The organism is Gemmatimonadales bacterium, assembly GCA_041390145.1.
Classification (GTDB): domain Bacteria; phylum Gemmatimonadota; class Gemmatimonadetes; order Gemmatimonadales; family GWC2-71-9; genus SPDF01.
The window spans coordinates 57,143-113,443 of sequence record JAWKQM010000002.1 but is presented as its reverse complement, the minus strand read 5'-3'; the positions used below and the strand labels follow the sequence as shown (position 1 = coordinate 113,443).

The following is a 56,301-nucleotide window of genomic DNA, read 5'->3' as shown; positions in this document are numbered from 1 at the left end:
GGAGCAGTTCGTGCATCCGGTTGATGGCGCGGAGGAACGTGGACTTGCCACAGCCCGAGGGCCCGATGATGGCGGTGACCGCGTGGCGCTGCACCTTGAGCGAGATCCCCTTGAGCACCTCTGTGGCGCCGTAGGAAAAGCGGAAGTCCCGCGCTTCCACGACCGGCTCGCCGGTCGCGTGAGTTCGTGCCGCGTCCCGCCGCGGGGCGAGCGTCGGCCTGAGGCTGGATGCGTGCGGCATGGCCTTCCGTTCGACGAGGGTGGAGGTCATCCGAACCGTCCGGTGATGTAGGCTTCCGTTTCTTCGCGCGCGGGCGAGGTGAAGAGCTGCCGCGTCGCGCCGGTCTCGACCATGCCGCCCATGTAGAAGAAGGTGGTCGTGTCCGAGACCCGGGCGGCTTGCTGCATGTTGTGGGTCACGATGACGATCGTGAACTCCTTCTTCAGCGTGAAGAGCAACTCCTCAATGCGCTGGGTGCCCTGCGGGTCGAGCGAGGCCGTCGGCTCGTCGAGGAGCACCACTTCCGGCTTCGGGGCAATGGTGCGCGCCACGCAGAGCCGCTGCTGCTGGCCGCCGGACAGGGCGAGCGCGCTGGCCTTGAGCCGGTCCTTGACCTCGTCCCAGAGCGCGGCGCCGCGCAGCGCCTGTTCAACCGTGGCCGCCACTTCCGTCCGCGAGCGCCGCTCCCCCACGCGCAGCCCAGCCGCCACGTTATCGAAGATGGACATCGTCGGGAAGGGAGTCGGTTTCTGGAAGACCATCCCGACCCGGCGCCGCAGCTGCATCGGGTTGACCTTGGCCGAGTAGACGTCCTTGCCGTCGAGCAGGACGCGTCCGGTGATCCAGCCTCCGGGCGTCAGCTCGTGCATCCGGTTCAACGAGCGGAGGAAGGTGGACTTCCCGCAACCGCTGGGGCCGATCAGGGCGTGGACCCGGTTGGGAGCAAAGCCGAGGGTGACGTCCTTGACGGCCGTGATCTTCCCGTACATGGCGCTCAGGCGCTCGGTGGCGATACGGGCCGGATGGTCAGCCATGCTGGGTGAACTTTCGCCGCGTCGCCAACCGTGCGGCGATGCTGAGCACCAGCACCACCAGGATGAGGACCAGCGCCGTGGCCCACGCCAGCTGGTGCCACTCTTCGTAGGGGCCGGTGGCGTAGGTGAACACCACCAGCGGCAGGGCCGCCATCGGCTGGTTGAGATTGAACGACAGGTACTGGCTGCCCAGCGCCGTGAAGAGCAGCGGGGCGGTCTCCCCCGCCACTCGCGCCACGGCCAGCAGGCTCCCCGTCACGATGCCGGGGAGGGTGGTGCGCACCACCACGGTCAGGCTCGTCCGCCAGCGCGAGTAGCCCAGCGCGAGCGCCGCCTCCCGGAGGGAGTGCGGCACCAGCTTGATCATCTCTTCCGTGGTGCGGGTGACCATCGGGATCATGAGAATCGCGAGCGCCACGCTGCCCGCCAGCGCGGAGAAGTGCTTTTGCGAGGCCACGATCCAGGTCCAGGCGAAGACACCGACCACGATCGACGGCGTGCCGTTCAGCACGTCCGATACGAACCGGGTGAGCGTGGCGAGCTTCGAACCGGGGTACTCCGCGCAGTAGATCCCCCCGCCGATGCCGAGCGGCAGCCCGATGAGGCAGGCGGTCCCCACGATCATCAGCGTCCCGACGATGGCGTGCATCACGCCGCCACCGGTCTCGCCGGCCGGCACGGGCAGCTTGGTGAAGAAGGCGAGGTTCAGGCTGCTGGCTCCCTTGACGGCGAGCGTGCCGAGAATCAGCAGCAGCGGCAACACGGCAATCACGACGGCCAGTCCCATGAGACCAACCATGAAATGGCTGCGACGGCGGCGGGCGGCGGCGCGGTTCATGCCGACTTCCCTCCGCCGCCCTGGGCGACGCGCCAGATGAGCAGCCGGGCGGCCGCGTTGATCAGTACCGTCACCACGAAGAGCGTCAGGGCCACGTACGACAGCGCCGAGAGGTGGATGTTCTCCACCGCCTCGGCGAACTCATTGGCGATGGCCGCAGCCATCGTGTACCCGGGGGCAAAGAGCGACGCGGCGATCTCGTGGCGATTGCCGATGACCATCGTGACCGCCATGGTCTCGCCGAGCGCACGACCAAGCCCGAGGATGACGGCGCCGATGATGCCCGACCGGGCGTAGGGGAGCACAGCGCCTGTCAGCGCCTCCCACCGGGTGGCGCCAAGGGCCATGGCGGCTTCGCGCTGGGTATTCGGGACAGCGAGGAGGACTTCCCGCGACACCGACATGATGTACGGCATGACCATGATGGCCAGGATGATGGCGGCGGAGAGCATCCCGGGTCCGTAGATCGGTCCCTGGAAGAAGGGGAGGAAGCCGAGGGTGTCCTTGAGGAATGGGTAGATGGTGGTCCGCAGGAAGGGGATCATCACGAAGATGCCCCAGAGTCCATAGACCACGCTCGGGATGGCGGCCAGGAGTTCAATGAGGAAGGCCACAGGACCACGGATCTTCATCGGCGCAAACTCGGTCAGGAAGATCGCCACGCCCAGCGAGAGTGGGACGGCGATCAGCAGGGCGAGCGCGGAGCTGACGACGGTGCCGAAGATCAGGGGGAGGGCGCCAAACCGGCCTTCGACGGGATCCCAATCACTGGAAGTCAGGAATCCGAGGCCGAACTCATGGATGGCTTCGCGTGATCCGACCCAGAGCTCCCAGACCAGGAACCCAAGGAGCACGGGGACTGCGAGGGCGGCCACCGTCAGCAGCGCCTTGAAGAAGCGGTCGCCGAAGCGGGCGCCGCCGAGGGCCTGGTCCGGGGCTGGATTCGAAACTTCCATAGCGCGGGAACCTACCGGGGGACGGTAGGCGGACGGTCACGGCTGTGTAACGGAAATGTCACGACAGGAACTGCCGAAATGAGAACGGCCGGCCCCGTCAGGGACCGGCCGTTGCACCCCAACTCCGCGTCTAACTAGTTGGCAGGAATTGGCTTGCCGTTTGCCTTCAGCCCGGCAATCCGGGGCTTGATCAATGCGACCACCTCGGCGGGGAGCGGCGCATACTTGAGCTCACCAGCCATCGCCTGCGCGTCGGGCGTGATCATCCAGTTGAGGAAGTCACGGAGGAGCTTCGCCTTGCCCGCATCCTTCGAGTCCGGCCGGACGAGCAGCCAGGTGAACGAGGAGATCGGGTAGGTCTGGGCGCCGGGCGCGTTGGTGATCGACACCCGGAAATCGGTGTCCTTGGCGAACTTGGCGCTGGCGGCGGCGGCGGTGGCGGAGGCGAGACTCGGCACCACGAAGTTGCCGGCGCTGTTCTTGACCTTCGCGTAGGGCAGGTTGTTCGACAGGGCATAGATCAGCTCAACGTAGCCGATGGTCCCTTCGATCTGCTTGACCTGCTGGGTCACCCCTTCGTTGCCCTTGCCGCCGAGACCGACCGGCCACTTGACGGAGGTCGCGTAGTTGACCTTGTCCTTCCACTCCCGGGACACCTTGGTCAGGAAGTCGGTGAAGATGTAGCTGGTCCCCGACCCGTCGGAGCGGTGGACGACGATGATGTCGGTGTTGGGCAGCGCCACGCCGGCGTTCATGCTGGCAATGCGCTTGTCGTTCCACTTGGTGATGCGCCCGAGGTAGATGTCGGCGATGGTGGCCCCGTCGAGCTGAATCTGCGCGGTGCCCAGCGACGGGAGGTTGTAGGTCAGGACGACCGCGCCGATGACCGTCGGGATGTGCAGCACGTTGTTCTGGACGGCTTCCATCTGGGCGGGGCTCATCGGGCCGTCGGTGGCGCCGAAGTCCACGGTTCCCTGGGTGAACTGGCGAATGCCGCCGCCGGACCCGATCGACTGGTAGTTGATCTGGACGCCAGTCGCCTTGTTGTAGGCGTCGAACCACTTCGTGTAGATCGGATTCGGGAAGGTGGCGCCCGCTCCGGTCAGGCTCTGCGCGCCGGCGGGGGCCGCCACGAGGGCGGCCGCGCCGAGCGCGAGGGCGAAGGATCGAAAAGTCATGCTGTCACTCCCTTAGAAATTCATGGTCAGCGCGGTACGAATGCCGCTGATCGTCTTGAGCGTGGAGTCCTGGAAGCTCTGGGATTCGTACATCAGGCGGAACTGCGCCTTGCTGGTCAGGTAGAGGTTGACGCCCGCCGTGATGAGCGTGCTCTGGTCGTCGACAACCTTGTTGTTCGGCTCCGCCTGGTCGTACCGGAACGCCGGCTCGATGGCATAGAGGAAGCTGTCGGCCGACTTCATGCGGATGTTGTATGCCGCGACCGCCTGGAAGCCGGAGATGCCGTTGTCGCTGTTGAGGATGCTCTGGCCGGTCATGTAGTCACCCATCACGTACAGCCCTTCCTCGCCGGGCGCGCCCCACTGCGCGTCGACGCCCCAGCCGGTGTTCATGGCGGAGCTGTCGGTCGGGAAGGTGTCCACCGTCTGGATGAAGTCGTGGCTGGCGAAGGAGCCGCCGATCGACAACTTCGGGGTGACGGCGTAGGTGGCGCGGGCGTAGTACGACTTGGAGTTGTTGATGTCCAGGTTGTTCGGAGAAAGCGCGCCATTCATGACGCTGGCCATGATGGCCAGCTTCTTGTCCAGCCCGGTGTACATCAGGCCGGCGCCGAGGTCGTGCGCGGCGAAGCCGTTCCCGATGGCGAGGTCGTTCGAGGAGACCGGGACCAGCCCGCGGTAGGCGCCACGTTCGATGGAAGGGAGGTTGTTCGACGAGGTGAGCTCGTACCGGCCGAAGAACCGCTTGAACTGGCCGGCGCGAAGCACGACGGCGCTCTTGGCCTCCGGCTTGGTGAACGCCACATCGAGGTAGGCGTCCTTCAGGATCAGGCCGGACTGGCCCGTCGTGTAGCTCGGCTGGATGACGAACGAAATGTTCTGGCTGAGGTTGCCCTTGGCCGTGATGCGAGCGCGCCTGATGAGAAAGTTGCTCTCGGCGGCCCGGGTCGGGATGGCGGCGTAGATCGCGTTGTCGCCGTTGTTGAAGTCATAGTACTCGACCTGCAGGCGGCCGACCATCTTCACATTCGGGTAGCTGGTCTGCGCCGAGGCCACACCGGCGGTCATCAGGGCCAGCAGGGCGAGGCTCACGGCCGAACGACACATCGAGGAACGCATGTACACCCTTTCGTGCGGGGCCGCATCGGCTCCCATGGGTTGTCGACGGGGAGCGCAGTGCCCGCCCGTGCGATGCCCGGGGGGGGCTGGACATCGCGGCGTAACGAACGCAACGGCGCGTCACGCCCGTGCGTGCGTCGGGTCACGGCTTTGTAACGGCCCCGCTTCTGCCCTCGGTTAGGCCCCCTGGAAACCAGGCAGCCACCCGTGTCCCCGATCCCAGTTCGCTTTCGATCCCCACGCGGCCGCCGTGGGCCTCGACCGTGTGTCGGACGATCGCAAGCCCAAGCCCGGTACCGCCTTCGGCCCGGGAACGGGACGGGTCAACCCGATAGAACCGTTCGAAGACCCGGGAGAGGTGCTCCCGCGGGATGCCGCTGCCGGTGTCCTCGACCTGCAGCAAGATCCCATCTTCCTCGACCCGGCTCCGGAGGGTGATCTGACCTCCGGCGGGCGTGTAACGGAGCGCGTTGTCGATCAGGTTGCGAAGCACGAGCCGCACCCCTTCCGGGTCGGCCAGCAGCGTGCCAGCGCCTGGAGCGATGTCGGTCAGGATTGTGACACCCAGGTCGTCACCCCGCGCCGCAAAGTCTGAGACCACCTCGGCGGCGACGTCGGCAAGATCGATCGCGGCGAGGTCAGGCTGCCAGCGCCCCGATTCGATCCGCGCCAGGTCGAGCAGGTCGTCGACCAGGCGCTGCATCCGGTGGGCGTTGGCCAAAATCGTTTCGAGGAACTGGCGTTCCGTCTGCGCATCGGGCCGCTCCGCCAGCAGTGTCTCGGCATAGCCGGAGATGCTGGTCAGCGGGGTCTTCAGTTCATGGGAGACATTCGCGACGAAGTCCCGGCGAACCGCTTCCAGCCGCCTGATTTCGGTCTGATCATGGAGCACGAGAATGGCGCCGCCTGTGGGGAGCGGCCGCGCGCTGATCACGATCTTGCGCCCGTCGATCCCGACTTCCTCACCTTCGACCGAGGTCCCCTCGCTGACACGTCGCACGATCTCCCGTGCCGAGCGCCCGCGGAACAGCTGCTGGATGTCCGGGAGCGCGGTCTTCGGGCCGTATCCCAGCAGCTCGCGCGCGGCGGGGTTGGCCGTGACGATCTGCCCCCGGGCATCGGCGGCCACGACACCCTCCACCATGGCTGTCACGATTGCCGCCGACTCCGCCTGCTCGTGGCGCAGGTTCTCGAACCGGTCCGCCAGATCGTGGTGCATCTGCCGGAGCGCCTGGACGAGCGTGTCGATGTCCCGGATCCCGGAGTGAGGGAAGCGCGGAGCCTGCCCGGCCGCGATGGTGCGCGCCGCTTCCGTGATGGCGGTGAGCGGCCGAGTGACAGACCCGGCGGTGATCCACGCCACGAGCGTCCCGATCAGGAGCGCAACCAGCGCGGCGAGGGCCACGGCCAGCTGTGCCCGATGCACGATGCCGTCCACGTGGTCGAGATCGGCCGCCACCCGGACGACCCCGGGGCCTCCGGGCACCGCGACATATATCAGCTCTCGCCCGACGGTTGCGCTCTTCCGCTTGCTGACCCCAAGTGAATCGGCAAGCGCGGCGACCACCTCGGGGCGGTGGCCGTGGTTCTCGATCGCGGGGAGGGGAAGGGTGGCGTAGTCGCTTTCGCCGGTAACCCGACCATCGGGCGCAATGAGCGTGATGCGGTAACCGGTCTCCCGCCCGACCCTGTAGATCCAGGCCTGCGCCTCGGCCGCCCCGACGGGCAGCCCCTCCCGGACGATCAGCGCCTCCCGCTGGAGGTTTGTGGCCACTTCGCCCTCGAGGTCCCGGCGCAGGGCGAAGTCGGCGGTCCAGAGCAGGACGACGACGCTTACCACCAGGACCAGCAGGGTGCCCGCGACGACTCTCCCGGTAAAGGTCACGACTTCCGCCCACTGCGGTCGGTTGCCCGGAACCGATAGCCGAAGCCTCGAACGGTCTCGATGAGCCGGCCGGCATCCCCCAGTTTTGTGCGCAGCCGCTGGATGTGCATGTCGACGGTCCGCGTCTGGATGTCGGGCTGCGCCTCCCAGACCGTCTCGAGCAGGTGGGGTCGCGTCTGTACCCGGCCCCGGCGCTCCACCAGCGTCAGCAGCAGCTTGTACTCCGTGGCGGTCAGGTCCAGTTCCTCGCCACCGAGGGTGGCCCGCAGCGCCGATCGGTCGATGACGATGTCGCCGGCCGTGAGGGTGTCGCCCTGCGCCACGGACGGCGCGGCGAGGCGGCGAAGGACCGCGCCGACCCGCAGGGTCAGCTCGGCCGGGGAGAAGGGCTTCGTGAGGTAATCGTCTGCCCCGAGCGTGAGCCCGCGGATCCGGTCCGCCTCCTGCTTGCGCGCCGTCAGCAGGATCACGCCGATATCGCGGGTCTCCGGGCGGGCGCGGAGCTCCGCCAGCACGTCATACCCTGACATTCCCGGCAGCATGAGGTCGAGAATGACGACGTCCGGGCGCTCTTCGGCGGCGGCCTTGAGCGCGTCCGGCCCGCGGGCGGCGGTCGACACCCGGTACCCCGCCTTCGCCAGGTGGTACGCGACCAGGGCCGTGATGTCCGGCTCGTCATCGACCACGAGAATGCGATGTGTCATGACGAGGACTCCACCGGCGTGGCGAGCCGGACACGGGGGTTGGCACGGCTTCGATCGGAGGCCTGGTGCCGTTCGGTCCGCATCTGCTCCTCCTGGCCGAGCGCCTCGAGCGTAGCCGTCAGCAGCCGGCCCCGGACGCCAGTCTCCCGTCGGAGGCGGTACAGGACGAACTGCGCAATCGGCGTATCGCGGACCAGGTTGGCTTCCTTCAGCACCTTCAGGTGCCGCGACACGGTCGGCTGGGGCACCGCCAGGATAGTCTGCAGGTCGGACACGAAGAGCGGGGCTGCCGCGAGGCAGTTGAGTATCCTGAGCCGGGTCGGCTCGGCGAGCGCCACGAGGAGTTCCGTGGTGGGCGACGGGGGGTTCATATGCGCGTAAACGAATATCCGAATCGTCTGCGGAGCGCAAGGGTCCCGGGCGGGCGCATTGCCAAACCTGCGGGGAAGGACGGATATTTGAGGAATGCTCCTTTCTCTCTTGCTGCTGACCGCTGCCGCGCCCGCCGTCCAGGACTCCGCTCACCTGGTCATCGTTGCCACGACGGACGTCCATGGCCGGGCGACCGGCTGGGACTACGTGAACGACCGGCCGTGGGGTGGCGGACTGGTGCGGGCCGCCCGCCCGATCGATTCGCTCCGTGCGGCGTATCCGGATCAGGTGATCCTGGTCGACGCGGGAGACCTCCTGCAGGGAAACCCCTTCGCGGCCTACTTCGCCACGGTGGCTCCCCGGGACCCGAACCCGATCGTCGATGTGATGAACCAGCTCGGGTACGACGTCACGACCCCGGGCAATCACGACTTCAACTTCGGCGTCGAGCCGCTGCGCGAAATGCTCCGGCGCGCCTCTTTCCGGGTGGTCAGCGCCAACATCGTGACCGAGCCGTCGGGCGACCCGATGTTCAGCCGGCAGACAGTGCTGCTCCGACAGGGTGTCCGCGTCGGGGTCACCGGGTTCACCACTCCCGGCGTGATGATCTGGGACCGGAACAACGTGCGCGGGCAGGTCCGGGTTGAACGCATCGGTTCAACCGCCCCCGGAGAGCTGGGGAGGCTCCGGCAGGAGGCCGACTTCGTCATTACCCTGGTCCACAGCGGGATGGACGGCGCGAGTTCCTATGACTCCCTCGGCGTCGGACCCGAGAACGTGGCGGCATCGCTCGCCGGCGGGGCGGTGCGCCCCGACCTGGTGGTCGTGGGGCACTCCCATCGCCAGATGCGCGACTCCGTTCTGAACGGCGTCCACTTCATCCAGCCGAAGCCGTACGCGCAGACGCTGGCCGTCGCTCATGTGGATCTCGTCCGTGAGGACGGCAAGTGGCGCGTGTCGCGCATCCGCGGCGAGCAGATCGATCTGGCAGGCATCGAGCCGCCTCCCGGCCGCTTCCGGCGGGTGGCGGAGGCGCAGGATGAAGTGCGGATCTGGGCCTCCACGCCGCTGGCCGTCGGGACCGCGGCGATGCCCGGCCGGGATGGACGAGTCGAGGCGGTCCCGCTGACCACCTGGATCAATGAGGTGCAGCGCCGCCAGGCCGGGACCGACCTGGCATCCACCGCCGTGTTCGATCCCCGCGCCGGCCTGCCCGCCGGGGAGATCCGTCTCGCCGACGTGGCCGGCGTCTACCCCTACGAGAACACGCTGCGGGGCATCCGGATTACCGGGGCACAGCTGGCGGCATACCTGGAACAGAGCGCGCAATACTACACGGTGGACTCCACCGGCAAGGTCGGCACCGACCCCACGATTCCGGGCTATAACTTCGATGTCGTCACGGGTGCGGACTATGAGCTGGATCTCTCGCAGCCGGCGGGAAGCCGGGTGCGGGGTCTGCGGGTCAAGGGTCGAGACGTGGTTCCCTCGGCGACCTACACCTTGGCGTTGAACAGCTACCGCCAGGAAGGCGGGGGCGGGTTTGAGGCCCTTCGCGGGGCGCCGCTTGTCTACGACCAGACCGAGAGTGTCCGCGAGCTGCTGGTGGCCGACCTCCGGCGGCGGGGCCAGATCGATCCAGTGGAGTTTGGGGCGCACAACTGGCGAATCACTCCGCCGGCGGCGCTGACCTCAGCCCGGTTGCTGACCAGGCCTCCGGCGCGCGACACGCTGCAGCTGCGCATCCTGACCATCAACGACTTCCACGGCGCGCTCGAACCGAGGGTCTACAGCTGGTCCGACGGCCGGCTGGTTGGCGGCGCCGCCGCGGTCGACGCCACGATGGACTCGCTCGCGGCGCGATGCAACTGCACGACGCTGCGGCTGGACGGCGGGGACGAGATGCAGGGCACGCTGCCCTCCAACATGACCTATGGCAGGACGACCATCGAGGCGTTCGACCTGATGGGCATCCAGGCGGCGGCCGTCGGGAATCATGACTTCGACTGGTCGGCGGACACCCTCCGCGCCCGCATGCGGGAGTCGGACTATCCCTGGGTTGCGGCCAACATCTTCGACTCCCTGACCGGAAAGCGCCCCGACTGGATTACGCCGTGGCGGATGGTCCGGGCCGGGAACTACCAGGTGGCGGTGGTGGGCTTCATCACCAGCGAGACGAAGGAGATTGTCGCCCCGCAGAACATTGCCGGCCTGACGTTCGGCTCGGGGTACGCCTCCATCAAGGATGTTGTCGAGGAAGCGCGCAGCGCCAATCCGGACTTCCTGGTGCTGCTCGCGCACTCCGGTGGGCGGTGTGACTCCCTGGCGTGCGCCGGCGAGATCTTCGACATGGCACAATCGCTCCCGCCCGGTACCATCGACCTCATCGTCTCGGGGCACAGCCACACGCTCATCGACGCGGAGCGCAACGGTGTGCCGATTGTGCAGGCCCGGAACAATGGGACCGCCATCGGGGTCGTGGACATCATTCGTACCGTCGATGGTGCGCGCAAGATCGACGTGAATGTCCAGACGGTCTGGGTGGATCAGGTCACCCCGGACTCGGCGATCGGGGCGCTGGTCGCCCGCTCGGTCCAGCTGACCGACAGCCTCTCGAAGCGGATCATCACCGACATCGCCCTGCCACTCCCGCGCACCGGCAAGCAGTATCCGCTTGGCAATCTGATGGCGGATGCCTTCCGCAATGTCCTGCGTGCGGACGTCGCCCTCGTCAACAATGGTGGCATCCGCGCCGACGTCGCCGCCGGCCCCCTCACGTTCGGGCAGCTGTTCACGGTGATGCCGTTCCAGAATCAGGCGGTGACCGTCACGATCACCGGCCGCCAACTCCGCGAAATGGCGGAGGCCTCGATTACGGCATCGGGCCCCGACGCCCACGTGTCCGGGATTCGCGTCACCTATGACTCGACGCGTCCAGCGGGCCAGCGGGTGCGGGATCTGCGCCTGGCCAACGGCAAGAAGCCAAAGGACAAGGACCACTACACCCTCGCGGTCAATTCCTTCCTGGCGGCCGGCCAGGGCGGGTACACCATGCTGCGCGGAGCGCCACAGGTGAACGCGGGCATGAGCGACATCGAGGTGATGGAGCTCTACCTCCGCCGCCTGCCGCGGCCCGTCCGGCCCCCTGAGGATGCCCGGTTCATTCCCTCCCGATGAACGACACCATTCCGGTATTCGTCAACGGGCGTCGCGTCATGCTCCCCAGAGGGGGCACCGCCGCCATGGCCGCTGCACAGGATGACCCCGCACGTGCCTCGCCACCCGATAAGGCGGGCGTGGCCATCACCGACGCCCGTGGGTTGCCGGTGTCGCCGGAGACCGTGCTCGTCAGCGGCGCGATCCTCCGGGTCGCGGTGAGCGCCCGGCGCGCCGGTGGAGCCGATGCTGACACCTGAGATCATTCGCCGGCTGCCCAAGGCCGAGCTGCATGTCCACCTCGACGGCTCGCTGCGTCCCACGACGATGGTCGAGCTCGCCGCGACGGCGGGGGTCGAGCTTCCGACGCGGGATCCCGACCAGTTGCGCCGCTACATGCTCGTGGACGACGCGGGCGACCTCGAGGACTACCTGCGGCGGTTCGATGTCACCATTGCCCTGCTGCAGACGCCCGAGGCGCTCGAGCGCGTCGCGTACGAGATGGTCGAGGATGCGGCGGCCGACAACCTCCGGCTTCTCGAGGTCCGCTACTGCCCCGAACTCAGCACGCGGAATGGACTCTCGCTCGACGAGGTGATCGCGGCAGAGTGGCGCGGGCTCTCGCGGGGAGCGCGAGATTTCGGGGTGCGGGTCGGCATCATCAACTGTTCGCTCCGTCATTACGATCCGGAGACGTCGCTGCGTATCGCCGACCGATCGGTGGCCAACCGCGCGCACGGAGTGATCGGGTTTGATCTGGCTGGTGGGGAGGCGGGCCGTCTCCCCGGGGTGCATCGCGCCGCCTTCGACGCCGCGCTGGTGGGGGGGCTTGGGATCACGGTGCACGCCGGCGAGGCGGCCGGGGCCGAGTCGGTGGCCGAGGCGATCTGGGTCTGCCACGCCAATCGGCTGGGACACGGAACCAGGCTCGCCGAGGATCCGGCGTTGCAGGACTATGTGCGCGACCGCCGCATCCTGATCGAGACCAACCTCAGCAGCAACTTGCAGACCCGCGCCGTGCCGAGGATCGCGGACCACCCGGTTCGGCGGTATTTCGATGCCGGCCTCAACGTGACGCTCTGTACCGACAGCTGGCTGATGAGTGGGACGTCGTTGTCACGCGAATACTGGCTGGCCCACACCGAGCTTGGCTTCTCCCGCGCGGAGATTGATCGGATGATCCTGAACGCCTGCACCTCCTCCTTTCTGCCCTGGCCGGACCGGCAAGCACTGCTCGCCGAAGTCGGCGCCGAGCTCGAGGCAATCCGGTGAGCGCGCTGCTGCTGGTGCAGAGCGCGGCGGAGCGGTTGGGTGCCGCACAAGCCGGGCTGGACACGCCGCTGGCCAGCCGGTTGATGGGCCTGGTGGGGATCGCCACGATGATCGGGCTGGCGGTGCTGCTGTCCTACGACCGGAAGAAGATCGACTGGCGGCTGGTGGCCAGCGGGCTGGCCCTGCAGGCATCGTTCGGGTTCCTGGTCCTCAAGACGAGCACCGGGAAGATGGTGTTCAACTTCGCCGGCCGGGCCATTACCGGGCTGCTTGGGTTCCAGGAACAGGGCGCCCGGTTCGTCTTTGGGAACCTCGTGCAGTCGACGGTACCGGTCGGCCTGCCCGGACCCGGCGGCAGCCTGGATGCCACGGCAGGCTTCGTGGCCAATACCGGGGCCTTCTTCGCGTTCAATGTCCTGCCGACGATCATCTTCTTTTCGTCGCTGATGTCCGTGCTCTATTACCTCGGCATCATGCAGGTGGTGGTCAAGGGCATTGCATGGGTCATGCAGAAAACGCTGGGCACGTCGGGTGCGGAAACGCTCTCCGCGGCCGGCAATATTTTCCTCGGACAGACCGAGGCCCCGCTGCTCATCAAGCCGTTCGTGAAGACGTTCACCACCTCCGAGCTCAACACCGTCATGGTGGGTGGCTTTGCGACGGTCGCTGGCGGCGTGCTGGCCGCGTACGTCGGGATGCTGCAGGGGACCTTCCCGAACATCGCGGCGCACCTGCTCGCCGCGAGTGTCATGAACGCCCCGGCCGGCCTCATCCTTTCCAAGATCATCCGCCCGGAGATTGGCGAGCCACTCACCAAGGGCACGCTCAAGATGGAGATCGAGCGGACCGAGTCGAACGTGATCGATGCGGCGGCCGGTGGCGCCGCCCAGGGCGTGCAGCTGGCCATCAACGTCGCCGCGATGCTCATGGCGTTCGTCGCGCTGGTGGCGATGCTCAATTTCGGGCTGCAGTGGTTCGGGTCGTCCGTCCTGCACCTCACCGGAACGCCGCTCAGCCTCCAGTACCTGCTGGGGCAGCTGCTGCGGCCCCTCACCTGGGTCATGGGCGTCCCTTGGGCCGACAGCACCTATGTCGGCGGACTGATCGGGATCAAGACGTCGCTGAACGAGTTCGTCGCCTACGCCCAGTTTGCCAGCGACCTCGGCAGCGGCATTGTGCTTGCGCCGAGGAGCGCCGTCATCACCACCTACGCGCTGCTCGGCTTCGCCAACTTCTCGTCGATCGCCATACAGATCGGCGGCATCGGCGGCCTGGCCCCGGAGCGCCGGGGGGAACTTGCCAAGCTGGGGCTCCGTGCCATGATCGCGGGCAACCTGGCCGCGTTCATGTCGGCGGCGCTGGCCGGGATGCTGGTCTGATGGCCGCCGCGCTGGCCGCCACGGTCGCGGCGGTCCGAGATCGGCTCGGAAACCGCGCGCCGGAGGTTGCGGTCGTGCTCGGGTCCGGGCTCGGTGGCTTGGCGGATCGGCTGACCGATGCGGTGCGTATTCCCTACGTCGAAATTCCAGGCTTCCACGTGCCGACGGTGCAGGGCCACTCGGGTGAACTGGTGGTGGGCACGCTCGCCGGTCGTTCGGTCATTGCGCAGAGTGGCCGGTTTCATCTGTATGAGGGCCACGCCGCCGATGTGGCGGCGCTGCCGGCGCGCCTCGTGGCCGAGCTTGGTGTCACGACGTTCATGGTGACGAACGCGGCAGGGGGGGTGAGGGCCACCTTTCAGCCGGGGACGCTCATGCTGATCACTGATCATCTGAACCTGACCGGCCAGAATCCGTTGACCGGACCGGTGCTGGCAGGAGAGCAGCGGTTTCCCGACATGTCCGCCGCCTACGACCCGGCCCTCCGCGCAATTGCGCTCGACGTGGCGCGCGAACAGGGAACGCCGCTCGAGCAGGGGGTCTACGCCGCGCTGTCAGGGCCGAGCTACGAGACGCCGGCCGAGATCCGGATGCTGCGGACCCTCGGCGCCGACGCCGTCGGGATGAGCACGGTGCCGGAGGTGATTGTGGCGAACGCCCGGGGCATGCGCTGCCTCGGAATCTCCACTGTCACCAACGCGGCCGCCGGCGTGTCGGACGCCAAGCTCAGCCATGCGGAGGTCATGGAGACTGCGGCACAGGTTGGGCAGCGGCTGGGCGACTTGATCGAGGGGATTGTGGCGCGGCTCTAGACGCGGTGGTTCAGCGGTCCGTGGCCGCCGCCGAGGCCCGGAGCGGCCAGCAGCGCACGCTGGACATAGTCGATGCCGTCGGACACCGCCGCCTCCAGCGGCCGTCCGAGCGCCAGTCCGGCCGTGATGGCGGCGGAGAGGGTGCAGCCGGTGCCATGGGTGGAGGTGGTTTCGATGCGCGGATGCTCGAAGCGTCGGGTGCCGGCCGGGGTCACCAGCAGGTCCAGCAGCGTCGTCGACGTCAGGTGGCCGCCTTTGACGAGTACCGCCTCGGCGCCAAAGCTGAGAATCCGACGCCCGGCCCGCTCCATTGAGGGCACGTCCTCCACGCGCATCTCAGCGAGGATGGCCGCTTCCTCCAGGTTCGGTGTGACCACGGTCGCGAGGGGCACCAGCGATTCGCGAACGACCGCCTCGGCTTCGACATCGAGCAGTCGGTCCCCCGACGTGGCCACCATGACCGGATCGACGACGAGCCGGGACCAGCCGTAGCCGCGAATCGCGTCCGCCACCTGCCGGACCAGTGCGGGGCTCGCGAGCATGCCGGTCTTGAGGGCGGCGGGAGGAAGGTCTTCCGCGAGGGCGGCCAGTTGCTGACCGACCATGTCCGCCGGGATGGCGTGCACAGAACGCACGCCGCGAGTATTCTGCGCGGTCAGCGCGACAATGACCGAGGTGCCGTACACGCCAAACTGGTGGAAGGTCTTGAGGTCGGCCTGGATGCCGGCCCCGCCTCCCGAGTCGGATCCGGCGATGGTCAACGCGATCTGCATCAATTACCCGTCAGGAGTGTGGCCGTGGCCGGTGTCGAGACCTTGATTCGTGATCTTCGCCTCCGCCGCGGCCGCGAGCGCCGTGGACTGGCACTGGCGGAGGGGGTCCGGCTGGTCGAGGAGGCGCTCGGCGCGCGGGTCGTGCTCCGGCACGCCGCGGTGTCACCTGCGCTGGAAACTACTCCACGGGGGGCGGCCCTCAAAACCGCGCTGGCGGCCGCCGGGGTGCCGCTGGTGGAGATGGACGACCGCGCCCTCGCCGAGCTCGCTGACACGGAACACCCGCAGGGCGTCATTGCCGTCTTCGAGCCGCCGACGTGGAGTCTCGACCGCCTGACGCCGGGTGCGGGCGACGTGGTGGTGGTCCTCGACGGCGTGCAGGATCCCGGGAATGTCGGCGCCATCGCGCGGACGGCCCTCGGGCTGGGCGCCAGCGGGATGATTGCCTTGAAAGGCACCGCGGAGCTGACCAACCCGAAGGTGGTGCGCGGGGCGATGGGGGCGCTCTTCCGGTTGCCGGCCGTCTCCGCCACCGACGGCGAGTGCTTCGCCTGGGCCAAGCGTGTCGGCGCGGCGCTCTGGGTAACGGACAGCAGCGGTGAACGCCCGGGCGGTCAGCGGTTGACGGCGCCCGTGGCCCTGGTCCTCGGCAACGAGGGCGCCGGCATCCGTCCGGAGGTCGAGCGGGAAGCAAGTCGTCGGCTGGCCATCCCCCTCGCGGGGGGCGTGGAGTCCCTGAACGTGGCGGTGGCGGCGGGAATCCTCCTCTACGAGGTGCGGCGTGACGCTTGAAATGCTGGTGACGATCATCGCCGGGATCTTCGGCCTCATGGTCGGGAGCTTCCTGAACGTCTGCATCACCCGCTGGCCCGCGGAGCTTTCGGTCATCCGGCCGCGCTCCCGGTGCCCGCGCTGCGAGAAGCCCATCGCCTGGTACGACAACATTCCGGTCGTTTCCTGGCTGCTGCTCCGCGGCAAGTGCCGGGGCTGCGGACTGCCGATTTCGCCGATGTATCCCGGCGTGGAACTGCTGACCGCCGGCATCTGGGCGGCAATGGCGTGGGCCTACCCCCTCGAGATCGAAGGGCTCCGGGGCGCGCTCTTCTTCACGATCCTCCTTGGCATCGCGCTGACAGATGCGCGCGAGTACATCATCCCCGACGAGTTCACCTGGGGTGGGTTGGTCATCGGGCTCCTCTTTGGCTTGGTGGGCGGTATCTCGACGCTCCTCCCCGCCTTGATCGGTGCCGCCACCGGCTTCGGCCTCCTCTGGCTGATCGGCTTCGCGGGCCAGCTGATCCTGAAGGAAGAGGCCATGGGAGGTGGCGACGTGAAGATGATGGCCATGGTCGGCGCCTTCGTCGGCTGGCAGGGCGTCCTGCTGACCATCTTCCTCGGCGCACTGCTTGGCACCCTCATCTTCCTCCCCTTGAGCCTGCTCGGCCGGAAGAAACTCGTTCCGTTCGGCGTGTTCCTCTCTCTCGGCGCCGTCGCCACCTGGATCGCCGGCCCCGCCATCATCGCATGGTATACCGCCTACATCGGGTTGTAGTCTCGGTGCTCCTCGGCACGGCGGCCCTCACCGCCTGCCGGGGAGAGGCGCCGGGCGGTTCGGGCGACGCGGTCGGCCGGCTGGTCGACAGCCTCAGCCCGGTCGTTGAACAGACTGTCGGCCTCCCCTTCAAGGCGCCCCCACGCTACGCGGTCCGTTCGCGCGCGCAGGTGGCCACCTACCTTTCCACCAAGCTCAACGAGGAGCTCCCTCCCGAGCGCCTGACCGCCATGCACGACGTCTACCGCCTCCTCGGGCAGGTGCCGGACAGCCTCGACATTCGACGCCTGCTGACCGCGCTGTATGAGGAACAGGTGGCGGGATTCTTCGACCCCGACTCGGGCACGCTGTTCGTGTACGAAGGGAGCGACGTGAAGTCGGCCCAGTTCAAGTTTGTCCTGGCCCATGAACTGGTCCACGCCCTCCAGTACGACTACCTCGCCCTCGATTCAATCATGAACCAGCGTCGCGATTCCGACCGACTGGCCGCCGCGCAGGCGATGCTCGAGGGGCAGGCGACGCTCGCGTCGATGAAGATGATGGCGCCGGGGCAGGACTTCCTGAACGATGACGCGATCTGGGAGACCTTCCGCGAGCAGCTCATCAGTGCCCGCGGCTCGATGCAGGTGTTTGCGGAAACGCCACGGGTGCTGCAGGAGGGATTGATCTTTCCGTACCTCGAAGGGGCGGAGTTCGTCCGCTGGTACGAGCGCAATGACGCGGGCGCCGGCCAGCCGTATGGAGACGCGATCCCCGTCTCCACCGAACAGGTCCTCCACCCGCAACGGTATGCGGCGCGTGACATGCCGGTCGAGGTGCCACTGGACACGGTCGGGGCGGCGCCGGGAGAATCGGATGTGATGGGGGAGATGGGTATTGCGACGCTGTCCGCCGATCTGGCCGGCGCCGAGGTGGTCAGCACCACCGTTCCGATTGGCTGGGCCGGGGATCGCTATCGCTTGTACCAGAGCCCGGAGGGGCCCGCCCTCGTCTGGCTCATCGCCTGGGACGACCAGCGCGCCGCCGATCGATTCCTCGCTGGCAGCGGGTCTCGGCTCCGGGCACGGGTTCGTGCCGGGTATCGCACCACAGTGGATGCGATGGATGTCGCTGGCCATCCCGGGACGCGGGTGGTCATTGCCCCGGTCGCGTGGGCCGGCTGGAACTCCCTCCCCTAGTTCAGCCGCAGCCGCGCCCCCGCGCGCTGCCGTTCGCGCTCGACATCGGCGAGCGCACGCGAGGACATCGCCGCGATTTCCATGACACGGGCCAGGAAGGCGAGGCCCAGGGTCAACTCCTCGTCCGTCAGCCTGCGAGCCGCCGCGGTGGCGTGTCGTGGCCCCTTCCCCACTGCCTCGGCCAGCCCGTCGGCCACCTGTGCCGCCTTCTCGATGTCTGCTTCCAGCTCCCGTGGCTCCGGCATCAGTCCCATGCGCCCCTCCGGCGTGATGAGTCGGGAGGCACCGCGCCCCCGCTGCCTCACGGTAGGGGGAGCGGGCCATGCCGCGTCATCCTCCGGACGCGCCCGGTACCGGAAGCGGACTACCGCAGCGCCTGGTTGATTCCAAAGGCGATCAAGCCCACCAACGCGCCGAGGACATAGCCGAGCCGGACGATGAGGGTGAGTTCGCGCTGTGTCACGTTGCGGATGATTTCCTCCATCCGCTGTGTCGAGAACCCGAGCACCTTCTGTTCCACCATTTCCTGCACTTTGAACTGGGCGACGACGCGGGGCACCTGCCGCTCGGTCCAGCCCCATGCCGCGTTCAGGATGCTGGTCCGCGCCCGTGCGGTCGCCTCCGGACCGAGCCAGACCGAGGGCCGCCCGAGGGGACGACGCAAGAGCGCACGGAGCGCACCGCGCGCCGTGTTGGCAACCCACCGTCTGCCGTCCGGCCCCCCGGCCGCCTCGGCGACGAATCGCGCCACCCGCGCTGGCGGCACCGCGCCGAGCAGATCGTTCCAGGTGCGGCGCTGGGTGGTGTCGAGGAGGCGCCCCACCGCACGGCGCGCCACCGTTCGCGTGGTGTCGTCGCGCGCGACCTTTACCAGCCAGTCGCCAAGCGTGCCGGCCAGCGCGGCCTGCTTCTCGGCGCCCATCCCTGCCAGGCGATCGCGAAGCGGGATGCGCCAGAAGCTCTCGAGACCGTCATTCACGGCCCGCGTCAGTTGCCCGCGCATTTCGGGGGTGGAGAGGGATTCGGCAAAGCGCTCGAACCCCTCGCGCTCGAGGCCGTCGAGGAGTCGGGTGAACGTCTGGTCGGTTACGACGAGTTTGGCCAGCAGGCGCTCGTGCAGGAGCAGGTCGCGCACGGCACGGTCGAACGCGGTGCGGAGCGCCAGGTGGATCTTCCCCTTCGAGTCAGGGTTGGCGAGCACCGCGCCGATGCGCTCGATCGCCACCGGGAGGTAATCGCTGATCGACGCCTCGAGCGTCCCGACCAGTCCAGGCGGCAACCGGTCGATCAGCGGTTGATCGTCTTTCCCCAGCCGCTCCAGCTGCACGTCGACAAAATGCCGGAGGGCGCCTTCGAGATCCTCGCCTTCCGTGAACTGGCGCAGCCAGCCGTCCACTCGTTCCTCGAACGCCTCCCGGCGGTCGGTGGTGAGCAATTCCCCGATCGGACGATCTCCGTATTCGACCCTCCAGTGGGTCATCCAGCGCTCGGCCTGCGCCTCGAACGCGGGGCTGGCCATGTAAACCGCCAGATCGTCCGCCACCCGGTCCCCGATCTGGTCGATCCATCGATCGAGATCACTCGCCATCGAGGCGGGGATCAGGTCGATCAGCGGCCCCCGTTCCTGTTCCAGGAGCTCGTCGAGAAACCCGCTCAGCGCGCCGTCAAAGGCCGCCCGGACTTCGGGGGCGGAGAGTCGCTGCGAGAGATCGGCGGGCGTGAGGAGCTTTTCGCCGACCGTCTTGCCGATGCTCTTGGCCAGCCGCGCCTTGTTCTTGGGGATTGCGCCGTGAAACCGCAACGGCCAGCGGCCGCGCTGCTCGTAGGGGTGAAAGAGCATCCAGATGGCGACCGCATTGGTGAGCCCGCCGGAGATGGCGCCTACGGCGACGGTCAGCAGGCCTGCGAGGAGGTCTTGGGAGTCCATCCCGGAGTATAGGGGGGCCCCCGGTCAGTCCGGCAGGGTGCCATCCGGGTGAATTCAGGCTTCGGATTTGCAGGAGATTCGGCCTCCCGGCCCCCGGCTTCCCGTCATAAATGGATGCCAGAGGCGGGTTTACCGTGCTGAATCCCGAATCGAAGGCCCCTGAATGCTCTCGAACACACGACCAGATGACGACCGCTGAGGTCGTAGAGGCCACCCCGGATCGCTGGACCCGGCGAAGCGGATTTCCGCCCGTCGGGCCGGTGGCGTTCCTGACGGCCGTCTACGGCCTCGCGTATCTGTTCTGGGAGCGGTCCGGTCTCGGCAGCACCGCACTCCGCGACCTGGTTGGCAACGCCGGCTTCATGCCGCTCAACCTGACCCTGGCCGCCCTCTGCTTCCTGGCCGCAACGCGCAAGGTCCTGGACCCCGGCGTGCGCCGCGCGCTGCGACTCATGGGCGTTGGCTCGCTGGCGGTACTCGTCGGCAACAGCATTTCGGTGTACTACGTTTTGGTGCGAGGTGAGAGCCCCGCCGTGAGCTGGGCCGACCTCTTCTATCTCTCCGACAGCCTGCTGCTCCTCACCGCCTTGCTTGCCTTCCCGCTGACGCGCCGCATTCATCTCGAGTGGTGGAAGTTTGTGCTCGATGCCACGATGGTGCTGGTGGGCGGCGGCGTGATGATCTGGTATTTCACGGTCCGTCCGGGCGCGCCGGGGCTCGTGGCCGGCATCGGTGCAACCGTCATCACCTACGCCTTCCCCCTCGCCAGCCTCCTGGTGCTGCTCGGCATCACCTCGGTGCTGCTACGCGGCCCGATCGACCGCAATCGCTGGGCGTTCGGCCTGCTGGTCGGCGGTGTGCTCCTGAGCGTCATTGCCGACCTCACCTTCGGTTTGATCCAGGTGCAGACCGGCGAACGCGGCGCGACGGTCGTCGACGCGGTGTACCTGATGGTGTACCTCCTCATGATCGCGAGCATGGAGCTCTACTTTCGGCGCCCGGTTCCGCGGACCTCAGGCACCGAGGAGTACCAGCCCCGGTCGCAGCCACTGAGCCCGCTGCCGTACCTCGCCGTCGGGATCACCTTCGGGCTCCTCTTGTTCGAGGCGTTCAAGCCCGATCGGGAACCGGTCACCCAGCTGGCGGTCGGCGCCCTGGTCATCACCGGCTTGGTCGTCGTGCGACAACTGCTGGCGGTCCGGCAGAACGTCCGCTTGCTGGCCGAGACGGCCGCGCGACACAACGAAGCGCGATTCCGCTCCCTGGTGCAGCATTCCTCCGACGTCATTCTCGTGGTGGATTCGGCGGGGACCATCCAGTACGTCAGCCCCTCGGCGGTCCGCGTGTTGCGCTACGACCCCGCGCGATTGCTCGGGCTGCCGGTCCAGTCGCTGCTCGTCGTCGACGACCGGGAGCGCGCGGACCAATTCCTTCGGGAAGCCAGCCGGACCTCCAGCCTGCCGGCGCCGATAGAGTGGGGATTCCGCCAGCCGGATGGCTCGGCGCTGCACACCGAGACGATCGCGACCAACCTGATCGACGACCCGACGGTGCTCGGCATCGTGCTGAACATCCGGGACGTGAGCGAACGCCAGCGCCTGCGCGATGAGCTCATGCACCAGGCGTTCCACGATTCCCTCACCGGGTTGGCCAACCGGGCGCTGTTCCGCGACCGGGTCAGCCATGCGCTGGCCATTGCGCGCCGGCAGGGTCGCGAGGTCACCGTCCTGTACCTTGACCTGGATGATTTCAAGAAGGTCAACGACAGTCTCGGCCACGCCGAGGGCGACCAGCTCCTGCGGCTCGCCGCCGATCGGTTCCTGACCTGTGCCCGCAGCACCGATACCGTGGCACGCCTCGGCGGCGACGAATTCGGCATCCTCATCGAGGACGTACAGGGCAACGACGGCACGGCGGTCCTGGTGGACCGACTGGTCAGCACGATGCAGGCGCCCTTCCATCTGGGGCACAACGAGGTGCATGTGTCGCTCAGCTTCGGCATCGCCACGGCGGTGGGCGATGAGAGCGCCGACGACCTGATGCGCAACTCCGACCTCGCGATGTACACCGCCAAGCGGCAGGGGAAGGGCCGATTCGCTACCTACGAGTCAAAGATGGTGGCCGATTCCCGCCACCGGCTCGAAATGGAGGCGGCGTTGCGGGGGGCGATCGAGCGCGAGGAGCTTGTCCTCCACTATCAGCCCATCATGCACCTGCGGACCGGGGAGATCTTCGGGTTCGAGGCGCTGGTGCGATGGAATCACCCCAAGTACGGCCACCTGCTGCCGAGCCATTTCGTCCCCCTGGCGGAGGAAACCGGCCTGATCGTCCGCCTCGGCGCTTGGGTGCTTCGCTTAGCGTGCCACCAGATCCATCGGTGGCGGGAAGCCTACCCCGGGGCAGACTGGGTGATGAGCGTCAACCTCTCGGGACGGCAGCTCCAGGAACCCGACCTGGTCTACGAGACGCGCCGGGCGCTGGGTGTGACGGGTGTCGAGCCCTCGGCGCTTGTGCTTGAGATCACCGAGAGTGTCCTGATGCAGCAGGCCGATTCAGCCCAGCAGCAGCTCCGGGGGCTCAAGGGCCTTGGGGTCGGGCTGGCCATCGACGACTTCGGCACCGGGTACTCCTCGCTCGGTTACCTGCAGCGGTTTCCGATCGATATCCTGAAGATTGCCAAGCCGTTCATCGACGACGTCGGGGCGGGGCTGGAGAAATCAGCGCTTGCCCGCGCCATCATCGGGCTGGGCGACACACTGAAGCTGCGGACGATCGCCGAAGGCGTGGAGGTCGCCGAGCAGCGCGAAGTCCTCGTGGCGCTGGGTTGCGAACTGGGACAGGGGCACTTTTTCGCGAAGGCGATGCCGGTCGAGCAGATCGAAGAGATGCTACTCGAGGTTTGGCAGGGAGGCCGGGCGGCAGGGAGGCAGAAGAAGCGGACTGCACAGACTCGCTGAGATGCATCGATCCCCGCTGCGCAAACAGGGTGATGAGGCCCGCAATTGGCCTTCCGATATTCCCGCATGCCCTCCTCAGGTGTTGCAACGGCAAACGGTAAGCGGTTTGAGGCGCTGAAAGCGTGGCAGGCAGCCCATGCCCTGGCACTGGCGATTTACCGCGCAACCAGTCGCTGGCCACCGGAGGAGCGGTATGGACTGAGTTCGCAGGTGCGGAGAGCGGCGGTCTCGGTCAGCGCTAACATTGCCGAGGGCTCCGCGAAGCGTGGCAACCGGGAGTTCAGGCGGTTCCTGGACATCGCGATCGGTTCGCTGGCTGAGGTTCAGGTGTATCTTCTTATGGCCAAAGAGCTTGGGTATTCCACCCAGGCAGAGTGGGGTGAGCTCGAAGCCCTCCGCGATCACGCCGGAATGCTCACCTGGGGCCTGTATCGTTCGATCGGGGCTCGCGAAACGCCGAAATAGCTAGCTTGCCCTGCCTCCCTGCCTCCCTGCCTCCCTGCCTCCCTGCCTCCCTGCCTCCCCATTGCCTCAACCCCTTAATCCGCTTACGTTTCAGGGCTTATGTTCGACGAGCTTTCCTCCAAACTGTCCGACACGCTCCGCCGATTGGCGGGCCGTGGCGTACTGACAGAGGATGCTGTCAAGGAAGGGCTCCGCGAGGTCCGGCGGGTGCTGCTTGAGGCCGACGTCAGTTTCGACCTCACGCGCGAATTTCTCGAGCGGGTGCAGGCGCGCGCGATTGGCGCGGAGGCGCTCAAGTCGGTGCGCCCCGGTCAGCAGGTCGTCAAGATCGTCTATGACGAGCTGGTGGCGTTGCTCGGCGAGAAGCAGGCGCCGATCGCCTTTGCCTCCGTGCCGCCGACGGTCATCCTGATCGTTGGGTTGCAGGGATCCGGCAAGACGACGACTGCCGGCAAGCTGGCGAAGCGCCTGAAACTGGAACAGAAGGCGCCGTTCCTGGTGGCAGCCGATGTCTACCGTCCGGCCGCGGTCGATCAGCTGGTGACGGTGGCGGGGCAGGCGGGTGTGGGGGTGCATGCGGAGCCCGGTGTCACCGACGTGGTGGGCATCGTGCGGCGCGGGATCGAGGCGGCGGGCAAGGCCCGGGCGCGGACGGTCCTGGTCGACACCGCGGGCCGGTTGCAGATCGACAGCGAAATGATGGAGGAGCTGTCGCGGCTCAAGGCCGCGATCAAGCCCCATGAAATTCTGCTCGTGGCCGACGGCATGACCGGACAGGACGCGGTCCGGATCGCCGGCGGATTCCACGAGGCGCTGGGGATCACCGGGGTGATCCTCACCAAGATGGACGGCGACGCCCGGGGTGGCGCGGCCCTCTCCATCTACGGAGTGACCAGGGCGCCGATCAAGTACATCGGCGTCGGCGAGAAGCTCGACGCGCTCGAGCCGTTCATCCCCGAGCGGATGGCGGGCCGGATCCTCCAGCAGGGCGACGTCCTGAGCCTGGTGGAAAAGGCGCAATCCTCGCTGGACGAGGAGGAGTCGAGCCGGCTCGCGAAGAAGGCGGTGTCGAAGCGCGGCATGGACCTGCAGGATTTCCTGTCGGCCATGCGCCAGATGCAGAAGCTTGGACCGCTGAAGAATGTGCTGGGCATGCTGCCGGGCGTGAACGCCCAGATGCTCAAGCAGGCCAACGTGGGCGAGGACCGGCTGAAGCATGTGGAGGCCATCGTCCTCTCGATGACCCTGAAGGAACGGCAGAACCCCGACCTCCTCAACGGATCGCGGCGGAGCCGGATCGCGCGGGGGAGTGGCCGGACGGTACAGGAAGTCAATCAGTTGATGGCGCAGTTCAAGCAGATGCAGAAGTACATGAAGTCGGCAGGTAAACCCGGCGCTCGCATGCCCTTTGGGCGCGGGTTTCCCGGCTGAGCACGTAACCCAAGGGATCGATACATGGCAACTCGCATTCGTCTCCGCCGGGTCGGGCGGAAGAAGCTCCCGATCTACCGCATCGTGGTCGCCGAGAAGACGGCGCCGCGCGACGGCCGCTTCATCGACGTCATCGGCACCTATGCGCCGAAGGCCAAGGTGGAGGCGGACCAGATCACCGTTGACACCGAGAAGGCGCGCGCCTGGCTCGACAAGGGCGCCACGGCGTCCGAAACGGTGAGCTCGCTCCTGCGGAAGGCCGGGCTCTTCAAGACGCCGACGGCCTGATGACCGAAGGCGCCCGCCACATGGTGGTCGGGCGGTTTCGCAGGCCGCACGGACTGAAGGGGGAGTGTACGGTCTTTCCGCTGACCGACGATCCGGCACGGGTCTTCGCGGCAGGGCAGACACTCTGGGCGGTTGACCTGGCCGGTGCGGTGATCCGGAGTCCGCTGACGGTCGAACGCGGCCGGGCGTACCACCGCGAGTGGCTGGTCAAGTTTGCAGGCATCGAGGAGCGCGCCGGGCTGGAACCGTTCCGGGACGGCTTCCTCGCGGTGCCGGCGGCCGAGGCGACGCCGCTGGAAGAAGGGGAAGTCTACCTCCACGAGCTCGACGGCTTTGCCGTGCGGCTGGAGGACGACACCCCGGTCGGGCTGGTCACCGGGTACTATGAAACGGCGGCCGGGCTGGTCATCGAAGTGCAGGGCCCCAAGCGGGAGTTCCTGCTGCCGTATCGGAAGGAGTTCGTGAAGCACGTGGACCGCGCCGGCCGACGGCTGGTGGTGGCTCCGCCGGAGGGTTTGCTCGATGGCTGAGCCGCTCCGCATCAACGTGGTCACGCTCTTTCCGGAAGTGTTTGCGCCCTGGCTCGACGCCTCGATCATCGGGCGGGCGCGCACCGATGGGCGGGTCGAGTTTCGGACGGTACAGCTCCGGGACTTCACCCACGATCGGCACCACACCGTGGACGACTATGCCTTCGGTGGCGGGGCCGGGATGGTGCTCAAGCCGGAGCCGTTCTTTGAGGCGGTGGAGTCGCTTGGCCCGCTTCGCGGACCGGTGGTGCTCCTGTCGGCGCGAGGGAGGCGGTTCGCCCACACGGACGCCGTCCGATGGTCGCTGGCGCCCGAGCTGACGCTGCTCTGCGGGCACTACAAGGACGTCGATCAGCGCGTGGCCGATCACCTGGCCACCGATGAGGTGTCGCTCGGCGACTTCGTGCTGACGGGTGGCGAGCCGGCGGCCCTCTGCGTCCTGGACGCGGTGGTGCGGCTGCTCCCCGGCGCCCTGGGAGACCACGAGTCGGCCAGCACCGATTCACATTACGACGGGCTGTTGAGCCCGCCGAGCTACACCCGGCCTCCGGAATACAGGGGGTTGGCAGTCCCGGAGGTCTTGCGCTCCGGCGACCACGCGAAAATCGCCGCGTGGCGGAAGGAACAGGCGGACACACTGACTCGCGAGCGCCGGCCCGATCTGTGGCAGGCGCACCTCGCGTCGGACGACTAGCGGCAACACGCCGAACGGGGCCCAACGGGCCGCCACTCAGGAGAATGACGATGGAACGGATGGATGCGTTGACGCGCGGGACCCCGCGCACTGATCTCCCCGCGTTCGACGCCGGGGACACCGTACGGGTCATGGTGCGCGTCCGCGAGGGCGACAAGGAGCGGCTGCAGGCGTTCGAGGGGGTCGTGATTTCCCGGCGCGGCGGCGGCGCCCACGAAAACTTCACGGTGCGCAAGGTGTCGGCAGGCGTCGGCGTGGAGCGGATCTTCCCGGTCCAGAGCCCGATCATCGCCTCGATCCACCTCGTGCGACGGGGTCGGGTCCGCCGGGCCAAGCTGTACTATCTCCGTGCGCTGAGCGGCAAGGCCGCGCGCATTCGGGAGAAGCGCGAGGACTGATCGCGTGGCGGCCCGTCGTCCCACGTTAGACCGCGAATCGGCGGTCTGGGCCGACGGGCAGGTGCTGGTTGGAGTCGATGAAGCAGGCCGCGGTCCCCTGGCTGGTCCAGTGGTGGCCGCGGCCGTCGTATTTCCGGTGGGTTCGTCCGTGGTCGTCGGGGTGCGTGACAGCAAGACCCTCTCAGCCGCTCGGCGGGAGGCGCTTGCACTGCAGATCCGGGATGCCGCACTCGCCGTCGGCGTCGGTGGGGCCTCGGTCCGCGAGATCGATCACCTGAACATCCGCGTCGCGACCGCGCTCGCCATGCGCCGCGCGATTCTCAAGGTCCTGCCCCGCTGCCCCGCTGCCCCGCTGCCCCGCCTGCTCATCGACGGTCTTCGCATGCCAGAAATCGGGCTTGCACACGACGCTCTTGTCGACGGTGACGCCGATTGCCACACCATCGCCGCCGCCGGGATCATTGCCAAGACGGTGCGGGATCGCCTGATGCGCCGGCTGGCCTCTCGGCACGAGGGATACGGCTGGGACCGGAACAGCGGATATGGGAGTGCGGAGCACGTGGCGGCGATCGAGCGCCTGGGCCCCACCGACCATCACCGGCGGAGTTTTCGACCGGTAAGCGCCATGGGCCTCCCTACTTGGCCTTCCAGAACGCCCAGCCCCGATGGGCCACATCCTCCGGCACGTCACTGAGCTGGGGGCGGATGGGCGCTTGCCCCCGATGTTGTGGGGCGAACCTGCGCCAGAAACCAACGGAGGCAAGGACTTGAATCCAGCCCCGTCGGGTGCAAGGTTTCCGGCGGTTTGGGGGCGTAGCTCAACTGGCTAGAGCAACGGGCTTTTAACCCGTAGGTTCTGGGTTCGATCCCCAGCGCCCTCACTGTACTTCTTCCCGACCTGATCCTCCCCACCCGCGGACGCGATGCATCCATCGGTTGCTTTCCTGTATCTCCTGAGTGAGTGGACCATCCGGTTCGTCATGCTGGTGTACGTTCCACAGCGGCGCAGCCCCGCCGCCGCCCGGACCTGGCTTCTGCTGATCTTTCTCCTTCCGTGGCCGGGGTTCCTCCTCTACGCCATCATCGGCCGGATCAAGTTCCCGGTCTGGCGCCTGGAGCGCCAGCGCGAGGTGTCGGGGATGATCCTGGCGTGGCAGGATCGGCATCCGCTCCCAGTGCCAGCCCCGCCGCACGTCGGCCCCGTCCCGCAACTGGTCCGGGCCCTCGGCGACTTCCGGGTGCTCGAGGGCAATACCGTCGAGCTGCTTCCAGACTACGACGCGTCCATCCTCCGGCTCGTCGAGGCGATCGACGGTGCGCGGCACAGTGTGCACCTGCTCTATTACATCTTTGCGGATGACGACCGGGGCGGCCGGGTGGTCGAGGCGCTGCTGCGGGCCAGGGCGCGCGGTGTGGATTGCCGTGTCCTCGTCGATGCCGTGGGCTCACGCAAGTTTGCGCTCCCGGAGCTGCTGAAGAAACTCCAGGCAGCCGGCATTCCCAGCCGCGAGGTGCTGCCCGCCGGGATGTTCCGCCGGAATGCCGCGCGCTTCGACCTGCGCAATCACCGGAAGGTGGCGGTGATCGACAATCGGGTCGGCTTCACGGGATCGCAGAACCTGGTGAATCCCGGATTCGTTCCGGGGTATCCCAACGAGGAGCTCGTCGTCCGCGTGACCGGGCCCGTGGTGATCCAGCTTCAGGCGGTGTTCCTCCAGGACTGGTTCTTCGAAACCGGTGAACTGCCCGCGGACTCGGATGCCATCGAACTCCCCGTTCCAACGGGAAGCTCCAGCGCCCAGGTGTTGCCCAGCGGGCCAGGCTACGAGCGGGAAAATGCGCAGGAGTTGCTGGTCCACCTCTTTCACCGGGCGCAGAGCCGCATCGTCATTACCACGCCCTATTTCGTGCCGGATGAACCGTTCCTCCAGGCCCTCCGCACCGCCGTGCGTCGAGGTGTCGAAGTCCGGCTCGTGGTGGCCAACCCGGTGGACAAATGGGTGATGGGCCTCGCCCAGCGCTCGTATTTCGACGAGCTGCTCGCGGCCGGCGTCCGGATCCACCTCTATCGCCCGCATTTCCTCCACGCCAAGCACGTCACCATCGACGACGACCTCGCCATCGTCGGGTCGGTGAACATGGACATCCGGTCCTTTGCGCTCAACGCCGAGGTGGCGCTCCTGGTGTACGACCCCGCGGTTGTCTCGGCCATGCGGGGCGTACAGGAGCGATACTTTGCCGATGCGACGGAACTCACCGCCGACGCGTGGGCGCGCCGTCCAGTGTGGCTTCGGGTGGCGCAAAACACTGCCCGACTCGGTGACTCGCTCCTCTGAGCGTTTCGGTTACCTTTCCGAATCGTCCCTCGGCTCCTCCTCCACTCACCCCGGACCTCGCATGAGCCTCATCTGGATCAACGGAGAATGGCACGACCGCGAGACCGCCAAGGTCTCGGTGTACGACCACGGCCTGCTCTACGGCGACGGGGTGTTCGAAGGGATGCGGGTGTATGGGGGCAAGCCGTTCCGGATGGAGGAGCATCTCGAGCGACTCTACGACTCCGCGCAGGCCATCTGGCTCACCGTCCCCATACCGCTGGAGGAGATGGCCCGGGTGACGGTCGAGGGGGTTGAGCGGGCCGGGCTCAAGGAGGGCTACCTGCGCCATATGGTGACCCGCGGCATGGGGGACCTCGGCCTCGACCCGCGCAGCTGCCCGCACCCGACCGCGATCATCATTTTTGACACCATCCGTATCTGGCCTGCCGAGCGATACGAGAAGGGGCTTGCCATGATCGGCTCGGCCACACCGATGCCCAATCGCGAGACCCTCTCTCCGCGCGTCAAGTCGCTCAATTACCTGCCGCATATCATGGCCAAGCTGGAGGGCATCCAGGCACAGATGGACGAGGTGCTGATGCTCGACCGGACCGGCTATGTGGCCGAGGCGTCCGGGATGAACATCTTCGTCGTGCGGCGCGGGGTGCTGACCACGCCGCCGTCCTGGACGGGCATCCTGCGCGGAGTGACCCGTGATCTGGTCATCGAGCTGGCCGCCGAGGCGGGACTGACGGTGCGGGAAGAACCGATCAACCGCTACGATGTGTACACGGCCGACGAGGCGTTCCTGACTGGCACCGCAGCGGAGATTGCGCCGATCCGGTCACTCGACGGGCGCCAGATCGGCGCCGGACCGATCGGGCCTGTGACCCGCACATTGATGGACCGGTTCAAGGCGCTCACCCGCGGGTGACGCCGGGCCCTTGACCTTGTCCTCCGGCGGCGCATATTCGCCGGAGAGGCCCATGAGGAGACTGCATGTCTTGGCGCGTCGTCGAGCACGGCGACATCACTTGGAAGGTTTCGTTCGCCGCTGAACGGACAGCCAATACCGCGCACTGGCGGTTGGTGTTGTCGTTCCGCGCCGCGGAGCCCGAGGCGCGCGCGTTCTGGGCACCCTATCCGCTCGAGTCGACCTCCCGCTCGGCGCTCTACAGCCAGGCTGACCGCATCCCCGCCGACCGCCTGACGGCCATCTTGTCCGAACATCTCGGTTAGCGGGGCAGACTCATGACGCAGGTGTCGTTTCAGGATCTTCGCCGCATTGCCGACTCCCTCGGGGCCCTCCGGGGCAAATCGGTGGCCGCCGCCATCATGCGCTCGGACCTCCGCCAGCTACGCCTGGAGACGGAGGATGGGCTGATGATGGTGCTGACGGTGGAAATGGACGAAGCCGGTCGGCCGCGTCTGGAGGTCGATGTGGTGCGCCAGCCGGAGGAGCCCGGCCGGCAGCTCGAGGTGCGGTTCGACTCCGTCTAGGAGCCCACCAGGCTTGCCCACACCTCGGCCGAAATCCTCGCCATGTACGCCTCGGCGTCGGCGGGCCGCTCGAAACCCCGGGTCAGGATGACGAGGACGTACGGGGGACGGCTGGGTGGATAGATCACGGCGGCGTCGTGGTTGATGCCCGTGATGCCGCCGGTCTTGCTGGCAATCTTCGTCCCCGGCGGGACGCCGGCCGGAATCCCCGCGCGAAACTGCTGGTGGGTCAGGATGTCGAGCATGATGGCGGTGGAGGAGTCCGAGGCCGCCTGACCCCGCGCGATGGACGCGAGCAGAACGGCCAGGTCGCGCGCCGTCGTGGTGTTGCTGAGACCGCGGTCAAAAGCCTTCTGGTCCTCGACGCCGCGCAAGACCACGATCGAATCAGCCCCCAGCCGCCGGGAAGTCGCCTGGATCTGCGGTGCCCCCAGCTGGTCCACCAGCAGGTTGGTCGCGAAGTTGCTGCTCCAGGTGATCATCAGGCGGGCCAGTTCCCGGGCCGGGACCATTTCACCCTCGCGGGCGAAGAGGGTCTTCTCGGAGTCGTCGGGCACGAGCAACGCGAAGGTCGAGCTGTCCACGATGGAGTGGAACTCGTTCTTGACCAGCAGCGGCCAGTCCCAGCCAAACCGGCCCGCATCCACCCGCTGGGCAAGCTCGATGAGGACCGGTACCTTCATGGTACTGGCCGCGTGGACCCGCCACTGGGCGTTGATCCAGAGCGAGTCACCGCTGCCCAGATCGATCAGGGCCAGACCCACCTCGGCACCTGCCGGCGGAGATTCGGCCTCCAAGTTGCTTCGGAGTGTTCCGGAAATCTGTGCGGCTGCCGGCGAGGCCAGCAGCGGCAGGGCTAAGCACAGCAATGACAGTCGTTTCATGACGGGGAGTGTACCCGCTCCGCGCCACTCTCTCAAGAGACCTCATGCCTGATACCCATCCGCGCTTGCGTTTTGCCGAGTTTCGCATGGAGCGCCTTCCAAGCGGACGGTGCAGTGCGGCGGTGGTCCTGACCGGTCCCGCCGGGGCCCGGTACGAGGGGGAGGCCCAGGGACTGGCCTCACAGGCGGGCGAGTTGCGTTGCGCGGCCCAGGCCTGCATCAGCGCGCTCACCCAATCGGTCGAAGGCGAGCTGAGCTTCGAGTGCCTTGGGGTCAAGGCGATCCGGGCCTTCGATGCCACCGTGGTGATCGTCTCCCTGGCGACCCGCGGCGAGGGGGTTCCCAAGCGAGTCGTCGGGTCCGTCCTCACGGAAGAGGAGCCGACGCGTGCCGCCGCCCTGGCGGTCCTGAATGCCACCAACCGCCTCCTGGGAAACCGCTACTTCGTGGACTGAGGGGCGCGACCACGGGGCATTTCCGGGCATCTATTTCGAGTCCCGCCCTTCGACTCGGGCTCCCTGCACGATTCCCGGGCAGCCCCGTTCTCAGGCCCACCGAAATTCGGCCGTCATGGAATTTTGTAAGTCATTGTGAGATAATGCGTTGGATTATCGGTTTGTCTCGCCTCCCGATCCGGCATAGGTTTGGCTGGAACGGAAGAGTGGCTGATGTGTTCCAGACTGAGATTCGCCCTGGGAGTGCCGTGTCGTCGCGTGGCGCTCAAGGAGCCTTATAGCGTGCATCGGACTTCACTATTTGCCCTACTCCTGGCCGCAGCCGCCTGCAGCAGCGGTCGTGCGCCTGTCGTGGCGCCGTCGCCGGCGGCCCAGAGCGTCTCCAGCCCCGCCCTCGATACATCAAGCGCCGCCGACTTCGCGGCCGTGCCTCCGACGGAACCCGCGCGCAACGTCGACAGCCTGGCCCGCTCCATCGTGGCAGCCGACTCGGCTGCCGATGCGGCCGTGCTGGCGGCTCTCGATCTTGCCTCCCCCGATTCGAACCCCGAGCCGGCAATCTCGCACGCTGGCGGCGCCGATGACCTGGATGTGGTCACCTCGTGGGACATCGACGTTGAGACGTATGCGTCCCACTACCGCGTCCAGTACTACCTCGACTTCTTCCAGGGCCCCGGGCGTGAGCGGATGGCCATCTGGCTGACCCGCCTCCCCCGGTATGAGGCGATGATCCGCGAGCAGATGCAGCTCAACGGCGTCCCCGAGGACATGGTGTACCTGGCGCTCATCGAGAGCGGGTACTCGAATTCGGCGGTCAGCCGGGCGCGCGCCACCGGGATGTGGCAGTTCATGAAGGGGACCGGCCGCATGTACGGGCTGCAGGTGAACACCTATGTCGACGAGCGGCGGGATCCCGTCAAGTCGACCGCGGCCGCGGCCCGGCACCTGAACGACCTGCAGGAGCGTTTCGGCTCGATCTACCTGGCGGCCGCCGCATACAACGCCGGCGCCGGCAAGGTGTCACGTGGCCTGCGCGGCCTCCCGGCGAGCACGGTCAGCACGCCGGACACCGCCAGCGATCTGAGCGACGAAGACGAAGTGAACAACGACGCCGAGTTCTTCCGGCTGTACGACACCCGGTACCTCCGCCGCGAGACGAAGGACTACGTGCCGAAGCTGATCGCCGCGGCGCTCATCGCCAAGGAACCGACCAAGTACGGCTTCGAAGACCCGCCGGCGGTCCCTCCCTTCGCCTACGATTCGCTGATCGTGCCCAGCCAGACGGGGCTCGACGTGATCGCCCGGTTGTCGGGCGCCACCTTCGCCCAGATACGCGAGCTCAACCCGCAGTACATCCGGATGGTGACGCCGCCCGGCAAGTCCGCGGTGGTGCGCGTCCCGGTGGGCTATGGCGAGCAGACGGCCGTGGCCTACGCCGAGCTGCCGTCGTCGGAGCGGGTGGCGTACCAGACGCACGTCGTTCGCAGCGGCGAGACCATCTCCGGGATTGCCCAGCGGTATCACGTCAGCACTGCCGAGATTCGCGATGCCAATCCGAAAATCCCGCGGTCCGGGATGATCCGTATCGGCCAACAGCTGGTCATTCCGACCAATGGGTTCAACGCCGAGACGCGCGCGGCCATCGCAGCCACGCAGGGATCGGTCAGTGGGCCGTCTCGGAGCGCCACGGTATACACGGTGCGCCGGGGTGACACCCTGTCGGGAATTGCCAAGCGATACGGCACCAGTACGGCAAACCTCAAACGGATCAACGGACTCTCCAGCGACCAGCTCAGGGTTGGGCAGAAGCTGCGACTCCGGAGCTCGGGCCGCACCGCCTGATTCCGGTGGACTGGGTGATGTTCAATCGGCCGGGGCAGACTGCCCCGGCCGTTTGCGTAGCCGGGTCCGGCGTCGGTTAGATTTCGGCCCGGCCCTTCCCTTGGAGCAGTCACAGTGTCGGACGCCCCGCTTCCTGATTCCACCCGCCGTCGCATCGGCACCTGGCTCGCGCTCTGGGCGCTGATGGTGCTGGTGCTCGTGCTGATCGGCGGTGCGACCCGTCTGACCGAGTCTGGATTGTCGATTACCGAGTGGAAGCCGGTCACCGGCGTGCTCCCCCCGCTCGACCGTGCCGCGTGGGAGGCGGAATTCACGCGGTATCAGCAGATCCCCGAGTACCAGCAGCTCAACTTCGGCATGTCGCTGGCGCAGTTCCAGGTGATCTATCTCTGGGAATTCTCGCATCGGCTCTGGGCCCGGCTGGTTGGCCTCGCGCTGGCCCTGCCGCTGGTGTTCTTCCTCTGGCGGAAGGAACTGCGCGGTGCGCTGGCCTGGCGGATCGGCGGCATCCTCCTGCTGACCGGACTGCAAGGGGCGATGGGCTGGTACATGGTCAAGAGCGGCCTCACGGTCCGGACGGACGTCAGCCAGTACCGGCTTGCCGCCCACCTCGCCCTGGCGCTGATCGTGTACGCACTCGCGGTGTGGACCTCGGCCGAGTTGCTCGGCGTCGGCGACAGGGTGGAGGTGGTTGATCCGAAGGCCGACAGGCGACTGCGGCGCCGGACGGCGTGGTTTGCCGGATTCGTGTTCTTCACGATCATCAGCGGCGCGTTTGTCGCCGGGCTCGACGCCGGGCACGCCTGGAATACGTTTCCCTTGATGGGTGGCCAGGTGGTGCCGCCGGGTTACTCGGCCCTCTCCCCGTGGTATCTCAACGTCTTTGAGAACGTCGCCGCGGTGCAATTCCACCACCGGTTGCTTGGCATGTCCGTCGCGCTCCTCTCCGTGCTGCTCTGGCGGTCGAGCCGGGGTGTCGCATTGCCGGACCGCGCGCGACGGTGGTTCGCGTTGCTGGCCTTCCTCGCGACCGTGCAGATGGGACTGGGGATCACCACTCTGCTGCTGAAAGTGCCCGTGCCGGTGGGTGTGCTCCACCAGTTCGGCGCGGTGCTGGTCCTCACGACCGCATTACTCGCCCTCGCGTCGCTGCAAACGAAAAGCGGCCGGCATGGTCTGCCGGCCGCCCTCGATGCTGGTCCCGCTCGTCCCGTCAGTTCACGGTGACCGGGACATTCGCGTTCCGCAGGTCACCCTTGATCACCTTCTTGGCATACCCGTTCCGCGGGTCGCCGCCCTGCGCCAGGATGGCGGCTACCGTCGTGGGACCGCGGTTGTACGCCAGCAGGGCGTGATCAACGTTGCCGTCGAACCGCTCCACCAGGTCCTTCAGGAATCGGAATCCGATCCGCAGGTTCAACTCCCGGTCGAACAGGTCCGCTTCCGTCACCTCGGGCTTGTAGAACCGTGCCGTCGGCAGGCGGAGTTGCGTGAGACCGATGGCGTTCATTGGACTCCGGGCCCGCTCGTAGAATTCGCTCTCCACGCGCACCAGCCGGAACGCCATGGCGGGATCGATGCCCTCGCTCAGGGCAATGTCGTAAATGTCCGCGCTAAGGTCGGCCGGGATCTTGTACTGGGCGGAGTAGGCGAAGATGGCGTTGGTGCGCGCCAGCTGGAGCTTGAGCAGGGCGGTTTCGCCGCTCGCGCCCTCGAGCCGCTGGGAGATGTCCCGGAACTCCCGCGACACAAATTCGGCCGAGGGAGTGGGTGCGGTATCATTGGCACCGGCGCGCCTAGGCCAACCGGCCAGCGCGCACACCAGGACTCCGGCGCCAAGCAGTACGCCACCCCGGACAATGAGCCGGGGCGTCGGGGAATTTCGTTCGATCTGATGGTCCGTTCGGGTCAACAAATCGTTGATCCTCCACTAGGGTCTGCCGACGGGTCGGTCAACCGAAGACGATTAGGTCCGTTTCCAGTCGCCGTGCGTCCCGCCAGTCTTGTCCAGCACCTGCACTCCTTCGATCGTCATGCCGCGGTCGACCGCCTTCACCATGTCATACACGGTGAGGCAGGCCACCGCCGCCGCGGTCAGCGCTTCCATCTCCACACCGGTGCGTCCCTCGCACCGGACGCGCGTCGTGACGTGCACACCGGGCAGCGCCGGCTCGAGCGTCGCGCGGACCTCGACCAGGTCGACCGGCAGCGGGTGGCAGAGGGGGATCAGCTCCCCGGTCCGCTTGGCCGCCATGGTGCCTGCCACCTCTGCCACCGTGAGCACGTCACCCTTCTTGACGGCCTGCGCGGCCACGAGGTCGAACGCCGCTTGCGACATTCTCACCCGTCCCTCGGCCGTCGCGGTCCGGACCGTGACCGGCTTCTCGCCCACGTCCACCATCCTGGCCCGTCCCTGGGCGTCGAGGTGGGAGAGGCTCACAGGACGTCCGCCAGGTCGCTGCCGAGCACGCCAAGCAGGAGCTGCGGGTTGACGTTGCCCTGTGCGGCGAGTCGGGCCTCCGCCACCAGCGACTGTGCCTGCAGGAGGCCGGTCGGCTCCCGGCCCGCCAGCGCGGCCGGAACTGGTGCGACACTCTCGACTCCGGCGGCCTCACGGGCGGCATCGCCGAGTGTCTCGGCCACCGCATCCAGGAGGTCTGTGAAGTCGCCTCGCGCCGACCAAGGAGCCTGTGCGAGGGCTCGCTCCGCGGCGGGTCCGGCGCCTGCAAGCACGGCCTCCAGCCAGGTGGCGGCTGCCCTCCGGCTCTTGGCGCCGGCGCCGCTTTCCGAGAGCGCCGCGCCAATGGACCCGTTCGCGCGCGCCACCAACTGCTTCAACCCGGCTCCCGCCGGGGCGGGCTCGAGATGCGCGGACAAGAAGTCCTTCACGTCCGCATCGCTGAGCCGCCCCAACCTGAGGGGCACCGTGCGCGACCGGATGGTCGGCAGCAGCTTGCCCGGGTCGGCGGTGGTCAGGACGAAGTAGGTGTCGGCCGGCGGCTCCTCGAAGAGCTTGAGGAGGGCGTTGGCGGCCTCGGGGCTCGACTCCTGGGCGACCAGGCGGTCGGCTTCGCCGATGATGAACACCTTCTTCTTCCCTTCAACCGGCGTCAGCCCTGCGCGCCGGGCAATCAAGCGGGCCGTGGCCATCCCGTGGGCCGACATTCCGTCGGCGGGGGAGTAGAGGGGCGTCTTCCGGCGCTCCTCGAGCACCTCGGCGATGCTTTCGGCGGCCTCTTCCACCTGCTTATCCGGTTCCCCGGCCTTGGGGCGGGGGATCGGCACAATCCAGTGCAGGTCGGCGTGGGCCAGGTCGAGGACGAGTCGGCAGGTCCGACACTGGCCGCAGGGTTCGTCGCCCAGCGCCTCGCAGAGGACCAGCTGAGCGATCCAGAGCCCCAGTCGCTGCTTGCCGACACCTTCGGGACCGGCAATGAGAATGACCTGGGGGAGCTGGCCATTCTTCACGGCGCTGACAAGACGACGGCGGGCCACCGAGTGACCCGCCAGAGGCTTCAAAGACATGGGAAGAAGGTAAGCAAAGAGCGCGCGATTGGAACCGGCATTCGTGTAACATCTTTTTCAACAACGACTTAGGTGTGCATTTCCATGCCACGAGGAGCCGGACAATGCGCCAATCTGGCCTGTCTGTTTGTTGTGAGTACTTACTCGCTTAGGATGCACTGTGAGTATCTGCTCGCATGATTTGTAACGCGCTTCTGCGTAACGGCTTCCGGTGAAGGGCTTCAATGCACTTCGCTGCATCCTGGCATGACACGGATTCTCGCCCTGCCATCTGCGACGTGTCTGATAATCGGGCACCTGTCGGTGTGGAAAGTTGGAAAACGGGGGGATAAGTCAGTGGAGGGGGTGGATAATGGAGGGCGGGGCAGGTGGGCAGGGGGGCAGCGGGGCTGGGAGGCAGGGAGGCCGCCGCGTCACCCCGGCGAAAGCCGGGGTCCAGGGTCGTGCTCCGATGCGCGGATCAATCGCATGCGCGGGCGGACCTACCGGGGTGGGCATATGCCCACAGCAATGCAAACGAATCCAGCCCAACGCGCCGGATGAGCGGCCTGCGTCGGTTGAGTGGCCGCGTTAGAGCGCTTGACCATCTGGCGGGTCGATCGCACCTGCAGCCCCGCTTCCCCGGCGCTTTCGCGAGCGTGCCCGTCCTATTAAACTTGCCACGCGCGCAGCCGGGTGGCGGCGTGTCGATCCCGAGTAGCTCAGTTGGTTAGAGCAGCTGACTGTTAATCAGCGGGTCGGGGGTTCGAGTCCCTCCTCGGGAGCTGGTGTATCAGCGGCCCCGCCATGCGGCGGGGCCGTTGTCGCATGGAGGTTGTGTGGTCCCGCCCCGTCGGTAACTTCATCTCTCCTAAGGCCATTGCCGAGACCACCGCCCATCGAAGGCCAGACGTGATGCTCAAGCCCCTTGTCGCCATTGCGGCGTCTGCTGTGTTCGCGCTGCCGGCCTTCACCGGCGCGCAATACCCGGTCGGTCGCATCCAGACCGACAAGGGCGAGATTCTCTTCTATCTCTATCCGCAGACGCCCAACCACCGGGCGAGCTTCATCAGGCTCGCGAACGCCCACTACTTCGACTCGCTCACCTTCAATCGGGTCGTCAAGAATTTTGTGGTGCAGGGTGGCTGCCCCGACACCCCCGAAGGGTTCACGGGCTCTCCATACAATCTGGCGCCCGAGTTCAATGACAGCCTGCGTCATGTCTACGGGGCGGTCGGCGCCGGCCGCGACGATAATCCGCAGAAGCTCTCCGCTGGTTGCCAGCTGTACATTGTTGTCAACAAGAACGGGCTGCCCCGGCTCGACGGGGATTACACCATCTACGGGCAGGTCATCAAGGGCATGGACGTGGTGGAGGCGATCGTGTCGGTGCCCACGGACTCGCTGGACGCGCCGCAGGTGCCGATCAAGCTGCACGTCGACGTCGTGGAGATGACGGCGGCGCAGCTGGCCGGGTCTGGATACCCGGTGAAGTAGCGAGGCGCTATCTGCTGAACACCGCCCCGTGCGGCACCGCCTTGGCATTGTAGACGAGTGCTCGGAGGATCCGGCATGGCACGGGCCCGCGCCCCCATTGCGCCTGCCGCATTCCGGTAGGAAACTTGGTGACCGATGCACTCCTCCATCGCTTTCCTGACCGACCTGGCCATCGTGCTGGGCGTGGCCGCGCTCACCAGCGTGCTGTCGCAGCGCCTGCGCCTGCCACCAGTCTTCGGCTACCTGGTGGCCGGCGTGCTCATCGGCCCGACGGATTTCTTCCCGCTGGTCGCCGATGTCGGCACCGTGCAGACGCTCTCCGAGCTCGGTGTCATCCTGCTGATGTTCTCGCTCGGCCTTGGCTTCACGATCCAGAAGATCGCGAAACTGGCCTCCACGGCCGGTCTCATCGCCGCCGTCGAGATCGGACTCTGCCTGTCGCTCGGCTACCTGGTGGGGCAGGCCCTCGGCTGGACCCGCTTCGAAAGCCTGTTCGCCGGCGCCATCGTGGCCATCTCGAGCACCATGATCATCGCCAAGGTCTTCGAGGACCAGCACATTACCGGTCCGCTGGCCGACATTGTGTACGGCGTGCTCGTGATGGAAGACCTGGTGGCGATCCTCTTCCTGGCCGTGTTGAGCGCCGTCATCGGCGGCACCGGCACCGCCGCCGAGACGATCGCGGGCACCCTCCCGCGCCTTGGGCTCTTCCTCGCCGTCGTCACCTTTGTCGGACTCTTTGCGGTGCCGCGCGCTTTCCGCTGGATCGTGCGGCAGCGCCGGGACGAGACCACGCTCGTGGCAAGCGTCGGGCTCTGCTTCTCCGCCGCGCTCCTGGCCCATCTGGCCGGGTTTTCGGTGGCGCTCGGCGCCTTCCTGGCCGGGTCATTCGTGGCCGAGGGGGGGGTGTCGAAGCAGGTGGAACCGCTGGTCCGTCCGCTGCGTGACATGTTCGCGGCCATCTTCTTCGTGGCCGTCGGCATGTCGATCGAGCCGGGTGCCATCGTGGAGTACTGGCCCGCGGTGCTCGCCCTGACGGCGGCCGTGCTCGTCGGCAAGACCGTCGGTGTCACCTCTGGCGCCTTCCTCGCCGGCCTCGGCACGCGGACCTCGATTCGCGCCGGACTCTCGATGGGCCAGATCGGGGAGTTCTCGTTCATCATCGCGGGGCTCGGCGTCGCGAGCGGTGCCACCGGGGCGTTTCTGGCTCCGGTGGCCGTCTTCGTCTCGGTGCTGACGGCGCTCCTGACCCCGGTCTTCGTGGCTCGCTCGACTGCCGTGGCCAATCAAGTCGACCGGCGCCTGCCGCACGCCCTCCAGACCTACGCGACCCTGTATGGCTCCTGGGTCGAGGCTGCGCGGAGCCGTCCGGTCTCGAGCACCCCTGCCGGCCGCATTCGCCACCTGGCGAGCGTAATCGCGCTTGATGCGGTCCTGCTGACCACGATCCTGATCGGGGCCTCGCTCACGCTGGAGTCTGGAACCGACCGGCTCGCCGAGTTCCTCGGACTGTCCACGGCGGCCACCCAGGCCGGCGCCATCGTAGTCGCGCTCGCCGCCCTCTTCCCCCTGCTGTATGGCATCGTCCGGGGGGCGCGCGCGCTCGCGACGGCCATTTCCATGCATGCCGTTCCCGCCGCCGCCCCGGGGCGCGCGGATCTCGGCGCCGCGCCGCGCCAGGCGCTGCTGCTTTCGGTGCAGATCGGGGTGGTGCTGATCGTCGGCATCCCGATGGTGGCGGTTACCCTCCCCGTGCTCCCCACATTCGGGGGGCCCGCCTTGCTGGGGACGCTGCTCCTGCTGCTCGGCGTCGCCTTCTGGCGCTCCGCGCGGGACCTGCAGGGTCACGTCCGCGCCGGCGCCAGCATGATCGTCGAGGCGCTGGCCGTCACCCGCGAACACCCCGCTTCCCCCGCAACCGGCATCATGTCGGAAGTGCGGCAGCTGCTGCCCGGCATCGGCGAACTAACGCAGGTGGTTGTGGGCACGGGGGACGCGGCGGCGGGACGGACGCTCGCCCAACTCAACCTGCGTGGGTTGACGGGCGCATCAGTCGTGGCACTCTGTCGGGGAGAGGAACGGATGGTGCTTCCGGAGGGACAGGAGCAGCTGCGGGTGGGCGACGTGCTGGCGCTGACCGGATCGCAGCGCGCTATCGCTGCAGCGGCGGCCCTGCTCCAGGGCTAGCCGTCGGTCGCCCGCCAGAGGTACCACGCCGCCACCGACCGGAACGGCCGCCACTTCTCGCCATGACGCTCGATCCGTTCCGGCTTGGGCAGCTGCCGGGTGCGGTACGTCAGCTGGAATCCCTTCTGGATGCCGAGGTCGTGGATCGGCAGGACATCGGGCCGACCCAGACGGAAGATGAGCAGCATCTGCACCGTCCACCTTCCCACGCCGCGCACCGTCGTCAACCGCTCGATGATTTCGTCATCCGGCATCCGCCGGAGCGCCGCCGCCGTCGGGACGACGCCCTCCAGTGTCTTGGCGGCGAGGTCCTTCGCGGCGGCGAGCTTGGCCCGTGAGAGGCCGGCGCCACGCAGCGCTTCATCGGGCGTATCGAGCAGCGCCTGCGGCTGGAGCGCCCGCCGGGGCGGGAAGAGGGCGCGGACCCGTCCGTAGATGGTGGCGGCGGCCTTCCCGCTCAGTTGCTGGTACACGATCGATTCCAGCACCTCCTCGAAGGGCGACGACCGCAGCCGCGGCTCGAGACCGCAGGTGCCTGCCGCCCGGATGACGGTGGCCAGGTCCGGATCCACCCTGCGCAGGTGGCGTACCGCCGCCGCGGCGTCGAACGGCTCGATCATGTGTGCGCCTCCACGGCGGCGCTCTCGAGATACGGCTGCAGGTACCGGCCGGTGAGCGATTCGCTTGTGGCAGCGACCTGCTCGGGAGTTCCCTCCACCACGACGCGTCCTCCCTCGTCGCCCGCCTCGGGACCCAGGTCGATGATCCAGTCGGACTTCTTGATGACGTCGAGATGGTGCTCGATCAGGAGGACAGTGTTGCCCGCGTCCACGAGCCGGTCCAGCACCTGCATCAGCACCCGGACGTCGTCGAGATGGAGTCCGGTCGTCGGTTCATCGAGAATGTAGAGCTTGCGCGCACCCTTCCGCTTCGCGCCGGCCAGTTCGCGCGCGATCTTGAGCCGCTGCGCCTCGCCGCCTGAGAGCGTCGTGGCGGGCTGGCCGAGACGGAGGTAGCCGAGCCCCACCTGGTGCAGATGCCAGAGCGCGGTACCGAGTTTGGGCTGATGACGGAACCGGGTGATCGCCTCCTCCACCGTCCACTGCAGCACGTCGTGGATGGAGGCGCCGTGGATCTTCACGTCGAGCAGCTCGCGTTTGTACCGACTCCCGCCGCAGATGTCGCATGGCACGAACACATCCGCCAGGAAGACCATCTCCACCTGCACATGACCGGCGCCTTCGCACGCCTCGCACCGCCCCCCCGCCAGATTGAAGGAAAAGGTCGACGCGGTGTAGCCGCGGGCCCGCGCCAGGGGCTGGCTCGCAAAGAGGTCGCGGATCTCGTCGAAGCCCTTCACGTAGGTGATCGGATTGGAGCGCGGGGTGCGGCCGATCGGCGACTGGTCCACCAGCAGCACGTCGGCAATCAACTCGGACCCCGTGAGTTCCCCGACCGCGCCCACGAGCTCGCCAAGGTGGGACTTCGCGGAGTGGCCGCCATGGAGGCGGCGCTCAAGCTCGCGGTAGATGATGTCGTGGACGAGCGTACTCTTCCCCGAACCGGACACGCCGGTCACGGTCGTGAGCGTGCCGAGGGGGATGTTGACGTCCACCCCCTTCAGGTTGTGCAGCGTGCCGCCCCGGACGCGGAGCCAGAGCGGGCCGGCCGGGCGTCGTGCGCTCGGCACGGCAATGCACTTGGCGCCGGAGAGGTATTGGCCGGTCAGCGTGTCCACCGCCTCGAGGGGCGGGCCGGCGTGGACGACGGTGCCACCCCGCTCGCCGGCACCCGGCCCGAGTTCCAGCATGAAGTCGGCGTCGCGCACGGCGGCCAGGTCGTGCTCGACCACGATGACGGTGTTGCCGAGATCCCGGAGGCGATGAAGAAGCGCGAGCAGCCGGTCGGTGTCACGCGGGTGCAGTCCGATCGACGGCTCGTCGAGGACATACATCGAATCCACCAGTTGTGAGCCGAGCGCATTGGACAGCGCGATGCGCTGCGCCTCGCCACCCGACAGGGTGCGCGCCTGTCGGTCAAGGGTGAGGTAGCCGAGTCCCACGTCGTCGAGGTACCGGAGCCGGGCGTCGAGTTGTTCGAGGATCAACTGCGCGACCCGCTGCCGCTCGGGGCTCAGTTCCAGTCCCCCCAGCCAGGCACGGAGGGCGCCGACCGGGCGGGCGCTCACGTCGGCGATGGTGTCGTTGCCGATGCGGACGGCGAGGGCGTGCTCGTTGAGCCGGGTCCCCTTGCAGGTGGGGCAGGTGAGGGCGAGCTGGTACTGTCGCAGGAAGACGCGGATGTACTGCTTGTAGCGCTTCGGCTCCAGGCTGCGGAGAAATGGGATGATGCCGATAAATCGTCCCGACTTGCCGGTCAGCAGGAGGGCGCGGTCGGCCGCCTTGAGGCGGGCCCAGGGGCGGTTGGCGTCGATGCCGTGCTTCTTGGCCGTCTCCAGGAGGAGCCGCCGCCTCGCCTCGTACCGGGGCTTGGTCCACGGGTCAATGGCCCCGTCGGAGAGCGCCAGTGAGGTGTCGGGCACGATGAGCGACTCGTCGTATTCCAGCACCGCGCCGAAGCCGCTGCAGGCGGCGCAGGCGCCGCCCGGATTGTTGAACGAGAAGAGGGCGGGTGTGGGGGCCCGCGCCGGCGTGTCGCACTGGCTGCAGCTCGGATGCTCCGTGAACCGCCGTCGGCCGGTGTCATGCACGACGACCGCAATTCCTTCACCCTCCGCGAACGCCGTGCTGATCGCCTCCACGAGCCGGTTCGGCGTGCCCTTTCCTGCCTCCAGCCGGTCCACCACAATCAGCAGGTCGTCGACGGCCGTCAGGTCCGGGTAGGCCTCCAGCGACTCGAGATGCACCGGCTGACCGTCGGCGAGCAGCCGAAGGAAGCCGAGGGCCTTGAGATTCTCGACGATAGCGGCGTGGCTGTTCCGGGCGGACGGGGGCAGGGGAAAACAGACCTGGTACCGTCCGGGGCCAAGCGCCTCCACCGCGGCGGCGGCTTCCTGCGGGGTGTCCTGTCGGACCGGCCCGCCGCACGCACGGCAGTAGGTGGTGCCTGCCCGCGCCCAGAGCAAGCGCAGGTAGTCATAGACCTCGGTGGCCGTTCCCACCGTCGAGCGGCTCGAGGTGGCCGGATTGTGCTGCTGGATGGCCACGGCGGGGGCGATGCCGTCCAGCCGGTCGACCAGCGGCTTCGGCATGCGGTCGAGAAACTGCTTGGCATAGGTGGACAGTGATTCGGCGTACCGACGCTGTCCTTCGGCATAGAGGGTGTCGAAGGCCAGGGAGCTCTTGCCGGAGCCGGAGGGACCGGTCACCACGATCAGTGCCCGCCGGGGGAGGTCGACCGTGACCCCCTTGAGGTTGTGCTGGCGTGCGTTGACGATGCGGATGACCTCGGGTGGCATGCCCAAAAGATAGTTGACCCCGCCTCCGCCGACCCGTACGTTTCCGCACTCATGGCCAACCCACTATCCCCCAAGCTGCTCCTGCGCGGGTTCGAGATCTTCGTCGGCATCTCCCTGGTGGGGTATGTCGCCGTCCTCTTCTACGGGGACAATCTCCCCGCCTTCCTGCACGGCCTGACCCAGCTGCACTGGGGATGGGTGCTTGTGGGCCTCGCGCTCGCCTCGATGGACTGGATCGGCGGGGGGCTCCGGATCTGGGTGGTGGCGCGCGAGCTGCACCCCAACCCGCCGCTCAAGGGGATGCTCCTGGCGGGCGGGATGAGTGCCTGGGCGGCCTACCTGACGCCGCTCCAGTCCGGCGCGGCCCCGATGATGGTCTATACCATGCGCCGCTACGGCGTCAGCGTGCCGGTGGGGATGACCACCGCCCTGGTGACCTTCGTCGCGACCATCGTCTTCTTCGGCATCACCGGCCCGTTGGCCATTCTCCTCGGCGCCGGGCAGTCGCTCGGGTCCAAGGGTGACCTGCTCGGGCTCTCGCTCTACGACCTCTTCCTCGGCACGTTGGGCGTGTTCGCGACCCTGGGTGTCCTGCTCCTGGTGGTGATCGTCTTTCCACAGGTGGCGAGCAAGGCGGTTCACGGATTGGCGGTGTGGGCCGGGCGCCGGAGCCGGCGGATCGAGGCCAAGCTCGAAAAGCTGCTCGTCGGCATCGACGAGGCGCACGCCGCCGTGGCCAAGTTCAACACGCCGCGCGGCTGGCTGTCCCTTTTCTGGGCCACCCTGCTGTCCGGGCCGTCGCACGCCAACAAGCTGCTGGCCGGCTATGTGGCACTCCGCGTCATCGGCATCGAGGCGCACTTCGTGGACGTGCTGCTGGTGCAGACGCTGATCACCTTCCTGCTCTACTTTGCCCCGACCCCCGGTGCGAGCGGTATTGCCGAGGTCCTGTCTGCGATCGTCATGACGGCGTACGTGCCGGCCGCGCTGACCCCCCTCTACACGCTCGCCTGGCGCACTATCCTCAGCTATTTCACGATCGCGTTTGGCGCCCTGGTCTTCTCCAACTGGGTACGGCAGGGGATCAAGGGCCTCGAAGAGCTGGATGACGCCCCCGCGCCGGCGCCCGCCGGCCCGGGTCACCCCGGATGAACCTGCAGGAAGACGCCCTCGGTCGATCCTTCGACGCGGGGCTGATGCGGCGAATGCTCACCTACCTGCGCCCGCGGCGCGGGCTGGTGGCGCTCGCCGTGGTGTTGCTCATCGTCAACGCCTTTCTGGCGCTGGTCGGGCCGGTCCTGACGAAGCAGGTCCTCGATGTCGCCGTCCCGCAGCGGGACCTCGGTCTGCTCGGCACCCTCACCGCCGCCTACCTCGCCGCCCTCGTCCTCGAGTTCGCCACGGAGTACGCCCAGAGTCTCCTGACCACGCATATCGGGCAGGGAGTGATGCACGACCTCCGGATGGAGATCTTCGGCCGCCTCCAGCGGTTGAGCATCCCCTACTTTGACGGGCACCCGGTCGGTCGGCTGATGACCCGGGTGACCTCCGACGTCGAGACGCTCAACGAGCTCTTTTCCTCCGGTGTCGTCGCGATCTTCGGAGACCTGTTCACCCTGCTGGCCATCATGGGGCTGATGTTGTGGACCGACTGGCGCCTGGCGCTGGTGGCGTTCGCCGTCATCCCGCTGGTCTGGCTGACCGCCTACCTCTTCCGCCGCCAGGTGCGCGAGGCGTTCCGCGACATCCGGGTCCGGCTGGCCCGGCTGAACAGCTTCCTGCAGGAACACCTGTCCGGCATGCGCATCGTGCAGCTCTTTGGACGTGAGCGGGCCGCCGCCGACGAGTTTGCGACGGTCAACCAATCGCACCTCGAGGCGCACCTTCGGTCCATCACGGTCTACGCCGTGTTCTTCCCCATCATTGAAGTGCTCGGGTCGGTGGCAGTGGCGCTGCTGCTGTGGTACGGCGGGGTCCGGTTCGCGGACCAGACGCTGACGGTCGGCACCCTGGCCGCCTTCATCCAGCTAACCCGGCGGTTCTTCCAGCCGCTCCAGGACCTGTCCGAAAAGTTCAATATCGTGCAGAGCGCGATGGCCTCCTCGGAGCGCATCTTCGGGCTCCTCGATGCCCCGGTGACGGTCCCGGAACCGGTGATCCCCGCGCTCCTGCCGCGGCCGGTCCGCGGCGAGGTGCGATTCGAAGGGGTGTGGTTCCGGTACCGGGCCGACGGGCCGTGGGTGCTCCGCGACGTCTCGTTCACCGCGTCGCCCGGGCAGACCGTGGCGCTCGTCGGGCAGACCGGGGCGGGGAAGACCACCGTCATCAGCCTGCTGCTCCGCTTCTATGACCCGGAACGCGGCAGAATCACCCTCGACGGGGTGGACATCCGCGATCTGCCGACAGCGGAACTGCGGCGGTTCATCGGGTTCGTGCAGCAAGACCTTTTCCTGTTTTCGGGGGATGTGCTCCACAACCTGCGCCTCGACGCGCCCGTGCCCGAGGCGGCGGCGCATCGCGCCGCCGAGCGGGTGGGCGCCGACCGGTTCATCGGGCGCCTGCCGGCCGGGTACGGTCACGTGCTTGGTGAGCGGGGGAAGTCCTTGAGCGTCGGCGAGCGCCAACTGCTCAGCTTCGCGCGGGCACTGACGCTCGATCCCCGGATTCTCGTGCTCGATGAGGCCACGAGTTCGGTCGACACCGAAGCCGAGGCCCAGATCCAGCAGGCCATCGGGGAGTTGATGGTCGGGCGCACGAGCATCGTGGTGGCGCACCGCCTGAGCACCATCCTCCATGCCGACGAGATCCTGGTCTTCCACCACGGTGAGATTCGGGAACGGGGGGGGCACCGGGGGCTGTTGGAGCAGCGGGGGTTGTACGAGCGTCTCTACCGCCTGCAATTGGCGGCACAGGACGCTTCCTTGCCTTCCCGGGCGGCGACGGGGTAGGTTTTCGAAGATGATTCAGCTTGAGCTTGGTGGTCACCGTTGGCCGCTCGCCACAGGGGAATCCGTCGTCGGGTCTTCGTCCGCGGCGGCGGTACACCTCGTGCAGGCGGGTGTGCTGGAGCGGCACGCGCTGGTGCATGCGTCACGATCGGGCGCATCGATCCGCCCCGCGGGGCCGGACGCGCTCGTGCTGGTCAACGGGGTCCGCTTGAGTGTCGACCCCGTTCCGCTGCTGCACGGCGACAAGCTCCAGATCGGCGAGGTGCAACTTCTGGTCGTAGACGACCGTCAGGTCGGAGCCACACGCGTGGCCGACGCGACGGCCCTCCGGGCGGCGACCGAACCCGGCGCCCCCCACATTCCGTCCGGACCGATGAGCGCCGGCCGCCTGGTCAGCCTGAGTGACGGCCGCGAATACCTGGTGGGACCCGGTTCGCTGGTGATCGGACGTGACGCCTCGTGTGATGTCGTCATCGAGTCGACCGACGTCTCGCGGCATCACGCCGTCATTGCCAACGGTCCGGCAGGGTACGTGCTCGAGGACACGAGTGCGAACGGGGTGGTCGTCAATGGTGTCCGGGCCGGCGAGCGCCGCACGCTGACCCGTGGCGACATCGTGAAGATTGGGCCGGCGGAGTTCCGGTTCTACGCCGATGCCGTGGAGAAGGGCGATGCGCCGCCTCCCGGCGCCGTGCACCGCCTCTACGACACCGCGCATGGCATCCCGTCGATGGTGCCGTCGTTTCCGTCACGGCCGACCGCCCCGCCGCCGCTCGCCACCGTGCTGGTGCGCAGTGGCAGCCTCCGCGGGCAGCGTCTGCCCATCCGGACGCCAGTCATCAACATCGGTCGGGCCGATTACAACGACCTGGTGTTCAGTGACGAGAGCGTGAGCGCGTCACACGCCAAGCTGCAGCGGCGTGAGGCGCTCTGGGTCCTGACCGACCTGGATTCCACCAACGGCACGTTCGTCGACGGCGACCAGATCCGAGGCGAAGTCCCCTTGATGCCCGGGTCGACCGTGCGCTTCGGCGATGTCGCAGTCATGTTCGACCCGACGGATGCGCGCGGGCAGCAACCGGTCGGTGGCCGGACCCGGGAGGTCGGGTCGATTGCGATTCCCGAGACGCCGCGAATGCCCGTGATGCGGCCCGGTCCGCCAGCCGAGCCAGGCCGTCCGATCCGGGCGCCGCGTCCGCCAACGCCGGAGTCAAGGATCCCTGCCTGGGGCGTCGTCATCGTGGTGCTGATCGCCGTGGCCGTGGCCGTGGCGTACTACTTCTTCTTCGGTCGCTGACGAGGCCCCGTGCACTTCACATGCGCCGCGCGAACTGACGTCGGAATTGTCCGGTCCGGCAACGAGGACAACTACCTCATGCTGGCGGAACGAGGCGTCTTCATCGTCGCCGACGGGATGGGCGGACATGCCGCGGGCGAGGTCGCCAGCGAAATGGCCGTGCGGATTATTTCCCGGGAAATCGGCTCCCTGCGCGGCCTGCCCGATGCGGAGGCCTCCGAACGAATCGCACGATCGATGGTGACGGCCAACGAGGCCATCTTCGAGCGCACCCTCTCCGAGCACGACAAGCGGGGCATGGGGACGACGGCCACCGCGCTGGTGCTCCTCCCCGGCCGGTACTTCATCGGCCAGGTCGGCGACAGCCGGGCCTACCTCCTCCGCGGCGGTGAGTTCCTCCAGATCACCCGCGATCACTCGTACGTGCAGGAGCAGGTCGACGCCGGTCTCCTTACCCCCGAGCAGGCGCGGGTGCATCCGTACAGCAACGTGATCACCCGCTGCGTCGGCGCCGGGAGCGACGTGGTGCCCGATGTCTACTTCGGGGACCTCCAGGCAGGCGATGTCATTCTCCTCGCGTCCGACGGCCTGACGGGGATGCTGGAGGATGAGCAGCTGGTCAAGATCCTGGCCGATCCCCAGGGCCCGCAGGCCTGGGTGGACCGGATGATCATGGAGGCCAACCGCCGCGGCGGCCTCGACAACATCACCACCATCGTCGTCAAGATCGAGTCGCTCGACTAGCCTGAACGCCTCATTGTGAAACATGGCCAGCCCCGCTCGCGTACGGGCATTCCATGACCGCCTCCCTGACCATCGCGCTCGGAACCCTTCGGGCCAATCCCCTCCGCACCGCCCTGTCCACCCTCGGCATCGTCATTGGTGCTGCCGCGCTGGTGGCCGTCCTGACGCTCGGGGACGGGATGGAGCGGTTTGGCCGACAGCAGCTGGCCACAACCACCGACCTGCAGTCGGTCGTGCTGGAACCTCGTACCGCCGAGATCATCGACAACCAGGCATATCCGCTCGACGACTATCTCGTCCTGACCCGGGTGGACGCCGAGGCGATCATGGCCTCCATTTCCCACGTGTCGGCAGGGCTGCTCACGCTGAGCGGATCGGCCACCGCCGTGCTGCCTGGGGGGATCAGCGACACCGTGGAGGTCATTGCCACCCTGCCGGGTCAGGCGGACGTGATGAAACCGGGCTTCGCGGCCGGGCGGTACTTCACCGCGGCGGAGGCGACGGCTGGGGTGCCGGTGGTGGCGGTGTCATACGCGTTTGGCGCCGCCATCGGCGGCGGGGATGCCACGGCCGCGGTGGGGCGGCCCATCGGCATCCGGGGGCAGGACTACGAGGTGGTCGGCGTGCTTGCGGAGACCGGCCCGGAGCGGATGCCGCGTGTCTATGCCCCGATTGATCTGGCGGCGGTCCTGCTCGCCCCTACGCCCAGGCCGCGGGCGCCGACGCTCGTCCTGCAGGCCGAGCGTATCGAGGACGTGGCGGCGGTCCGGGCCGGCGTCGAGCGGTGGCTGACGGGCCGGTACGGCACGGACTGGTCCCGGAAGGCGCGTGTGCACACCAACATGCAGCGTGTGAACCAGAGCGAACGCGCCATCCTGGTGTTCAAGCTCTTTCTCGGTGCGATTACCGGGATTGCCCTGCTGGTGGGCGGCATCGGCATCATGAACGTCCTCCTCGCCTCCGTGACCGAGCGGACGCGGGAAATCGGCGTTCGGAAGGCCATCGGGGCCCGTCGACGCGACCTCCTCGCGCAATTCCTGCTCGAGTCGGTCACGATTGCGGGCCTCGGATCGGTGATCGGGACGTTGCTCGGCTTCGGTGGGGCGTTCGGGGTCACGGCGATGATGCGACAGCGGTTCGATGCGCCGGTCTACGCGGCATTCAGCTGGGGGACGCTCGCCGTGTCCGCCGCGGCGGCGGTGCTGGTGGGGGTGGTGTTCGGGATCTACCCTGCACTGCGGGCGGCGCGCCTCTCGCCGATCGAGGCGATCCGGCACGAGTAGGGGCGCGCCTCGGCGCGCCCCCACCCGTCCCCTACCGCAGCAACGGCTTGCCGGCGTCCAGCCGCTTCACCACCTCGGCCGCCGGCAACACAATCAGGTCCATCAGCCCTTCGAGCCTGGCCGACGCGCGCCCCTCCGTGAACACCCGGAGCCGGCGCGCGCTCTCGTAGAGGGCGTCGGCCACCCTCGGGAGACCGAGCTGGCCCGCACGCCCGGCATTGGTGAGCCGCTCCACGGCACCGGTCCGTGTGCGCAGGGGGAGATCCACGGCCAGCATCGACGCGCGGGCGGGAAAGTCGAGGAGCAGGCGTCCGGGTGCCAGCCCCGCCTCGACCGCCAACGCATTCTCGACACGTTCGAGGAGATTGGGGTCATCCGAGAGCCAGGGCTGCACATCGTCGGGCACGTCGCTGGCCGGGAGGTCGAGTGCCCGCTTGAACAGCCGGCGCTCCTGCACCTGTGCGGCGAGTCCGGTCGGATCGGCCGCGAGGAGCGCGGTCATCAGGCTGCCGTCGGTGGCCTCCGCAATCCCTTCCGCCGTCAGCACACCGTCCGCCACGGCGCGCCGGACCGCCCGCTTGAACATGCAGGTCGCGCTTCGCACCGCGTGATGCCAGTACACGTTCCGGTACATCTGGTACTTGGCAAAGAGCAGCGATTCAAGCGCGCTGATCCCCTTCTCGTGCACCCCGATTTCCCAGTGGCCCGGCCCGCTCTCGACCAGCGTGAGGGAGGCGAGCAGGCGATCGACGTCCACCGCCCCATAGGGAACGCCGCACATCCGCGCGTCCCGACTCAGGTACTCGATCTTGTCGAGATCCAGTGAGCCGCTGATCAGGCCGCCGAGCGGACTGGCGCTCTCGCCCCGGATCAGCTCGCCGATCCGGACGGCCAGGCCGGGGCCCCCGATGGAGGCCAGCACGTCGCCCAGTTCCCCACGGGTCAGCTTGGCGACGCCGAGCGACTCGTGATGGAGGAAGCCGGCCTCTTCGAGGCTGTGGGAAAAGGGGTAGTGCCCGATGTCGTGGAGGAGGGCGGCCAGGCGCGCGGCGAGCCGGTCGTCCTCACCGGCGGGATCAAGCTCTCCCCGCTCGGCGAGCGCCGTCAGCGCCGATTTGGTCAGGTGATAGGCGCCGAGCGCGTGTTCGAAGCGGGAGTGGGTGGCGCCGGGATAGACCAGGAAGGCGTGGCCGAGCTGGCGGACGTACCGGAGTCGCTGGACGGCGGGCGTGTCGAGCACGCGAAGCGCAGCACCGTCCAGCCGGATGTTATCCCAGAGCGGGTCGCGGACGACCTCGAACCGGTCAGGCAGTGGCCGGCCCAGCCGCGGCCACGTCGGCGTCGACGCCGGCGGCGAAGGTCGCGAAGTTGTCGGCGAACATCCGCGCCAGCTTGGCGGCCTGCGCATCATAGGCCGCCGGGTCGGGCCAGGTGCTCCGAGGGTCGAGCAGACCGGCCGGCACCTCCGGCACCGCCGTGGGGACGTCGAAGCCGAAGACCGGATCCTTCCGGAAGGTCGCGTTGTCGAGTTCGCCGGCCAGGGCCGCGCCCACCATCCTCCTGGTGTGCGCCAGCTTCATCCGTGAGCCGGTGCCATACGCACCACCGGTCCAGCCGGTGTTCACGAGCCACACGGTGGCGCCGTGCGCCGCAAGCTTCTCCCCCAGCATCTTGGCATACACACCGGGATGCCTCGGCAGGAACGGCGCGCCGAAGCAGGCGGAGAAGGTGGCGGTCGGCTCCGTCACCCCCCGCTCGGTGCCCGCGACTTTCGCGGTATAGCCCGAGAGGAAGTGGTACATCGCCTGCCTCGGCGTGAGCCGCGCGATCGGCGGCAAGACGCCGAAGGCATCGGCAGTCAGGAAGATGACCGTCTTGGGGTGCCCGCCCTGTCCGCCCGGCTCGTGGTTCGGGATGTAGTCGATCGGATAACTGGCGCGGGTGTTCTCCGTGATGGTGTCCTCGTCGAACATCGGGGAGCGATCGTCGAGGTCGAGCACCACGTTCTCGAGCACCGTGCCGAACATCTGGGTGGCGGCGTGGATTTCCGGTTCGCCGGACGCGCTCAGGCGGATGACCTTGGCGTAGCATCCACCCTCGAAATTGAAGACGCCCCGGTCGCTCCAGCCGTGCTCATCGTCGCCGATGAGGCGGCGGGTGGGGTCGGCCGAGAGCGTGGTCTTGCCGGTGCCAGACAGCCCGAAGAAGATCGCCGCGTCATCCGCCGGCCCGATGTTGGCCGAGCAGTGCATCGGGAAGACGTTGCGCTCGGGCAGGAGCCAGTTGAGGACGGTGAAGATGGACTTCTTGAGTTCGCCGGCGTACCGGGTGCCGCCGATGAGCACCGTCCGCTTCGCGAAGTTGAGGGCGATGAAGGTCCCGGTCGCGGTGCCATGGCGCGCCGGATCGGCCTGGAACTCAGGTGCGTGCAGCACCCGGAACGCCGGGAGGAAGGTGGCCAGCTCCGCCGGCGTGGGCCGGAGGAACATGTTCCGGACGAAGAGCATCTGCCAGGCGTTCGGGCCCATGAAGCGTACGGGCAGCCGATAGGTCGGGTCCGCGCCGGCAAAGAGATCCTGCTGGAAGATGTCATGGCCCGCGAGATGCGCCTCGACGTCAGCCTGCAGCAATTCAAAATGTGCGGGGGACATCTTGGCGTTCTTGTCCCACCACACCGCACCGGCGGTCGTGCTGTCTTCCACCACGAACTTGTCCTTGGGCGACCGTCCGGTGTGGGGGACCGTGACGGCGGTGAAGGCCCCGCGATCGGTCAGGTGGCCTTCGCCTCTCCGGATGGCGTACTCGACGAGCTTTGCCGGGCCGAGGTTGGCGAGAATGCGGGATTCCGTGGCAGTGCTGGAAGTCATGTGGGATGCGGACGCCGGGGGCGCCCCTCCGTGTAGAGTGAGGTCAGGTTGCGATCAGCGCCGGCGCGGGGCGGGCGCCGGTGGCGCGCGCCCGCTCCTGCGCATCGACGGCGGCGATGACGGTCAGGTTGACGATGGCGTCGACGTCGGAGCCGCGCTGCAGCACATGCACCGGGGCTGCCATGCCGACGAGGATGGGGCCGATGGCCTGCGCCCCGGCCAGGTTGCTCAGCAGTTTGTAGCAGATGTTCGCCCCGCTCAACTCCGGGAAGATGAGGACGTTGGCCTTGCCGCCCAGCCGGCTGTTGGGGTAGTACCGGTTCAGGATCGACTCGACGAGGGCGGTGTCCGCCTGCATCTCGCCGTCCACGTGCAGCTGCGGGTACTCCTGGTGCAGCATGGCCACCGCCTCCCACACCTTGCGGGAGGCGGGGTGCTTCACGGACCCGAAGTTCGAGAACGACAGCATCGCGATCCGGGGCTCGATGCCGAGCTTCCGCACAAAGGCGCCGGTGGCCAGGGCGATCTGCTTCAGCCGCTGGCTGTCGGGATCGATGTTGACGGTGCAGTCGGCCAGGAAGATGGTCTCGCCCTGAAAGACCATCATGTAGATCCCCGCCACGGCCTTGCCCGGCTCCGCGCCAATGACCCGCATGGCCGGCTTGATCGCGTCCGGGTAGTGCTGGTTTTCCCCGACCACCAGGGCGTCGGCGTCGCCGGCCGCCACCATGCCGGCACCGAAATAGGCGGAGAGCCGCATCCGGCGGAGGGCCTCGCCCTCGGTGATGCCCCGCCGCCGCCGTCGCGCCCAGAGCTGTTGTGCGTACGCGGCCCGCTTCGGTGAGGTGTACGGGTCCGCGATCTCCATCCCCTCGAGCGACATGCCGAGCGCCTCGGCGCTGGCGGCGATTTCGGCGGCGTGGCCAACGAGGATGGGCTGCGCGGACCCTTCGTCGCGGATGATGCGCGCCGCCCGGAGGATCCGGGGATCCTCGGCGTCGGTCATGGCCACCCGCTGCAATTCCATCGAGGCCCGGTTGCTGAGGCTGCGCATCACCGCCCGGCCCCGGCTCAGCCGGCTCTCGAGCTTGTGCCGATATTCGTCGAGATCGAGCGGCTGGGTGGCCACGCCACTTGAGATCGCGGCCCACGCGACGGCCGGCGCGACCCAGAGCAGCACCCGGGGGTCGAAGGGTTTGGGAATGAGGTAGTCGCGGCCGAAGTGGATCTGGTCCACGCCGTAGGCGCGCAGCACCACCTCGGGCACGTCCTCGCGCGCCAGCGCCGCCAGGGCGCGCGTGGCCGCCATCTTCATCTCCTCGTTGATCGCCCGTGCCCGCACGTCCAGGGCGCCGCGGAAGATGAAGGGGAACCCGAGGACGTTGTTCACCTGGTTGGGATAGTCGGTGCGGCCGGTGGCGATGATGGCGTCGGGGCGGACCGCGCGGACCTCTTCCGGCGTGATTTCCGGATCGGGGTTCGCCAGGGCGAAGACCAGCAGGTCGCGGGCCATCGTCGCGATCTCGGCGGCGGGGACGGCATGGGCGGCGCTCAATCCCACGAACACATCGGCGCCGGCAATCGCCTCCGCGCGGGTCTGCGGCGCCGGATCATGGACGAAGCGCAGCTTGTACGGATCGAGGTCGGTGCGCCCCGAGTTGATGACGCCGATCTTGTCGACCAGCGTAATGTGCTCGCGACGCACGCCGAGCCGGACGTAGTGCTCGGCGGTGGCGATGGCCGCCGCGCCGGCGCCGAGGAAGACGCACCGCACTTCGTCAATCTTTTTTCCGACGACGTCCAGCCCGTTGAGCAACGCGGCACCGCTGATGATCGCGGTGCCGTGCTGGTCGTCGTGGAACACGGGAATCGAGAGCGACGCGCGGAGTCGTTCCTCGATGTAGAAACAGTCCGGGCTCTTGATGTCCTCGAGGTTGATGCCGCCGACCGTCGGCTCCAGCGCCTCGCAGAACCGGATCACGTCGTCCGGCTCCTTGGCGTTGATTTCGAGATCGAAGACGTCGATGTCGGCGAAGGTCTTGAAGAGGACGCCCTTCCCCTCCATCACCGGCTTGCCGGCGAGCGGACCGATGTCGCCGAGGCCAAGGACGGCGGTGCCGTTGGACACGACCGCGACCAGGTTGCCGCGGGCGGTGTACCGGTAGGCATCCTCCGGCCGCTCCGCGATGGCCAGGCAGGGGATCGCCACGCCCGGCGTGTAGGCCAGGGAAAGATCGCGCTGGTTGCTGGTCGCCTTGGTGGGGACCACTTGGATCTTGCCGGGCCGGCCCTCTTCGTGGTACCGGAGGGCGTCCTGCGTGCGATCGCTCATCGGGTCGGGATCAGGTTGGCGGGCCAGTGGGACAGCAGCTGCGCCGTGTTGATGTCGCGCTCGCTGAACGCGGTGGCTTCCGGCTGGCCGTACATGATGTCGAGGGTGTCGCTGGTGTGCTGAAAGAGCCCGAGCGAGTGGCCAAGCTCGTGGCGGGCCGTGATGCGGAAACACTCCGTCAGGTCGGTCTGCGTCGGGTCGTAGCGCGGCGTCAGGTACATCCGGACCGGGAGCTGGAGCTCGAACCGCGTGGCCGCGGTGTCGATTGCCGTCAGTCCCTCGCAGCCGGGGAACAGTGTGTTGAGGCGGGCCACCGTCGCGGGCGC

At 67.8% G+C, this 56,301-nt stretch carries 52 protein-coding genes and 2 tRNA genes (2 of these 54 only partly in view); 32 read left to right on the top strand and 22 right to left on the bottom strand.

The window, feature by feature from the left end; genetic code table 11:
• From pstB (R2910_00550) to R2910_00510, 9 genes are all read right to left on the bottom strand, one after another.
• Positions 1-271: the start of a phosphate ABC transporter ATP-binding protein PstB gene (gene pstB, locus R2910_00550; protein MEZ4411456.1), read on the bottom strand. The gene continues 584 nt to the left of window position 1, outside the view; only the first 271 of its 855 coding nucleotides appear in the window; it begins with the start codon at positions 269-271; its stop codon lies off the left edge, out of view.
• Complete coding sequence (gene pstB, locus R2910_00545) at positions 268-1,035, bottom strand: phosphate ABC transporter ATP-binding protein PstB (GenBank protein MEZ4411455.1); 768 nt, start codon at positions 1,033-1,035, stop codon at positions 268-270. The genes pstB (R2910_00550) and pstB (R2910_00545) overlap by 4 nt, the downstream gene beginning before the upstream one ends.
• Positions 1,028-1,873 (bottom strand): phosphate ABC transporter permease PstA, encoded by an 846-nt coding sequence (gene pstA, locus R2910_00540; protein ID MEZ4411454.1) that lies wholly within the window; start codon positions 1,871-1,873, stop codon positions 1,028-1,030. Before pstA ends, pstB (R2910_00545) begins: the two co-directional genes overlap by 8 nt.
• Positions 1,870-2,829 (bottom strand): phosphate ABC transporter permease subunit PstC, encoded by a 960-nt coding sequence (gene pstC / locus R2910_00535; GenBank protein MEZ4411453.1) that lies wholly within the window; start codon positions 2,827-2,829, stop codon positions 1,870-1,872. The genes pstA and pstC overlap by 4 nt, the downstream gene beginning before the upstream one ends.
• A 134-nt stretch (positions 2,830-2,963) precedes the next feature.
• Entirely contained in the window at positions 2,964-4,007 is a 1,044-nt protein-coding gene (gene pstS / locus R2910_00530; GenBank protein MEZ4411452.1) for a phosphate ABC transporter substrate-binding protein PstS, read from the bottom strand.
• 12 nt (positions 4,008-4,019) lie between these two features.
• The gene (locus R2910_00525) at positions 4,020-5,126 is read right to left on the bottom strand and encodes a porin (GenBank protein MEZ4411451.1); all 1,107 of its coding nucleotides are present in this window, start codon (positions 5,124-5,126) and stop codon (positions 4,020-4,022) included.
• A gap of 142 nt (positions 5,127-5,268) precedes the next feature.
• Positions 5,269-7,011 (bottom strand): ATP-binding protein, encoded by a 1,743-nt coding sequence (locus R2910_00520; GenBank protein MEZ4411450.1) that lies wholly within the window; start codon positions 7,009-7,011, stop codon positions 5,269-5,271.
• Positions 7,008-7,715: a response regulator transcription factor gene (locus R2910_00515; protein MEZ4411449.1), complete on the bottom strand. Its 708-nt coding sequence runs from the start codon at positions 7,713-7,715 to the stop codon at positions 7,008-7,010. Before R2910_00515 ends, R2910_00520 begins: the two co-directional genes overlap by 4 nt.
• Positions 7,712-8,086, bottom strand: coding sequence for a metalloregulator ArsR/SmtB family transcription factor (locus R2910_00510; protein MEZ4411448.1), 375 nt, complete (start codon positions 8,084-8,086; stop codon positions 7,712-7,714). Before R2910_00510 ends, R2910_00515 begins: the two co-directional genes overlap by 4 nt.
• Before the next feature lie 94 nt (positions 8,087-8,180).
• On the opposite strand from R2910_00510, the gene R2910_00505 reads away from it, so the two are divergent.
• From R2910_00505 to R2910_00485, 5 genes are read left to right on the top strand one after another with little or no spacing between them, the layout of a single operon-like run.
• Positions 8,181-11,264 (top strand): 5'-nucleotidase C-terminal domain-containing protein, encoded by a 3,084-nt coding sequence (locus tag R2910_00505; GenBank protein ID MEZ4411447.1) that lies wholly within the window; start codon positions 8,181-8,183, stop codon positions 11,262-11,264.
• Positions 11,261-11,503 carry a hypothetical protein gene (locus R2910_00500; GenBank protein ID MEZ4411446.1) on the top strand — a complete coding sequence of 81 codons (243 nt, stop codon included), beginning with the start codon at positions 11,261-11,263 and terminating at the stop codon, positions 11,501-11,503. The genes R2910_00505 and R2910_00500 overlap by 4 nt, the downstream gene beginning before the upstream one ends.
• Positions 11,490-12,515, top strand: coding sequence for an adenosine deaminase (gene add / locus R2910_00495; protein ID MEZ4411445.1), 1,026 nt, complete (start codon positions 11,490-11,492; stop codon positions 12,513-12,515). Before R2910_00500 ends, add begins: the two co-directional genes overlap by 14 nt.
• Positions 12,512-13,894 (top strand): nucleoside transporter C-terminal domain-containing protein, encoded by a 1,383-nt coding sequence (locus R2910_00490; GenBank protein ID MEZ4411444.1) that lies wholly within the window; start codon positions 12,512-12,514, stop codon positions 13,892-13,894. The genes add and R2910_00490 overlap by 4 nt, the downstream gene beginning before the upstream one ends.
• Entirely contained in the window at positions 13,894-14,706 is an 813-nt protein-coding gene (locus R2910_00485; GenBank protein MEZ4411443.1) for a purine-nucleoside phosphorylase, read from the top strand. Before R2910_00490 ends, R2910_00485 begins: the two co-directional genes overlap by 1 nt.
• Here R2910_00485 and thiD read toward each other — a convergent pair.
• Positions 14,703-15,479 (bottom strand): bifunctional hydroxymethylpyrimidine kinase/phosphomethylpyrimidine kinase, encoded by a 777-nt coding sequence (gene thiD, locus R2910_00480; protein ID MEZ4411442.1) that lies wholly within the window; start codon positions 15,477-15,479, stop codon positions 14,703-14,705. The two genes, R2910_00485 and thiD, sit on opposite strands and share 4 nt — an antisense overlap.
• Positions 15,480-15,503: 24 nt before the next feature.
• Between thiD and R2910_00475 the strand changes: the two genes are divergently transcribed.
• From R2910_00475 to R2910_00465, 3 genes are read left to right on the top strand one after another with little or no spacing between them, the layout of a single operon-like run.
• On the top strand, positions 15,504-16,271 hold the full coding sequence (locus R2910_00475) for an RNA methyltransferase (GenBank protein MEZ4411441.1): 768 nt from the start codon (positions 15,504-15,506) through the stop codon (positions 16,269-16,271).
• Positions 16,261-17,031, top strand: coding sequence for a prepilin peptidase (locus R2910_00470; protein MEZ4411440.1), 771 nt, complete (start codon positions 16,261-16,263; stop codon positions 17,029-17,031). Before R2910_00475 ends, R2910_00470 begins: the two co-directional genes overlap by 11 nt.
• Positions 17,032-17,036: 5 nt before the next feature.
• Positions 17,037-18,209 carry a hypothetical protein gene (locus R2910_00465; GenBank protein MEZ4411439.1) on the top strand — a complete coding sequence of 391 codons (1,173 nt, stop codon included), beginning with the start codon at positions 17,037-17,039 and terminating at the stop codon, positions 18,207-18,209.
• On the opposite strand, the gene R2910_00460 is transcribed toward R2910_00465, so the two are convergent.
• Positions 18,206-18,463 (bottom strand): hypothetical protein, encoded by a 258-nt coding sequence (locus tag R2910_00460; protein ID MEZ4411438.1) that lies wholly within the window; start codon positions 18,461-18,463, stop codon positions 18,206-18,208. The genes R2910_00465 and R2910_00460 overlap by 4 nt on opposite strands.
• Before the next feature lie 110 nt (positions 18,464-18,573).
• Positions 18,574-20,136: a DUF445 family protein gene (locus R2910_00455; GenBank protein ID MEZ4411437.1), complete on the bottom strand. Its 1,563-nt coding sequence runs from the start codon at positions 20,134-20,136 to the stop codon at positions 18,574-18,576.
• A gap of 185 nt (positions 20,137-20,321) precedes the next feature.
• On the opposite strand from R2910_00455, the gene R2910_00450 reads away from it, so the two are divergent.
• The 13 genes from R2910_00450 to R2910_00390 all read left to right on the top strand — a co-directional run bounded on the left by R2910_00450 (position 20,322) and on the right by R2910_00390 (position 30,717).
• On the top strand, positions 20,322-23,093 hold the full coding sequence (locus R2910_00450) for an EAL domain-containing protein (GenBank protein ID MEZ4411436.1): 2,772 nt from the start codon (positions 20,322-20,324) through the stop codon (positions 23,091-23,093).
• A gap of 66 nt (positions 23,094-23,159) precedes the next feature.
• Positions 23,160-23,558 carry a four helix bundle protein gene (locus R2910_00445; GenBank protein MEZ4411435.1) on the top strand — a complete coding sequence of 133 codons (399 nt, stop codon included), beginning with the start codon at positions 23,160-23,162 and terminating at the stop codon, positions 23,556-23,558.
• A gap of 99 nt (positions 23,559-23,657) precedes the next feature.
• On the top strand, positions 23,658-24,989 hold the full coding sequence (gene ffh, locus R2910_00440; GenBank protein ID MEZ4411434.1) for a signal recognition particle protein: 1,332 nt from the start codon (positions 23,658-23,660) through the stop codon (positions 24,987-24,989).
• A 24-nt stretch (positions 24,990-25,013) separates the two neighbouring features.
• Positions 25,014-25,277: a 30S ribosomal protein S16 gene (gene rpsP / locus R2910_00435; protein MEZ4411433.1), complete on the top strand. Its 264-nt coding sequence runs from the start codon at positions 25,014-25,016 to the stop codon at positions 25,275-25,277.
• Positions 25,277-25,807 carry a ribosome maturation factor RimM gene (gene rimM / locus R2910_00430; protein ID MEZ4411432.1) on the top strand — a complete coding sequence of 177 codons (531 nt, stop codon included), beginning with the start codon at positions 25,277-25,279 and terminating at the stop codon, positions 25,805-25,807. The genes rpsP and rimM overlap by 1 nt, the downstream gene beginning before the upstream one ends.
• A complete protein-coding gene (trmD, locus tag R2910_00425; protein MEZ4411431.1) occupies positions 25,800-26,501 on the top strand; it encodes a tRNA (guanosine(37)-N1)-methyltransferase TrmD in 702 nt (233 codons plus the stop codon). Before rimM ends, trmD begins: the two co-directional genes overlap by 8 nt.
• Positions 26,502-26,551: 50 nt before the next feature.
• Positions 26,552-26,899 carry a 50S ribosomal protein L19 gene (gene rplS / locus R2910_00420; protein MEZ4411430.1) on the top strand — a complete coding sequence of 116 codons (348 nt, stop codon included), beginning with the start codon at positions 26,552-26,554 and terminating at the stop codon, positions 26,897-26,899.
• 4 nt (positions 26,900-26,903) lie between these two features.
• Complete coding sequence (locus R2910_00415) at positions 26,904-27,593, top strand: ribonuclease HII (protein MEZ4411429.1); 690 nt, start codon at positions 26,904-26,906, stop codon at positions 27,591-27,593.
• A gap of 113 nt (positions 27,594-27,706) precedes the next feature.
• Positions 27,707-27,780: transfer RNA gene (locus tag R2910_00410), tRNA-Lys, on the top strand.
• Between the two features lie 42 nt (positions 27,781-27,822).
• Positions 27,823-29,235, top strand: a complete 1,413-nt coding sequence (gene cls, locus R2910_00405; protein ID MEZ4411428.1) for a cardiolipin synthase — start codon at positions 27,823-27,825, stop codon at positions 29,233-29,235.
• A 61-nt stretch (positions 29,236-29,296) separates the two neighbouring features.
• Positions 29,297-30,151 (top strand): branched-chain-amino-acid transaminase, encoded by an 855-nt coding sequence (gene ilvE / locus R2910_00400; GenBank protein MEZ4411427.1) that lies wholly within the window; start codon positions 29,297-29,299, stop codon positions 30,149-30,151.
• A gap of 65 nt (positions 30,152-30,216) precedes the next feature.
• Positions 30,217-30,456, top strand: coding sequence for a hypothetical protein (locus tag R2910_00395; protein ID MEZ4411426.1), 240 nt, complete (start codon positions 30,217-30,219; stop codon positions 30,454-30,456).
• 12 nt (positions 30,457-30,468) lie between these two features.
• On the top strand, positions 30,469-30,717 hold the full coding sequence (locus R2910_00390) for a hypothetical protein (protein ID MEZ4411425.1): 249 nt from the start codon (positions 30,469-30,471) through the stop codon (positions 30,715-30,717).
• Here R2910_00390 and R2910_00385 read toward each other — a convergent pair.
• A complete protein-coding gene (locus R2910_00385) occupies positions 30,714-31,481 on the bottom strand; it encodes a serine hydrolase (GenBank protein MEZ4411424.1) in 768 nt (255 codons plus the stop codon). The two genes, R2910_00390 and R2910_00385, sit on opposite strands and share 4 nt — an antisense overlap.
• A gap of 206 nt (positions 31,482-31,687) precedes the next feature.
• Between R2910_00385 and R2910_00380 the strand changes: the two genes are divergently transcribed.
• The 3 genes from R2910_00380 to R2910_00370 all read left to right on the top strand — a co-directional run bounded on the left by R2910_00380 (position 31,688) and on the right by R2910_00370 (position 35,125).
• Positions 31,688-32,056: a hypothetical protein gene (locus R2910_00380; protein MEZ4411423.1), complete on the top strand. Its 369-nt coding sequence runs from the start codon at positions 31,688-31,690 to the stop codon at positions 32,054-32,056.
• A gap of 282 nt (positions 32,057-32,338) precedes the next feature.
• On the top strand, positions 32,339-33,898 hold the full coding sequence (locus tag R2910_00375) for a LysM peptidoglycan-binding domain-containing protein (GenBank protein ID MEZ4411422.1): 1,560 nt from the start codon (positions 32,339-32,341) through the stop codon (positions 33,896-33,898).
• 114 nt (positions 33,899-34,012) lie between these two features.
• Entirely contained in the window at positions 34,013-35,125 is a 1,113-nt protein-coding gene (locus R2910_00370; GenBank protein ID MEZ4411421.1) for a COX15/CtaA family protein, read from the top strand.
• On the opposite strand, the gene R2910_00365 is transcribed toward R2910_00370, so the two are convergent.
• The 3 genes from R2910_00365 to R2910_00355 are packed head-to-tail and all read right to left on the bottom strand — an operon-like array spanning position 35,112 to position 37,393.
• The gene (locus R2910_00365) at positions 35,112-35,810 is read right to left on the bottom strand and encodes a transglycosylase SLT domain-containing protein (GenBank protein MEZ4411420.1); all 699 of its coding nucleotides are present in this window, start codon (positions 35,808-35,810) and stop codon (positions 35,112-35,114) included. The genes R2910_00370 and R2910_00365 overlap by 14 nt on opposite strands.
• A 54-nt stretch (positions 35,811-35,864) precedes the next feature.
• Positions 35,865-36,338, bottom strand: coding sequence for a cyclic pyranopterin monophosphate synthase MoaC (moaC, locus tag R2910_00360; GenBank protein MEZ4411419.1), 474 nt, complete (start codon positions 36,336-36,338; stop codon positions 35,865-35,867).
• Positions 36,335-37,393, bottom strand: coding sequence for a DNA polymerase III subunit (locus tag R2910_00355; GenBank protein MEZ4411418.1), 1,059 nt, complete (start codon positions 37,391-37,393; stop codon positions 36,335-36,337). Before R2910_00355 ends, moaC begins: the two co-directional genes overlap by 4 nt.
• A 720-nt stretch (positions 37,394-38,113) precedes the next feature.
• On the opposite strand from R2910_00355, the gene R2910_00350 reads away from it, so the two are divergent.
• From R2910_00350 to R2910_00340, 3 genes are all read left to right on the top strand, one after another.
• A tRNA-Asn gene (locus R2910_00350) sits at positions 38,114-38,187 on the top strand.
• Positions 38,188-38,317: 130 nt separating this feature from the next.
• Entirely contained in the window at positions 38,318-38,899 is a 582-nt protein-coding gene (locus R2910_00345) for a peptidylprolyl isomerase (GenBank protein MEZ4411417.1), read from the top strand.
• 135 nt (positions 38,900-39,034) lie between these two features.
• A complete protein-coding gene (locus tag R2910_00340; protein ID MEZ4411416.1) occupies positions 39,035-41,086 on the top strand; it encodes a cation:proton antiporter in 2,052 nt (683 codons plus the stop codon).
• Here R2910_00340 and R2910_00335 read toward each other — a convergent pair.
• Positions 41,083-41,706 carry a hypothetical protein gene (locus R2910_00335; protein ID MEZ4411415.1) on the bottom strand — a complete coding sequence of 208 codons (624 nt, stop codon included), beginning with the start codon at positions 41,704-41,706 and terminating at the stop codon, positions 41,083-41,085. The genes R2910_00340 and R2910_00335 overlap by 4 nt on opposite strands.
• Positions 41,703-44,504: an excinuclease ABC subunit UvrA gene (gene uvrA, locus R2910_00330; GenBank protein ID MEZ4411414.1), complete on the bottom strand. Its 2,802-nt coding sequence runs from the start codon at positions 44,502-44,504 to the stop codon at positions 41,703-41,705. Before uvrA ends, R2910_00335 begins: the two co-directional genes overlap by 4 nt.
• A 51-nt stretch (positions 44,505-44,555) precedes the next feature.
• Between uvrA and R2910_00325 the strand changes: the two genes are divergently transcribed.
• From R2910_00325 to R2910_00305, 5 genes are read left to right on the top strand one after another with little or no spacing between them, the layout of a single operon-like run.
• Positions 44,556-45,656 carry a lysylphosphatidylglycerol synthase transmembrane domain-containing protein gene (locus tag R2910_00325; GenBank protein MEZ4411413.1) on the top strand — a complete coding sequence of 367 codons (1,101 nt, stop codon included), beginning with the start codon at positions 44,556-44,558 and terminating at the stop codon, positions 45,654-45,656.
• Positions 45,653-47,452 (top strand): ABC transporter ATP-binding protein, encoded by a 1,800-nt coding sequence (locus R2910_00320; GenBank protein ID MEZ4411412.1) that lies wholly within the window; start codon positions 45,653-45,655, stop codon positions 47,450-47,452. The genes R2910_00325 and R2910_00320 overlap by 4 nt, the downstream gene beginning before the upstream one ends.
• A 10-nt stretch (positions 47,453-47,462) precedes the next feature.
• Complete coding sequence (locus tag R2910_00315) at positions 47,463-48,749, top strand: FHA domain-containing protein (protein MEZ4411411.1); 1,287 nt, start codon at positions 47,463-47,465, stop codon at positions 48,747-48,749.
• A 9-nt stretch (positions 48,750-48,758) separates the two neighbouring features.
• On the top strand, positions 48,759-49,493 hold the full coding sequence (locus R2910_00310) for a Stp1/IreP family PP2C-type Ser/Thr phosphatase (GenBank protein MEZ4411410.1): 735 nt from the start codon (positions 48,759-48,761) through the stop codon (positions 49,491-49,493).
• A gap of 53 nt (positions 49,494-49,546) precedes the next feature.
• The gene (locus R2910_00305) at positions 49,547-50,776 is read left to right on the top strand and encodes an ABC transporter permease (protein MEZ4411409.1); all 1,230 of its coding nucleotides are present in this window, start codon (positions 49,547-49,549) and stop codon (positions 50,774-50,776) included.
• A gap of 31 nt (positions 50,777-50,807) precedes the next feature.
• Here R2910_00305 and R2910_00300 read toward each other — a convergent pair whose 3' ends face one another.
• The 4 genes from R2910_00300 to R2910_00285 all read right to left on the bottom strand — a co-directional run.
• Entirely contained in the window at positions 50,808-52,016 is a 1,209-nt protein-coding gene (locus R2910_00300) for an HD domain-containing protein (protein MEZ4411408.1), read from the bottom strand.
• Positions 52,017-52,080: 64 nt separating this feature from the next.
• Positions 52,081-53,643, bottom strand: a complete 1,563-nt coding sequence (locus tag R2910_00295) for a phosphoenolpyruvate carboxykinase (protein ID MEZ4411407.1) — start codon at positions 53,641-53,643, stop codon at positions 52,081-52,083.
• 43 nt (positions 53,644-53,686) lie between these two features.
• Positions 53,687-55,975, bottom strand: a complete 2,289-nt coding sequence (locus R2910_00290) for an NADP-dependent malic enzyme (GenBank protein MEZ4411406.1) — start codon at positions 55,973-55,975, stop codon at positions 53,687-53,689.
• Positions 55,972-56,301: the 3' portion of a hypothetical protein gene (locus R2910_00285; protein MEZ4411405.1), read on the bottom strand. The gene runs 327 nt beyond the window's last position; only the last 330 of its 657 coding nucleotides appear in the window; its start codon lies off the right edge, out of view — the gene reads right to left on this strand; its stop codon occupies positions 55,972-55,974. Before R2910_00285 ends, R2910_00290 begins: the two co-directional genes overlap by 4 nt.

What these genes read in the sequence shown, in the direction of transcription:
- pstB (MEZ4411455.1), bottom strand. Translation starts at nt 1,035, where the DNA reads ATGGCTGACCATCCGGCCCGTATCGCCACCGAGCGCCTGAGCGCCATG.
- pstA (MEZ4411454.1), bottom strand. Translation starts at nt 1,873, where the DNA reads ATGAACCGCGCCGCCGCCCGCCGCCGTCGCAGCCATTTCATGGTTGGT.
- pstC (MEZ4411453.1), bottom strand. Translation starts at nt 2,829, where the DNA reads ATGGAAGTTTCGAATCCAGCCCCGGACCAGGCCCTCGGCGGCGCCCGC.
- pstS (MEZ4411452.1), bottom strand. Translation starts at nt 4,007, where the DNA reads ATGACTTTTCGATCCTTCGCCCTCGCGCTCGGCGCGGCCGCCCTCGTG.
- R2910_00525 (MEZ4411451.1), bottom strand. Translation starts at nt 5,126, where the DNA reads ATGCGTTCCTCGATGTGTCGTTCGGCCGTGAGCCTCGCCCTGCTGGCC.
- R2910_00515 (MEZ4411449.1), bottom strand. Translation starts at nt 7,715, where the DNA reads ATGACACATCGCATTCTCGTGGTCGATGACGAGCCGGACATCACGGCC.
- R2910_00510 (MEZ4411448.1), bottom strand. Translation starts at nt 8,086, where the DNA reads ATGAACCCCCCGTCGCCCACCACGGAACTCCTCGTGGCGCTCGCCGAG.
- R2910_00505 (MEZ4411447.1), top strand. Translation starts at nt 8,181, where the DNA reads ATGCTCCTTTCTCTCTTGCTGCTGACCGCTGCCGCGCCCGCCGTCCAG.
- R2910_00500 (MEZ4411446.1), top strand. Translation starts at nt 11,261, where the DNA reads ATGAACGACACCATTCCGGTATTCGTCAACGGGCGTCGCGTCATGCTC.
- add (MEZ4411445.1), top strand. Translation starts at nt 11,490, where the DNA reads ATGCTGACACCTGAGATCATTCGCCGGCTGCCCAAGGCCGAGCTGCAT.
- R2910_00485 (MEZ4411443.1), top strand. Translation starts at nt 13,894, where the DNA reads ATGGCCGCCGCGCTGGCCGCCACGGTCGCGGCGGTCCGAGATCGGCTC.
- thiD (MEZ4411442.1), bottom strand. Translation starts at nt 15,479, where the DNA reads ATGCAGATCGCGTTGACCATCGCCGGATCCGACTCGGGAGGCGGGGCC.
- R2910_00460 (MEZ4411438.1), bottom strand. Translation starts at nt 18,463, where the DNA reads ATGGGACTGATGCCGGAGCCACGGGAGCTGGAAGCAGACATCGAGAAG.
- R2910_00455 (MEZ4411437.1), bottom strand. Translation starts at nt 20,136, where the DNA reads ATGGACTCCCAAGACCTCCTCGCAGGCCTGCTGACCGTCGCCGTAGGC.
- R2910_00450 (MEZ4411436.1), top strand. Translation starts at nt 20,322, where the DNA reads ATGACGACCGCTGAGGTCGTAGAGGCCACCCCGGATCGCTGGACCCGG.
- R2910_00445 (MEZ4411435.1), top strand. Translation starts at nt 23,160, where the DNA reads ATGCCCTCCTCAGGTGTTGCAACGGCAAACGGTAAGCGGTTTGAGGCG.
- ffh (MEZ4411434.1), top strand. Translation starts at nt 23,658, where the DNA reads ATGTTCGACGAGCTTTCCTCCAAACTGTCCGACACGCTCCGCCGATTG.
- rpsP (MEZ4411433.1), top strand. Translation starts at nt 25,014, where the DNA reads ATGGCAACTCGCATTCGTCTCCGCCGGGTCGGGCGGAAGAAGCTCCCG.
- rimM (MEZ4411432.1), top strand. Translation starts at nt 25,277, where the DNA reads ATGACCGAAGGCGCCCGCCACATGGTGGTCGGGCGGTTTCGCAGGCCG.
- trmD (MEZ4411431.1), top strand. Translation starts at nt 25,800, where the DNA reads ATGGCTGAGCCGCTCCGCATCAACGTGGTCACGCTCTTTCCGGAAGTG.
- rplS (MEZ4411430.1), top strand. Translation starts at nt 26,552, where the DNA reads ATGGAACGGATGGATGCGTTGACGCGCGGGACCCCGCGCACTGATCTC.
- cls (MEZ4411428.1), top strand. Translation starts at nt 27,823, where the DNA reads ATGCATCCATCGGTTGCTTTCCTGTATCTCCTGAGTGAGTGGACCATC.
- ilvE (MEZ4411427.1), top strand. Translation starts at nt 29,297, where the DNA reads ATGAGCCTCATCTGGATCAACGGAGAATGGCACGACCGCGAGACCGCC.
- R2910_00395 (MEZ4411426.1), top strand. Translation starts at nt 30,217, where the DNA reads ATGTCTTGGCGCGTCGTCGAGCACGGCGACATCACTTGGAAGGTTTCG.
- R2910_00390 (MEZ4411425.1), top strand. Translation starts at nt 30,469, where the DNA reads ATGACGCAGGTGTCGTTTCAGGATCTTCGCCGCATTGCCGACTCCCTC.
- R2910_00380 (MEZ4411423.1), top strand. Translation starts at nt 31,688, where the DNA reads ATGGAGCGCCTTCCAAGCGGACGGTGCAGTGCGGCGGTGGTCCTGACC.
- R2910_00345 (MEZ4411417.1), top strand. Translation starts at nt 38,318, where the DNA reads ATGCTCAAGCCCCTTGTCGCCATTGCGGCGTCTGCTGTGTTCGCGCTG.
- R2910_00340 (MEZ4411416.1), top strand. Translation starts at nt 39,035, where the DNA reads ATGCACTCCTCCATCGCTTTCCTGACCGACCTGGCCATCGTGCTGGGC.
- R2910_00335 (MEZ4411415.1), bottom strand. Translation starts at nt 41,706, where the DNA reads ATGATCGAGCCGTTCGACGCCGCGGCGGCGGTACGCCACCTGCGCAGG.
- uvrA (MEZ4411414.1), bottom strand. Translation starts at nt 44,504, where the DNA reads ATGCCACCCGAGGTCATCCGCATCGTCAACGCACGCCAGCACAACCTC.
- R2910_00325 (MEZ4411413.1), top strand. Translation starts at nt 44,556, where the DNA reads ATGGCCAACCCACTATCCCCCAAGCTGCTCCTGCGCGGGTTCGAGATC.
- R2910_00320 (MEZ4411412.1), top strand. Translation starts at nt 45,653, where the DNA reads ATGAACCTGCAGGAAGACGCCCTCGGTCGATCCTTCGACGCGGGGCTG.
- R2910_00315 (MEZ4411411.1), top strand. Translation starts at nt 47,463, where the DNA reads ATGATTCAGCTTGAGCTTGGTGGTCACCGTTGGCCGCTCGCCACAGGG.
- R2910_00305 (MEZ4411409.1), top strand. Translation starts at nt 49,547, where the DNA reads ATGACCGCCTCCCTGACCATCGCGCTCGGAACCCTTCGGGCCAATCCC.
- R2910_00295 (MEZ4411407.1), bottom strand. Translation starts at nt 53,643, where the DNA reads ATGACTTCCAGCACTGCCACGGAATCCCGCATTCTCGCCAACCTCGGC.
- R2910_00290 (MEZ4411406.1), bottom strand. Translation starts at nt 55,975, where the DNA reads ATGAGCGATCGCACGCAGGACGCCCTCCGGTACCACGAAGAGGGCCGG.